The following is a 56,916-nucleotide window of genomic DNA, read 5'->3' on the forward strand; positions in this document are numbered from 1 at the left end:
GCCGAACCGCTCCCGGCGGTCCCCGAGGGCGGGCGACTGCGACATATCGCCAGCGCCGACCGGGACGAGCCCGGTGTGGTGCGGGTGCGCCTGCGGGCCGCCGACGGGGCGCTAGCCGCGCTGCGCGGGCCGGACAAGGCGGTGCGCTACGACTGCGGCGAGGCCGGCGAGATCGTCCTCTCCGGGGGACGTTCCAGCCCGCGCGGCGCCGCGCTGTCGATGATCAAGGACACGATCGGCGCGCTGCTGGAGTCCACCACCGGTTTCCGGTGACGACCGGTCGTGATCCCGCCCGCACTAGCGGCGGGTCCGCTGCGAGGCGGCCGGAGCGGGATGCAAGGATCGAGGGCTGTGAAGACCTTCGACGAGTTGTTCGCCGAGCTGCAGGAACGCGCCAAGACCCGCCCCGAGGGCTCCTCGACGGTGGCCGCGCTCGATGCGGGAGTGCACGCCCAGGGCAAGAAGGTCCTGGAGGAAGCAGGCGAGGTGTGGCTGGCCGCCGAGCACGAGGGCGACGAGGAACTCGCCGAGGAGATCTCGCAGCTGTTGTACCGGCTGCAGGTCATCATGCTGGGGCGTGGACTGTCCCCCGAGGACGTCTACCGCTACCTGTAGCCGCTCATCACGAGTGAAACCGAGAAGGAGAATTGGTTCCCATGCTGCGTGTCGCGGTGCCCAACAAGGGCACGCTGGCCGGTCCCGCATCCGAGATGCTCGCGGAAGCCGGGTACCGGCAGCGCCATGAGCAGCGGGATCTCACCGTTCTCGACACCACCAACGACGTCGAGTTCTTCTTCCTGCGCCCCAAGGACATCTCCATCTACGTCGGCTCCGGCGAGCTCGACCTCGGCCTGACCGGCCGTGACCTGGCGCTGGATTCCGGTGCCCCGGTCGACGAGGTGCTGTCCATGGGCTTCGGCGGGTCGACCTTCCGCTACGCCGCCCCCGGGCAGCCGGGCGACTGGAAGATCACCGATCTGCAGGGCAAGCGGATCGCCACCTCCTACCCGCGGCTGGTCGGCGACGACCTGGCCCGGCACGGCGTGACCGCCGAGGTCATCCGGCTGGACGGCGCGGTGGAGATCTCCATCCAGCTCGGCGTCGCCGATGCGATCGCCGACGTGGTCGGCTCCGGCCGGACGTTGCGCCAGCACGGGCTGGTGGCCTTCGGCGATCCGATCTGCCAGTCCGAGGCCGTTGTCATCGAGCGTCGCGATTCCGACCAGCAGCAGGAGAAGGACCAGCTCATCGCCCGTCTGCAGGGCGTGGTGTTCGCCCAGCAGTACGTGATGCTGGACTACAACTGCCCGCGCGAGCTGCTCGACGACGCCACCAAGATGACTCCCGGACTGGAGTCGCCGACGATGTCGCCGCTGGCCGACGAGCGCTGGGTCGCGGTGCGCGCCATGGTCTCCCGCAAGGCGGCGCCGGCGATCATGGACCGGCTCGCCTCGGTGGGCGCCAAGGCCATCCTCTCGTCGGACATCCGCGCCTGCCGGCTCTGACGCCCCGGGCGGCCACCCCCGGACGCCGAACCGCCTGAGCCGCTGCTCCATTCGGGCGAAGCGCGATCATTGTCGTGTCCATCCCGAGCCGCGCGCGCGACGCTGGTCTGGATGGGCGCGTCGTTCGTTCGACGCTGCACCCGGTCGTCGGACCCCGCGAGTATGTTGGGTCCAGACGATCTTGAACAAGCCGATGGGGGTGGCCGATGGCCGTCGTAGTTCCCGGGCAGACACCACCGCAGTGGCAGCTCTACGCCGGAATGCCCTGCTGGATCGAGTTGATCACCACAAACCTCGAGCAGGCGAAGGAGTTCTACGCCAACCTGTTCGACTGGCAGTACGAGACGCACAGCGATCCCCTCTCCGGCGAGCACGTGATCGCGCTCCGCGAGGGGTACCCGGTCGCCAGCCTGCGCGCGGCCTCCGGTGAGGAGTCGGCCTGGCGGCTGTACCTGGCCACCGCCGACTGCGATCAGGCAGTGGCCGAGGCGGAGAGCCACGGCGCGACGCTGACCGTGCCGGTCAACCACGTGCCCAAGGTCGGTCGCAAGGCGGTCCTGATGGGGCCCTCCGATGCCGAGTTCGGCCTGCTCGAACCCGAGGAGACCTGGGAGTTCGACGTCGGGCTGCCGGGCACGCTGATGTGGGCCGAGCTGGTGACGATCAGGGCCCAGACCGCGGACGTGTTCTTCGGGGAGCTGTTCGGCTACGGCGCCCAGCAGTTCGGCACCGAGCACCGCTCGGACTACTCGGTCTGGTACCTGGGCGAGGACTCGGTGCTGGCCCGGGTCAGCATGATCCGCGAGTTCATCACCGAGGCGACCAAGCCGCACTGGCTGCTCTACCTCGGCGTCGAGGCCGAGCTCGGCACCGACGAGCTGGTGCACCGCGCCATCGCCAACGGCGGCAGGGTCCGGGTGAATCCCTACGACTCCAGCATGGGCCGGATGGCCGTGCTGCGGGACCCGACCGGCGCGCGCTTCGCGGTCATCGACCCGACGCAGGCGGGTGAGTACGGCACGGCCGCCAACTTCGACGCGTACGGGGATTGATCACGCACCGGGATTGATCTGTGGTCGTTCGACGTGGCGGTGCCGGGAGCGGAACCTCAGACGTCTTCTGGCTCCGGGATCCGCGACTTGAGCATGTCCAAGCGCGGCGCTGCGGCTGTCCTCGCCAGACGACGTCTGAGAATCCGCGGCGGGGCGAGTTGCTCAGGTGGGGTGAAGAGAAAGCACCTGCGGTGCTTGCCTGACGCTCGTTCCGGCGCGGGCCGGGACTTTCAGTCCGTGCGGTCGAGGAGCGATTCCTCGTTGGTGCCGGGGTCTTCCGGCCAGCCCGGGTAGGGCGGGGGAGTGCCGCCGAAGGACGGGCACAGCGCCTTGTGATCGCACCAGTCGCAGAGCTTCGACGGGTTCGGCCGGAAGTCCCCGGTCTTGCCCGCGCGCAGGATCGCCTGCCAGATCGCGTCCAGGGTGCGCTCGAACCGGAGCAGTTCCTGCTCGTCTGGGGTGTAGGCGAGCTTCTGCTTGTTCGCCAGGTACATCAGCAGCAGCTGGCGGGGCACCTCGCCGCGCAGCCGCCACAGCACCAGGGCGTAGAACTTCATCTGGAACATCGCCTTGGCCTCGCCGATCTCGCGCGGCGCGGACCCGGTCTTGTAGTCCACCAGGCGGATCTCGCCGGTGGGCGCGACATCCACCCGGTCGATGAACCCGCGCAGCAGCGCGCCGGAGGGCAGCTCGGCCTCCACCCGCAGCTCGCAGGACTCCGGGTTCAGCCGCTGCGGGTCCTCCATCTCGAAGTAGGCATCGACCAGGCCGCTCGCGGTCTGCAGCCACTTGGTCAGCTCCGGGTCGTCCGGGCCGTCGAAGAGCTCGCCCAGCTCGGGCTGCTCGGCCAGCAGGTCGTCCCAGGCGGGCCGCAGCAACTGCTGGGCTCGATCCCGGTCGCGCTCGCCCGCTGGCAGCTCGTATAGGCGCTCCAGCACCGAGTGCACCACGGTGCCGCGCACCTGCGCCTTGGTCGGGGTCTCCGGCAGCCGGTCCACCGCGCGGAACCGGTAGAGCAGCGGGCACTGCTTGAAATCACCGGCGCGCGACGGTGAAAGCGCCGGCCGCCGCCTGGCGGTGCCTCCGGGCGCCGTTGCATCGGTGGTGGCGGGCTCCTGCGCGGTCTCGGCCATGGTCACCGACCCTAAACGAGCAGGGCGACAGCCGATCGGCCCCGTGGTTACAGCCGTCTTACTCCGCGCGGATTACTCTTCGCACATGCCGTCCGCCGCCTCCACGTCGTCCCGGCCCAAGAGCAACGACGGTGGCCTGCTGCTGTTCCGCGTCTCCGGGGTGCCGGTGCTGCTGTCCACCTCGTGGTGGCTCGGCGCCGCGCTGATCGTGCTGCTCTACACGCCGCTGGTCGGCCGCATCCTGCCCGGCACCGGGGTGTGGGCATCGGCGGTGCTGGCGGCGGTGTTCACCGTGCTGCTGGCCATCTCCGTGCTGCTGCACGAGCTCGGGCACTGCATCGTCGCGCTGCGGCTGGGCTTGCCGGTGCGCAGGGTCCGGTTGTTCCTGCTCGGCGGGCTCTCGGAGATCTCGCGAACGCCGCCCAAACCCGGTCAGGAGGGCATGATCGCCGCGGCGGGTCCCGCGGTGTCGCTGCTGCTCGCGCTGGTGACCGGCATCGCCTGGTTCGTCCTGGTGCCGGACGGGGCGATCTGGCTGCTGGTGGCCCAGACCTGCGTGGCCAACCTGGCGGTCGGGCTGTTCAACCTGCTGCCCGGGCTGCCGCTGGACGGTGGCCGGATGCTGCGGGCGCTGCTGTGGCGGATCACCGGGCGGCGCGTCGCGGGCACCACCGCCGGTGTGGCCGGTGCCGGTGTGGTCGCCGTCGCCCTGCTCGGCTACGCGATGGCGGGCCTGTTCACCGGAGCCCAGGACCAGTGGTTGCGGCTCGGGGTGTGCCTGCTGATGGCCTGGTTCGTCATCGCCGGTGCCGTCTCCGAGCACCAGGCCGAGCAGCGTCGCCGGTGGCCCAGCGGCGTGAAGCTCGCCGACCTGGTCAAACCGGTGCTGCAGCTGCCCGCGGAGAGCCCGGTGGGCGATGCGCTGGTGGCCGCGGCGGGCCGGGGAGTGGTGCTGGTGCGCGCCGACGGGATCGCGGTCGGTTTGCTCGACCAGACCGCGGCCGAGCGGCTGTCCACCCGAGCGCCGAACGAACCCGCCGAGCGCGCCGCCGAACCGGTCGACCCGGACACGATCCTGCTGGACGTCGAATCGCCGGAGGCCATCATCGAGCGCGTGCAGTCCGTGCTGGCCTGGCAGTTCCTGGTCATCGACGAGGAGGGCAGGCCCAGCGGCGTGCTGCGGCGCGAGGACCTGCGCGCAGCTCTGCGCTCCCGCCGCGCTTGAGGAGATGCTTCGGTCCGGGGTCGTCGTGGCGGTGCCGGGGGCGGAACCTCGGACGCCGCCGGGCTGCGGGATCCGCGACGTGCGCGGCGCTGCGGCCGTCCTCGCCCGGCGATCTCCGAGAACCCCGCCGCACCGCGTGCGGCTCGGCCGCGTTCTGAGCGGAGTCGGTGCGCGCGGTGGTGCGGGGAGCCGAACCCGGAGCAGCCGGTACGGACTCCGCGCCACCTGCTTTTGCGCGCCGGGCTACCGCGCCCGACGCCGGAGCAGCGCCGTCCATCTGGGACTATGGACCGCCGTGCGTGTCGCGCGCGTGAGGTGATCGTGGAGAAAGTAGGCAGCAGTTGAGCAGCACCGTCAGCGGTGAGTTCCAGCCCGAAGATCGGGTCCAGTTGACCGACCCCAAAGGGCGCAAGTACACGATCGTGCTGCAAACGGGCGGGGAATACCACACGCACCGCGGCGCGCTCGCGCACGACGACCTGATCGGCAGTCCCGAGGGGTCGATCGTGACCAGCACCGGAGGTACCTCCTTCCTGGCGCTGCGCCCCCTGCTGTCCGACTACGTGCTGTCCATGCCGCGCGGCGCGCAGGTCATCTACCCCAAGGACGCCGCGCAGATCCTGATGTGGGGCGACATCGGCCCCGGGATGCGCGTGCTCGAGGCGGGCGCGGGCTCGGGCGCGCTGAGCTGCTCGCTGCTGCGCGCTGTCGGTTCCGAGGGCAGCGTGACCTCCTACGAGATCCGCGAGGACCACCGCGAGCACGCCGAGCGCAACGTGCAGCGCTTCTTCGGCGAGGTCCCGGAGAACTACTCGCTCAACCTCGGCGACGTCGCCGACTACGACGGCGAGCCGGTGGACCGCATCGTGCTGGACATGCTGGCGCCCTGGGACGTGCTGGAGAAGGTCCAGGAGAAGCTGCGCCCGGGCGGTGTGCTGATCGTGTACGTGGCCACCACGACCCAGCTGTCGCGGATCACCGAGGCCATCCGCGAGCAGCAGAACTGGACCGAACCCCAGGTCTGGGAGACCTTGCTGCGCCCGTGGCACGTGGTGGGCATGGCCGTGCGCCCGGAGCACCGGATGGTCGGGCACACGGCGTTCCTGCTGGTCACCCGTCGCCTGGCGGACGGCGTGACCCCGCCGCGCGTGCAGCGGCGCTCCGGCAAGGGCTGACGCGAACGCGAAGCGGGCCCGCGCCTGGATCGGCGCGGGCCCGCTCTTCGGTTCCGGGAAGGGCTCAGCAGAGCTTCCAGGCGCCGTCCTCGACGACCATGCCGAGGCGCTGGTCGATCGGCGTCGCGGGCGTCGAGCCGAGATCGACGCCCTGGAAGGTGCCGGACACGCCGATCGTGCCCGCGATCGTGGCCGTTGCCCGGTCGTCCCCGTTGCGCTGCACCGATTCGAGCCGGACGTCGAACTCCACCGAGTCCATCAGCTGCTTGATCTCGGAGTCGGTCGCGCCCATCTGCTTGAGCTGCTCGAGCCCGGCGCCCTTGCCCTCCATGAGCTCGATGGCCTGCTGGGTCTGGGCGGACCGCCGCTGGCAGCTGATGTTCTTGAGGCCGGTGAAGTCCTTCTCGTTCATCATGCTGACCGCTCGCTCGGCCACCGGCCTCGGATCACCCGCCCCTGAGCCAACGGACAACCCGATGACCAGCGCGATCACCACGCCGAGGACTACCAGCGCGCCGAGGCCGCCGAGGATCCACGGCAGCGGGGACTTCTTCTTCGGCGGTGGTCCGTAGCCGCCGAAGCCCTGGTAGGCGCCCTGCGGCGGGTACGGCGGCTGCTGCCCGTAGCCGGGTTGCTGAGGCTGCTGCGGGTATCCGGGAGCGGGCTGGCCGTACGGCTGCCCGCCGCTCGGCGGGTAGCTCCCGCCCGGCTGCTGGCCACCGGGTTGCGGGCCGCTCGGCGGGTACTGGCCGCCCTGCTGGCCCCAGCCGTCCTGTCCCGGCTGCTGCGGTGGGTACGTCAAGTGTCGATCCCCCTAGTGCTCCTGCCGCGCGCTCACTGGTCGAGCGCGCAGACCTTCCATTCGCCGTCCTCGACGACGAGCCCCATCGTTTGATCCACCGGCTGCGCGGTTCCGGACGCCTGGTAGCTGCCCGCGAGGTGCGCCGAAGCGCGGTCGCCGCTCTCGGAGACCGCGCCCAGCCGCAGGTCGAACGTGTACTGCTGCAGCTGGTCCATGGCCTGGTTCAGCTGCCCGCGGTTGGCAGCGCAGAACAGCGTGCGCACGCCGTTGAAGTCACCCGCGTTGACCTTGGCGACGACCTCCCGGGCGACCGGCCGCGCCGCGCCCGGGTCGTTGCCGCCGAGCCACCAGAACAGCCCGCCACCGCCGACGAGCAGCACCAGCAGCGCGCCGAGCGTGCCGAGCAGCAGCGGCGTCCTGGACTTGGGCTTCTCCGGTTCCACGTCGGCGAACCCGTTGGCCTCCGGGATCCAGGTGCCCCACTGCGGAGGCTGCGGCGGCTGTCCGGGCGGGCCCGGCTGCGGCTGCTGTGCCTGGTAGGGCTGGCCCTGGATCGGTTGCCCGGGCCCCTGCTGGGGCGTCCCGGCGTGCTGGTTGCCGTACCAGTTCGGCTGCCCGCCCGGTGGTGGCGGGAATCCGTTGCTCGCGGGTTGCTGTTCCCACCCGCCCGGTCCAGGTTGCTGCGGCGGATAGGTCATGGACTCCTCCCGGAGTGGATGTCGCCGAGTCTGTTTTGCCGCGTAAGTAGATCAGAGACGGCGGTGTCGCGGGGCCGGAGTACCCGGATTGCGACGCGGGTCGGCATCCGGATCGGCTGTCCGGAATGCCCGCAGCGGCGGAGTTGTTCCAAATGATGGGAGAAGTTCCGGGGGAATTCGATTTCCGGTCAGGTGAATGCCACCCGGTTGTCTCAGCGGTTAACCCGGATGCCCGCACGGCACGGCCGGTCGCCGTGGCGGAACGGAAAAACCCGTGGTCGTCGCGTTGTTGGCGGGGTCAGATGACCGGTCCAGGACGTATCGAACGGACCATGATCGCCAACTCAACGTATCCGTGACTGCCCGTGGTCGAGGCGACCCGCGAGGACGAACCTGGTTCCGCTCATGGGTATTCGCTGATTTTTGTGGCACGCTGGGCGATCCGGCGGACCACTCGCGACGCCGCTGTCGTCGGTGATCGCCGGTACCGTGGTGGTACGAGCACGGGAGGAGGGTGCCGACATGCAGCACGACCGTCCCGGCAGCCGGCCCGAGGAGGGCGACGGGGAGCAGAACGGTTCGGATTCGACCGAACTGCGCAGTCAGATCCGTCTCCTGGAAGACGAGGTCGCGTTGCTGCGCCGCAGGCTCAACGAGTCTCCTCAGCAGGTGCGGTTGCTGGAAAAGCGGCTGGCCGAGGCATCCGAGAGAGTGAGTCAGCTCACCGAACGGAACGCCAAACTCACCGAGACCCTGAAAGAAGCGCGGAGCCAGCTCACGGCGCTGCGCGAGGAAGTCGATCGGCTCGCCCAACCCCCGAGCGGGTACGGCGTGTTCCTCACGGCCTACGAGGACAGCACGGTCGACGTGTTCACGTCCGGGCGCAAGATGCGGGTGGCCGTGTCGCCGAACGTGAGCATCGAGGAACTGCGACTGGGCCAGTCAGTGCGCCTCAACGAGGCCCTGACGGTGGTGGAGGCGGGCTCGTTCGAGCAGACCGGCGAGGTGTGCACCTTCCGGGAACTGCTGCCCAGTGTCGAGGGGGATTTCCCGCGCGCACTGGTCGTCGGGCACACCGACGAGGAACGGGTTGTGTGGCTGACCGATCAGCTGGCCGAGTCCACGCTGAAGGCCGGCGATTCCATCCTGGTCGACAGCAAGGTCGGCTACGCCTACGACACGGTGCCCAAGGCCGAGGTCGAGGACCTCGTGCTGGAAGAGGTGCCCGATGTCGGCTACACCGACATCGGCGGTCTGGGCGGTCAGATCGAGCAGATCCGCGATGCCGTGGAGCTGCCGTTCCTGCACTCCGACCTCTACGTGCAGTACCAGCTCGCACCGCCGAAGGGCGTGCTGCTCTACGGGCCACCCGGTTGCGGGAAGACGCTCATCGCCAAGGCGGTGGCCAACTCGCTGGCCAAGAAGGTGGCGTCGAACCGCGGTGACGCGGACGGCCAGGCCAAGTCCTACTTCCTCAACATCAAGGGCCCGGAGCTGCTGAACAAGTTCGTCGGCGAGACCGAGCGGCACATCCGGATGATCTTCCAGCGAGCTCGCGAGAAGGCCTCCGAGGGCACGCCGGTGATCGTGTTCTTCGACGAGATGGACTCGATCTTCCGCACCCGCGGCAGCGGGGTGTCCTCCGACGTGGAGACCACGATCGTCCCGCAGCTGCTCAGCGAGATCGACGGCGTGGAGGGCCTGGAGAACGTCATCGTCATCGGCGCCTCCAACCGCGAGGACATGATCGACCCGGCGATCCTGCGACCGGGCCGGTTGGACGTGAAGATCAAGATCGAGCGTCCGGACGCCGAATCGGCCAAGGACATCTTCTCCAAGTACCTGACCACGGAACTGCCGATCCACGAGGAGGACCTCAAGGAGTTCGGCGGGGACCCCGCTTCGTGCCTGGACGCGATGATCCAGACCACGGTCGAGCGGATGTACGCCGAGACCGACGAGAACCGGTTCCTGGAGGTCACCTACGCCAACGGGGACAAGGAGGTCCTGTACTTCAAGGACTTCAACTCCGGCGCGATGATCCAGAACATCGTGGACCGGTCCAAGAAGGCCGCGATCAAGTCGGTGCTGGAAACCGGTCAGCCCGGCCTGCGGGTGCAGCACCTGCAGGACGCCATCATCGACGAGTTCGCCGAGAACGAGGACCTGCCCAACACCACCAACCCGGATGACTGGGCACGGATCTCCGGCAAGAAGGGCGAGCGGATCGTCTACATCCGCACCCTGGTCAGCGGCAAGAACCAGGAGTCCGGTCGAGCGATCGACACGGCGACCAACACCGGTCAGTACCTGTAAGACCGCGGACCTCGGGGCCGCCGACCCGCTCGGGCCGGCGGCCCCGAGCCGTGCGGACGGGCGCCGGAAGGACTAACTTCGCTCGCATGATCCCCGCGCAACAGGCGATCGGACGGCTCGGCATCGGTCTGGCCGCGCTCGGCAGGCCCGCCTACATCAACGTCGGGCGCGCCGAGGCGCTCCCGCCGCAGCGCACCGCGCAGGCGATGCGCGAGCAGACCCGCAGGGTCCTGGACGCCGCCTACCGGCACGGCATCCGGTGGGTCGACGCCGCGCGCTCCTACGGCAGCGCGGAGCAGTTCCTGGCCGACTGGCTCACCGAGCGCGGCCACGAGGACGTCACCGTGTCCAGCAAGTGGGGCTACGCCTACGTCGCCGAGTGGCAGATCGAGACCGAGGTGCACGAGGTCAAGGAGCACTCCCTGGAGCGCCTGCGCACCCAGTGGGCCGAGACCCGCACGCTGCTGGGGCAGCGCATCGGCCTGTACCAGGTGCATTCGCTGACCGCTTCGAGCCCGCTGTTCGAGGACCTGGCGCTGCAGCACGAGCTCGCCCGGCTTCGCGACGCGGGGGTGCGGCTGGGCTTCTCCACCAGCGGAGCGGCGCAGGCAGAGACCATCGAGAAGGCCTGGGAGCTGGAGGTGGGCGGCACCCAGCTCTTCAGCGCCGTGCAGTCGACCTGGAACACCTCCGAGCCCTCGGTCGGGCGGGCGCTCAACGAAGCACACACCGGGGGCTGGCGGGTGCTGCTCAAGGAGACCCTGGCCAACGGTCGCCTGGCCGTGCAGCCGCCTGCCGAGCTCGCCGATATCGCCGCCCGGCACGGCGTCGGCCCCGACGCCATCGCCCTGGCCCACGCCCTGCACCAGCCCTGGGCGGACGTGGTGCTGCTCGGCGTGGCCGGCGTCGACCAGCTCGAATCCAACCTCGAGGCCACCGGGGTGGAACTCGGCGACGCGGACCTGGCGACGCTGCGATCGCTGGCCCGCGACGCGGCGACCTACTGGGGCGAGCGGGCCGAGCTGCCCTGGCACTGACCGCGGGCGCGGCTCAGCGGTGACCGCGCTCGCGCAGCCAGCGCTCGGCGAACCGGCGCCCGTCCGGTACGAACGGCCACCGCGGGTCGGCCAGGCGCTCGCGCAGCTCGTCGACGGGCATCCACCAGCCCTCGGCCACCTCCGCGGGCTGATGCCGCACCGGGCCGTCCCAGCGCGTCACGTACACGAACGCGTGATAGCGGACCGAGCCCTCGGTGAACACCTCGCGGAACAGGAACCGGACCTCGCTGGAGACGCCCAGCTCCTCGCGCACCTCCCGCTGCGCGGTCCGCGCGGGGTCCTCGCCCGCCGCGACCACGCCGCCCGCGGTGCAGTCGTGCAGCCCCGGGTAGACGTCCTTGGTGTCGGTGCGGCGGTGCACGTAGACCCGCTCGCCATCGCCGGAGAGCACCAGCACGGCCGCCGCGGCGTGCCAGAGCCCCTCGGCGCGCATCGTCGACCTCGGAGCCTCGCCCACGACATGCCCGGCCGTGTCGTACACGGCGACCTGTTCCTCCACGACGGGATCGTGCCACCTCGCCCTATCGAGGTGCCGAATCGGTGACGTGAAGATCCTGTGCCTTCCAGCACTCTCCTCGGCCCGCGTTAACCCGTACTCTGCGAGGTATGCGGCGGATCATGGGAACCGAGGTGGAGTACGGCATCGTCGTGCCCGGAGACTCCAGCGCCAACCCGGTGCTGACCTCCACGCACATCGTGCTGGCCTACGCGGCGGCGGCCGAGATTCCACGTGCGCGGCGCGCGCGCTGGGATTACGAGGTGGAGTCACCACTGCGGGACGCGCGCGGTTTCGACCTCAGCACGGCGGCGCAGCAGTCGAACGGTTCGGACGGTGACGACCTCGGGGCGGCCAACGTCATCCTCACCAACGGCGCGCGGCTCTACGTCGACCACGCGCACCCGGAGTACTCGGCTCCGGAGGTGACCAACCCGCGCGACGCGGTCATCTGGGACAAGGCCGGCGAGCGGGTGATGGAGGAGGCCGCGATGCGCGCGGCCAGCGTGCCCGGTACGGCCCCGATCCAGCTGTACAAGAACAACATCGACGGCAAGGGCGCCAGCTACGGCACCCACGAGAACTACCTGATGTCCCGCGACACCCCGTTCACCTCGGTGATCGGTGGTCTGACCCCGTTCTTCGCCTCCCGTCAGGTGATCTGCGGATCCGGCCGGGTCGGGATCGGGCAGGCGGGGGAGAAGCCGGGTTTCCAGCTGTCCCAGCGCTCGGACTACATCGAGGTCGAGGTCGGGCTGGAGACCACGCTCAAGCGCGGCATCATCAACACCCGCGACGAACCGCACGCCGACGCCGACAAGTACCGGCGGCTGCACGTGATCATCGGCGACGCCAACCTCGCCGAGACCTCCACCTACCTCAAGCTCGGCAGCACGGCCCTGGTGCTGGACATGATCGAGCGCGGGCTGCGCTTCGACGACCTCAAGCTGGCCGACCCGGTGCAGGCGGTGCACCTGATCAGCCACGACCCGACGCTCGAGCAGACCGTGGAGCTCGCCGACGGGCGCAAGTTCACCGGCTTGGACCTGCAGCGCGCCTACTACGAGCGGGCCGCGCGGTTCTGCGAGGACAACGGCGCCGAGCAGGACGCCCGCGAGGTTCTGAACACCTGGGGCGAGGTGCTGGACCTGCTCGGCGGCGATCCGATGGACTGCGCGGACCGGCTGGACTGGCCGGCCAAGCTCAAGCTGATGGAGCACTACCGCAGCCGCGACGGCCTCGGGTGGGCCTCGCCCCGGCTGCACATGATCGACCTGCAGTACTCCGACGTGCGGCTGGACAAGGGCCTCTACAACCGGCTGGTCACCCGCGGCTCGATGAAGCGCCTGATCAGCGAGGAGCAGGTGCAGGAGGCCGTGGCCGCACCGCCGGAGGACACCCGGGCCTACTTCCGCGGCCGCTGTCTGGAGCGCTACCCGGCCGAGGTCGCCGCAGCGTCCTGGGACTCGGTCATCTTCGACCTCGGCAGGGAATCGCTGGTGCGCATTCCGACGTTGGAACCGCTACGCGGGACCAAGGCTCATGTCGGAGGGTTGCTGGAGGCCTCGAACAGTGCCGAGGAATTGGTCGACTCGTTGACAAAGGGGTGAGTTCTCGGTCGGCCGGTTACCTTTCGTGCACGTCAGCTCGATGCAAAGATCGAAACGACGCCCGGCTGGACGTGGGCGAACGGGTGGTCGGATAGGTAGTGTTCACAGCAGGACGTCCTGCTCGTTGGGGGGCGTCCCGGAACAACCCACCGGGAGGCGAGATGTCTCAGGACAAGGTTCAGCGGCAAGGCGGCGGCGACGACGGCGACGAAGAGCAGGAAGCGGAAGCCGCCGGTCAGGAACGTCGCGAAAAGCTCGGCGAGGACGTCGACGCCATCCTGGACGAGATCGACGACGTCCTGGAGGAGAACGCCGAGGACTTCGTCCGCGCCTACGTGCAAAAAGGCGGGCAGTAGGCGCAGGCCGCGCGAGTGACGGCACGAGGCGTCCGGGCCGAAGCGATTCGGCCCGGCGCCGACCGACGCGCGCCGATCATGATTAAAGTGCACCCCAAGTCGCAGACCTAGGGAGACGATGTCGCTGATGGAATCGAGTTCGGCCCTGTCCCAGGGGCAGGCACTGCCCGCCGCCTATCTCACCCCCGGGTCCTCGTCATTCACCGACTTCCTGCGCTCCGCCATGCCCGAGCTGCTGCCGGACGGCCGCAAGGCCCCCGAGGGCAGCGTCGAGGCGCCGCACGGCACCACGATCGTCGCGGTCACCTTCCGCGGTGGTGTGCTGATTGCCGGTGACCGCAGGGCGACGATGGGCAACGTCATCGCCCAGCGGGACATGGAGAAGCTGTTCGTCACCGACGCCTACTCGGCCGTCGGCATCGCCGGTACCGCCGGTGTGGCGCAGGAGCTCGTCAAGCTCTACGCGGTCGAGCTCGAGCACTACGAGAAGCTCGAAGGCGTCTCGCTGTCGCTGGACGGCAAGGCGAACAAGCTGGCGACCATGCTGCGCGGAAACCTCGCCGCGGCGCTGCAGGGTCTGGCCGTGGTTCCGCTGCTGGCCGGGTACGACGAGAACAGCGAGGACCCGGACCGAGCCGGGCGCATCGTGTCCTACGACGTGGTCGGCGGCAAGTACGACGAAGCCGGCGGCTACCACGCGGTCGGTTCCGGCTCGCAGTTCGCCAAGTCCGCGCTGAAGAAGCGCTTCGACCCCGATGCGGATGCCGAAACAGCGGCTCGGGCGGCGTTCGAGGCGCTCTACGACGCCGCCGACGACGATTCCGCGACCGGCGGGCCGGACGTGTACCGGCGGATCTACCCGTCGCTGATCACCATCACCGGGCCCGAGGGGGCCGTGCGCCTGCCCGAGGAGCGCACCTCCGCGATCGCCGGTGAGGTCGTCAGCGGCCGGATGGAGAACCCGGGCGGCTGAGCAGCGCCCGCGTAGATCCCGTCGAGCGAGCCGATTCGAACCAGGAGTGCACAGACGTGACGATGCCGTTCTACACCTCCCCCGAGCAGTTGATGCGGGAGCGGTCCGAGCTCGCCCGCAAGGGCATCGCCCGGGGCCGCAGCGTGGTGGCGCTCAAATATGCCGGCGGGGTGCTGTTCGTCGCCGAGAACCCGTCCCCGACCTTGCACAAGGTCTCCGAGATCTATGACCGCATCGGGTTCGCCGCGGTCGGCCGGTACAGCGAGTTCGAGGCGCTGCGGGTCGCCGGCGTGCGCATCGCGGACGTGCGCGGTTATTCCTACGACCGCCGCGACGTGACCGGGCGGTCGCTGGCCAACACCTACGCCCAGCACCTGGGCGCCATCTTCACCGAGCAGATCAAGCCCTTCGAGGTGGAGATCTGCGTGGCAGAGGTGGGCTACACCGCCGAGAACGACCAGCTGTACCGCCTGACCTACGACGGCTCCATCGTCGACGAGCGCAAGTACGTGGTGATGGGCGGCCAGGCCGACGCGATCAGCGGCAAGCTCAAGGATTCCTTCACCGAGGGGATGGAACTCGCCGAGGCGGTGCAGGTCTCGGTCAACGCGCTGCAGTCCGGCGGGGACGGCAACCGCGAACTGGACAGCGCCGCGCTCGAGGTCGCGGTGCTGGACCGGGCCCGGGAGCACCGCACGTTCCGCAGGATCAAGGGCGCCGCGCTGAAGTCGCTGCTTCCCGCGCCGAGCGAGGAGAAGTCCGAGGAGAGCGACAAGGACGACAAGCCGGACGCGGGCAAGTAGCGCACGGCGGTCGAGGCCCGGTTCCGCAGCGGGACCGGGCCTCGACGTGTGCGCGGCCCCGATTGGTGACGGGCTGCGACCAAAATTCTTCGAACATCAACTGACCGGAGCCCGAACGGCGGACCGTCGAAAACCCGATTGAGCGCCTAGTGTGGAGGCATGCAGCGGCGGATCTTCGGCATCGAAACCGAGTTCGGGGTCACCTGCACGTTCCACGGGCAGCGCAGGTTGTCCCCGGACGAGGTGGCCAGGTACTTGTTCCGGCGAGTCGTGTCGTGGGGAAGGTCGTCGAACGTCTTCCTGCGCAACGGTGCTCGCCTCTACCTCGACGTGGGTTCGCACCCCGAGTACGCCACGGCCGAGTGCGACGACCTCACCCAGCTGGTCACCCATGACAAGGCGGGGGAGCGGATCCTCGAGGACCTGCTCATCGATGCCGAGCGCAGGCTCTCCGACGAGGGCATCGGCGGGGACATCTTCCTGTTCAAGAACAACACCGACTCGGCGGGCAACTCCTACGGCTGCCACGAGAACTACCTGGTCGGGCGCTCCGGCGAGTTCTCCCGCATCTCGGACGTGCTCCTCCCGTTCCTGGTGACCCGGCAGCTCATCTGCGGCGCGGGCAAGGTGCTGCAGACCCCGCGCGGTGCGGTGTACTGCCTGTCGCAGCGCGCCGAGCACATCTGGGAGGGCGTCTCCAGCGCCACCACCCGCTCCCGGCCGATCATCAACACCCGCGACGAGCCGCACGCCGACGCCGAGCGCTACCGCAGGCTGCACGTGATCGTGGGCGACTCGAACATGTCCGAGGTGACCACGCTGCTCAAGGTCGGCGTGGCCAACCTGGTGCTGGAGATGGTCGAGCAGGGCGTGCAGTTCCGGGATTTCAGCCTGGACAACCCGATCCGGGCGATCCGGGAGATCAGCCACGACATGACCGGGCGCCGCACGGTGCGGCTGGCCGGTGGCCGGGAGGCCTCGGCCCTGGACATCCAGCGCGAGTACTACGGCCGGGCGGTCGATCACGTGGCCCGGCGCGGTTCGGACCCGATGACAGATCGGATCCTGGACCTGTGGGGCCGCGCGCTGGACGCCGTCGAGCAGCAGGACTACTCCAAGATCGACCGGGAGGTCGACTGGGCGATCAAGTACCGGCTGCTGGAGCGCTACCGCAGCAAGCACGGGCTGGAGCTGTCCAGCCCGCGCATCGCCCAGCTCGACCTCGCCTACCACGACATCCGTCGCGGGCGCGGTCTGTTCGACATGCTGCAGCGCAAGGACATGGTCGACAGGGCGACCGAGGACGGCGAGATCGAGGCGGCCAAGGACACCCCGCCGCAGAGCACGCGGGCGAAGCTGCGCGGTGACTTCATCGCCGCGGCGCAGGCGGCTGGCCGCGACTTCACGGTCGACTGGGTGCACCTCAAGCTCAACGACCAGGCGCAGCGCACCGTCCTGTGCAAGGACCCGTTCCGCGCGATCGACGAGCGAGTGGAACGCCTGATCAACTCCCTCTGACCCGAAACCGCGGCAACGACCGGACGGCGTCCCGACGGTGGTCGTGACAGTTTTGCCTAAAACTGCAGGGCTCGGACGTCCGAAATGCCCGTGCAGTTTTAGGCAAAACTGTCAGGGCGCCAGCGGGACCACGTGCGGTGGGGGGCTCAGCTGTGCGGTGCTTGGCCGGTGGGGCGGATGGTGATCTCGTTGACGTCGACGGTCGGCGGCTGACCGAGCGCGTAGAGGATGCCGTTGGCGATGTCGTCCGGGTGCAGCTTGGGCACCTCGGTTCGGTTGGCCGTCATGTCGGTCTCGACCATGCCCGGCTGCACGAGCGTGACCCGCACGCCGGTGCCCACGCATTCCGCGCGGATGTTCTGGGCCATGCCGGTCACGGCCCACTTGGTGGCCCCGTAGAGGTTGCCGGGCCGGATGCCGCGACCAGCGTTGGAGCCGGTCAGCACCAGGTGCCCCTCGCTGCGCACCAGCGCGGGCAGCGCGGCCCGGGCGGTGATGGCGGCACCGTAGACGTTGGTCAGCACCACGTCGCGCCACTGCGTCGGGTCGGAGTCGTCGGTGCCCAGGAACGACGACGGGGCGCTCGCGCCGGCGTTGGCCAGCACCGCGTCCAGTCGCCCGTAGTGCTCCTCGACCCGGGAAACGGCTTCGGTCAGGCTGTCGTAGTCGGTGACGTCGCAGGGCAGCGCCATCGCGATGTGTTCGCCCAGTTCGCGGACCAGGCCGGACAGCGCGTCGGTGGAGCGGGCCAGCAGGGCCACCTGGTAACCGTGGTCCGCGGCTCGCCGGGCGGTGGCGGCACCGATGCCGCGGGAAGCTCCGGTGATCATCAATACCTGATCGGGCATGTGCCCAGCCTAGGGACTCGATCAAAACTCGTCCGGACTTCGTTGTTCCGAATACCTTCAGTGCTGATCGAACTCAACCTCATTCGAATGGGTGTTCTGCGTCCCGCAACGCGCCACCCGAACTCATGATCGAATGCTTTCGAGCTAGAGTGGCTTGGTGGCCACTGCGCGTGCTGAACGCTTGGTGAACTTGGTGCTCTGCCTGCTGTCGACCCGCCAGTACTTGCCCGCAGAGCGGATTCGACGGATCGTGGCGGGTTACGGCGAGGCGACCTCCGACGAGGCGTTCTTCCGGACCTTCGAACGGGACAAGGCGGAACTGCGCGACCTGGGGATCCCGCTGGAGACGGGGCGCAACTCGGCCTTCGACTCCACCGATGGCTACCGCATCGCGCGCCGCGACTACGAGCTCGGCGACATCGACCTGGAGCCCGACGAGGCCGCCGCGGTCGCGCTGGCCGTCCGCTTGTGGGACTCCCCGGAGTTCACCTCGGCCGCCCGCGGTGCGCTGCTCAAGCTGCGCGCGGCGGGCGTGGACGTCGACGAGCGCGCCGCGCGCGCCGTCGAGCCCAAGGTGCGCACCAGCGAGCCCGCCTTCGCGCCGCTGCACGCGGCCGTGCAGGAGGGCCGGGTGGTGGAGTTCGACTACCGGCGGCCCAGCAGCTACGAGGTGCAGCACCGCACGGTCGAACCGTGGGGCGTGGTGTCCTGGCGCGGCCGCTGGTACGTCGTCGGCCACGACCGCGACCGCGAGGCGCCGCGCTGCTTCCGGCTCTCCCGGGTCCGCGGCCAGGTCGCCGTCGTCGGCGAGCCGGGCCAGGTGCAGCGCCCGCCCGATGTGGACCTGCTGCGGTTCGTCGCGGGCGACCACCGCGAGCCGCCCGCGCCGACCACGGTCCGGGTGTGGGTCGCCGAGGGACGCGCGCAGGGTCTGCGGCGGCGCGGCAAGGCCGTCGATCGGATGGAGCTGGGCGGTGATCCCGGCGACGTCCTCGAGCTGGACATCCACGCCGAGTCGGCCGCGAGCTGGATCGCCGGTTACGGCCCGGACGTCGCCGTGCTGCAGCCGGACACGCTGCGCAAGGCGGTCCACGAGATCCACCTCGACGCCTTGGGGGAGGGCCGATGACCAGCGCCACGCAACGACTTCCCAGGCTGCTGGCGCTGGTTCCGTACCTGCTCAGCAGGCCGGGCATCCCGATGGTCGACGCGGCGGCCGACTTCGGGGTCAGCCCGCAGCAGCTGCGCAAGGACCTCGAGCTGCTGTGGATGTGCGGGTTGCCGGGCTACGGGCCCGGCGACCTCATCGACCTGTCCTTCGACAGCGACTCGATCACGGTCACCTACGACGCGGGGATGCGCCGCCCGCTGCGGCTGACCGCGTCCGAGGCCACCTCGCTGCTGGTGGCCTTGCGCGCGCTGGCGGAGACGCCGGGCGTTCCGGACTCGGACGCCGTGCAGCGCGCGCTGGCCAAGGTGGAGCACGCGGTCGGCCGGGCCCGCCCCGCCGGGGTGGTGGTCGGCCTGGGCGACGAGGAGGCGGTGGACGCCGAGGTGCGCCGGGCGGTGCAGCAGGCGGTGACCGGGGAGCAAGCGTTGCGCATCCGTTACTACACCGCTTCGCGCGACGAGGTCAGCGAGCGGACGGTCGATCCGATGCGGCTGCTGCTCATCGACGGGCGGAGTTACCTCGAGGCGTGGTGCCGAAACGCGGGTGGCGTTCGGATGTTCCGGTTGGACCGAATCGACGAGGCGCGGCTGCTCGACGAACCGGCGCGGCCGCCCTCGGAAGCCGAGCAGACCGATGTTTCCGCCGGCTTGTTCCAGCCCGCCCCAGGTCAGCTGGTCGCCGAGCTGGAGCTGGGGCCCGAGGCCCGCTGGGTCGCCGAGTACTACCAGGTCGACGAGGCCGTTGAGCTGGACGGCGGTCGCACCCGGGTTCGAATGCGCTACGCCGACGAGTCCTGGATGGCGAGGCTGCTGCTGGGCCTCGGAGGGCAGGTCACGGTGCTCAGCCCGGAGGAGCTGGCGCACGACGTGCGTCGACGGGCCGGTGCCGCGTTGACGCGGACCCGTCACCTGCCGTCCACCTGAGCGGGTTACCGTGGCTGCGTGCCGTACGTGTGGACTCTTGTTTTGCTCGCCGTGGGATTGATCCTGCTGGTGTGGTTGCTGGTTCGGTCGTTCCTCGACGTTCGCCGGTTCCGGGCGGCGCAGCGGCGGGCGGCGCGCGACTTCGGTGAGCGCAGCGGCCTGATCAAGGCTCGTGTCGCGGGCCTGAAGGTCGCGTTCGCGCAGCGCCGCCGCAGCTGACGAGAACCAGAAGACGGCTTATTCGCCGATCCCTTCGCGCGTACGATTGCGCTAGCAGGGACATCACGAAAGGGTGGAAGCATGCCAGGAATTCCAGGTGGCTGGGAGCTGGTCCTGATCGTCTTGGTGCTGGTGCTGCTTTTCGGCGCCACCAAGTTGCCGCAGATGGCCCGTTCGCTCGGTCAATCGGCCCGGGTTTTCAAGGCTGAGACGCGCGGGATGAAGGCCGACGAGGAAAACGCCAAGAAGGCCAAGTCCGAGATGGAGCAGAAGCCGGAGCTGACCTCGGGCGAGTCCGAAACGCCGTCGGCCACGTCGCCGGTCGAGGACAAGCAGCAGAACGAACAGAAGAACTGACCGAGAACGGGGAAAAACGAGGTGGGTGCAAGTCCACTCAATCGTCTGAACCCGTTCCGCGGTGATCGCCGGCGTTGGGGGCGCAGGAACAACCCCGACGGCACCATGACCCTGGTCGACCACCTCTTCGAGCTGCGCTATCGGCTCGGGGTGGCGAGCGTGGGCGTGGTCATCGGCGCCATCCTCGGGTTCATCTGGTTTTCCAGCGCGCCGTTCGGCTGGCCGACCTTGTCGGACGTGCTGCTCAAGCCCTACTGCCAACTGCCCGCGGAGCAGCGGCTGAGCCCGAACGGCAGCTGTCAGCTGTTGCAGACCGAACCGTTCGAGATCTTCATGCTGCGCATGAAGGTCGGCCTGTCGGTGGGGGCGCTGCTGTTCAGCCCGGTGTGGCTCTACCAGCTGTGGGCGTTCATCACGCCCGGCCTGCACGACAACGAGCGCAAGTTCGCGCGCAGCTTCGTCTTCTTCGCGACGATCCTGTTCTGCGGCGGTGCCGTGCTGGCCTACTACGTGGTGCCCGAGGCGCTGACGTTCATGGCCAGCTTCGGTGGCGGGGCGTTCTTCACCGCGCTCAGCGGTGGCAAGTACATCAGCTTCGTGCTGTTGCTGCTGGTGATCTTCGGCGTGAGCTTCGAGCTCCCGCTGGTGCTCGTGATGCTCAACCGCGCCGGGATCGTCACCTACGAGAAGCTGCGCAGCTGGTGGCGCGGCGTGGTGTTCGCGCTGTTCGTGTTCGCCGCGGTCGCCACTCCGGGCCAGGACCCGTTCTCGATGCTGGCGCTGGCGTTCGCGTTGTCGGTGCTGTTCCTGCTCGCGGCGGTGATCTGCCGGGCGCACGATCGGCGCAAGGCCAAGAAGCTGGAAGAGCAGGGCCTGACCGAGGCGGGGCTGGACGAGGCCTCCAACGTCGACACCACGCCGTCGGAAATGGATTCGACGGCCTCGCAGGCTGCCAAGGACGACGCGACATAGCTCGGCCCGCTCCCGTCGCCGCACCTGGTGACGGGAGCACCGGACGACTCGGGAAGATCGATGGGGCCTGGCGGAACCGGGTGCTCGTGGGGTTGGATGCTTGCCCATGCGCTGTGTGCTGGTGATCAACCCCGCTGCCGGTGGAGGCCTTACCGCGAAGGTGGTCGGCGAACTCGTCGACCACCTTCGCGCTGTCTGCGAGGTGCGGACGGTGATGGCCACCTCCGCGGCGGGCACCGAGGCCGCGGTGCGGCGCGCGGTGGCCGATGAGGCCGATGTGCTGGCCGTGGTCGGCGGCGACGGCATCGCGAACCTGGCCGTGCAGGCCTGCGCGGAGTCCGAGACCGCTCTCGCGCTCATTCCCGCGGGTACCGGCAACGACCTCTCCCGCGGGCTGGGCATCCCCCGGGAGCCGGTCGCCGCGGCCGAGGTGATGGCCGAGGCCATCGAATGCGGATCGCGGCGGCGGGTCGATCTCGGCAAGGTCGCGGGCGCCGGCTGGTTCTCCACCGTGCTGTGCGCCGGGCTCGACGCGGCCATCAACGCCCGCGCCAATCGGCTGCGCTGGCCGCGCGGTCAGCGCCGCTACGACCTGGCCACGGTGCTGGAGCTGATCGGGCTGCGCCAGATGCCGTTACGGGTGGAGACCGAGGGCAGGTTGCTGGACACGCGCGCCACGCTGGTGGCCGTCGGCAACACGCCCTACTACGGCGGCGGCATCCCGGTGTGCCCGCAGGCCGATCCCGGTGACGGCGCCTTCGACCTGACCATCGTCGGCGAGGTGACCCGCCGCGAGTTGCTGCGCGTCCTGCCCACGGTGCGCACCGGGCGGCACCTGGAGCACCCGGCCGTGACCACGCTGCGGGCGAAGTCGGTGCGGCTGGGCGGTGACAACGGCTGGCTGGCCTTCGCCGATGGCGAACCGCAGGCACGGCTGCCGCTGACCATCCGCAACACGCCGGGGGCCTTGGAGGTCGTCGCGCCGGTGTGACGTGTGGCGCATCGCACCCGCCGCGCGTGCGCGGCTGAGACAGGGTTTGGTCCGATGTGAAAACCTGGGGGCGTGGCTGCCAGCCGTTCCAACCCCACCGAGATCTCGCCGGCCGAGGCGTACGCGGCGCATTCCCGCCGCAGTGCCCACCCGAAACTGGCCGACTTCATCGCGGGACAGTCCTTCGAGCTGGACCCGTTCCAGCTGACCGCTTGCCAGGCGCTGGAGGATCAGCGCGGGGTGCTCGTGTGCGCCCCGACCGGTGCGGGCAAGACGGTGGTCGGCGAGTTCGCCGTCCACCTCGCGCTCGCCGAGGGGCGCCGCTGCTTCTACACCACGCCGATCAAGGCGTTGTCCAACCAGAAGTACGCCGACCTCTGCGAGCGCCACGGCGACGACGCGGTCGGTCTGCTGACCGGGGACACCTCGATCAACGGCGACGCCCAGGTGGTCGTGATGACCACCGAGGTGCTGCGCAACATGCTCTACGCGGGCTCGCGGGGCCTGGACCAGCTCGGTTACGTGGTCATGGACGAGGTGCACTACCTCGCCGATCGGTTCCGCGGTGCGGTGTGGGAGGAAGTCATCCTGCACCTGCCGGAGTACGTGCAGGTCGCGAGCCTGTCGGCGACGGTCAGCAACGCCGAGGAGTTCGGCGAGTGGCTCCAGGAGGTGCGCGGCGAGACCACCGTGGTCGTCGACGAGCACCGGCCGGTGCCGCTGTGGCAGCACATGCAGGTCGGACCGCGGATGTTCGACCTGTTCGGCGGGGAGACGGAGAACCGCGAGCTCAAGATCAACGATCGGCTGCTGCGGCACACCCAGCAGCTGGCGCGCACCCACTTGCCGCAGCGCGGGCGCCGCGGCGGTCCGCCGAACGACAAGCGCAAGGGCCAGCGCCCGCCGCGGTTCCAGCCGCCGTCCCGGCTGGAGATGCTGACCAGCCTGGACGCCGCCGATCTGCTGCCCGCGATCGTGTTCATCTTCAGCCGCAACGGCTGCGACCAGGCCGTCTCGCAGTGCGTGCGGTCGGGCCTTCGGCTGACCTCCGAGTCGGACGTCGAGGAGATCCGCGAGGTCGTCGACGAGCGCACCCGCAACTTGCCCGACTCCGACCTGGCCGTGCTGGGTTTCTGGGAGTGGCGCGATGCGCTGGAGCGCGGCGTGGCCGCCCACCACGCCGGGATGCTGCCCGCGTTCAAGGAGGCCGTCGAGGAGCTGTTCGTGCGCGGCCTGGTCAAGGCCGTGTTCGCCACCGAGACGCTCGCGCTGGGCATCAACATGCCGGCCCGGACCGTGGTGCTGGAACGGCTGGTGAAGTACAACGGCGAGTCGCACGTGGACCTCACCCCGGGGGAGTACACCCAGCTCACCGGGCGTGCCGGGCGCCGCGGCATCGACATCGAGGGTCACGCGGTGGTCGTGTGGCAGCCGGGCGTGGACCCCAAGCAGGTCGCGGGCCTGGCCTCCACGCGCACCTATCCGCTGCGCTCGTCGTTCCGGCCCGGCTACAACATGGCCGTCAACCTGGTGCAGCACGTCGGCCGGGACGCGGCGCGCGACCTGCTGGAGCAGTCCTTCGCGCAGTTCCAGGCCGATCGCTCGGTGGTGGGCACCTCCCGCCGCGTGGAGCGCAACGCCGAGGCGCTCGAGGGCTACGCCGAGTCGATGCACTGCCACCTCGGCGACTTCGGCGAGTACTTCCAGCTGCGCAAGCGGATCAACGACCGGGAGAAGGAGCTGTCCAAGCAGAACCGGCAGTCCCGGCGCGCCGAGGCGGCCAAGTCGCTGGAGAAGCTCCGCAAGGGCGATGTGATCGCCGTGCCCGCGGGCAGGCGGGCGGGCCTGGCCGTGGTGATCGATCCGGGGCTGGAGCCAATGGGCGAGCCCAGGCCGCTGGTGGTCACCGAGGATCGATGGTCGGGCAGGCTGTCGGTCGCCGATTTCACCTCGCCGGTGGAGGCGCTGGGCAAGCTCAAGCTGCCCAAGCACGTCGACACCCGATCGCCGAAGTCCCGGCGCGATCTGGCCTCCTCGCTGCGCAGCACTGGTCTGAACTCCTCGGAGGGACACGGCAAGCGCCGGTCGAACCCGGCCGACGACGAGGAGCTGGCGACGCTGCGGCGGGCCTTGAAGGCCCACCCCTGCCACGGTTGCGACGAGCGGGAGGCGCACGCCCGCTGGGCCGAGCGCTACGAGCGGTTGCGCGCGGAGAACGAGGGCCTGCGGCGCAAGGTCAACACCACCACGCACTCGCTGGCCCGTTCCTTCGACCGCATCGTCGCGCTGCTCACCGAGCGGGACTACCTGCCACCCGACGGTGGCAAGCCGGGCGAGGACGCCGACACCCAGGCCGGGCAGGTCACCGAGCACGGCCGCAGGCTCTCCCGCCTCTACAGCGAGTCGGACCTGCTGGCCGCGGAGTGCCTGCGCGTGGGCACGTGGCGCGACCTGGGCGCCCCCGAGCTCGCCGCGGTGGTGTCCGCGCTGGTCTACGAGTCGCGGCGCGAGGGCCTGCCCCCGCAGGTGCCGACCGGGCCGATCACCGACGCGTTGGACGCGACCTGGCGGTTGTGGGCCGAGCTGGAGGACGACGAGCGCAGGCACAAGCTCGGCCGCACCCGGGAGCCCGACGCCGGGTTCGCCTGGCCGGTGTTCCGCTGGGCCCGCGGCGAGTCGTTGGAGAAGGTCCTCACCGCGGCCGAGGACAGCGGCCACGAGCTCTCCGCCGGAGACTTCGTGCGCTGGTGCAGGCAGGTCGTCGACCTGCTGGACCAGATCCGCGACGTCATGGGCACCAAGGACCCGGTGGGCTCGGCCGCGTCCAAGGCTGTCACCGCCATCCGCCGCGGGGTGGTGGCCGCGGGCGGCGTGTGAGGCGCCCGGGTCCGTGGGGAGGCGTCAGCTCCCTGTGGTTGGATCACTGACCGTCGGCTCATGCCCGTAAGCGCATCCGGAGGTGCGAATGTCGTCCCCCTACGGCCCGCAAGGGGGCTACCCCCAGTGGGGGCAGCAGCCCCAGGGGCCAGGGATGCAGCCCGGCGGTGTGCCGCCGGGATACCCGCCGCCGGGCGGGTACGCCCCGCAACAACCCCCGCCGCAGCAGCAGGCCCCGCCGCAGCAGCAACCGCAGCAGCCGTATCCCCAGCAGCAGTACGGTTACGGCCAGCCTCAGCCGTACTACCCGTCGCCCGGCGGGTTCGGCTTCCCGCCGGAGCAGCCGCCGCGCGAGAAGCGCAAGGTCTGGCCGTGGGCGCTCGGCGGCCTCGGCGCGCTGGTGCTGCTCGCCGTGGTTGCCGTGCTCGGCTTCGTGTCCCCGGGCTGGTTCGTGCGCTCCGTGTTCGACGCGAGCAGCGTGCAGAAGGGCGTCGAGCAAACCCTCACGGACTCCTACGGGATCAACGGCGTTTCTGGCGTGTCGTGCCCAGGGGGCCAGCCGGTCGAACCGGGTAGCAGCTTCCAGTGCCAGGTCCAGGTCGACGGCCAGTCCAAGAGCGTCACGGTGACGGTCAAGAACGCCGAGGGCGTCTACGAGGTCGGTCACCCGAAGTGACGTGGCGGGCGCGCGGCCGAAAACCGGTCGCGTGCCCGAGGGGGAACCGGGCAGGATCGGCGCTGTGAGCGATCCCGATGTGCGCGTGCTGGCCGAGCCGGAGTACCGAGCGGCCTGCGATCTGTTCCTGCAGACCCTCCTGGAAGCCCGTTTCGACGACGAGAGCTGGTCGCAGACCAAGGGGCGGTTCGAGCCGGGCCGGGTGCTGGGTGCCCACGTCGATGGAGAACTCGTCGGCACGACGATGTCGATGACCAACGCGCTCACCGTTCCCGGTGGACGGCGGTTGCCCGCCGCGGCCGTGACCGGGGTGGGTGTGCGGGCCGACCGGACCCGCCGGGGTCTGCTGTCCCGGATGATGCACGAGCAGCTCGGCGACGCCGCTGCGCGCGGCGAGGTCTTCGCGATGCTGCACGCCAGCGAGGCGGTGATCTACGAGCGCTTCGGCTACGGAGCGGCGACCCGATGCCGCGAGATCCAGATCGACCGCGCGCGGGCCGGGCTGCGCGAGACGGCCCCGCGCGGTGGGACGGTCCGGATCCTGCCGCGCGAGCAGGCGCTGAAGGTGCTCCCGGAGCTCTACGAGGTGAGCAGGCGGAACCGCCCGGGCAACATCGACCGGCCCGCGGCCTGGTGGCCCGCCAGGCAAGTGCACCTGGGCAACGCCGCCACGGTGGTGGTGCACTCCGACGAGTCCGGTGCGGACGATGGATATGCCCTCTACGAGCCGACGAGGTCCGGCGAGCGCAGCACGCTGAACGTCTACGACCTGAACGCGGCCGATGCGACGGCCGCCGCCGAGCTCTGGCGGTTCCTGTTCGACGTCGACCTGGCGGACACGGTCGCAGGGCGCATCCGCCCGCTCGACGAGCCCGTCGAGTGGTTGCTCGCCGATCCCCGCGCCTGCCGCACCGTCAGCATCGGCGACGACCTGTGGGTGCGGATCCTCGACGTCCCGGCGGCCTTGCGCGCTCGCGCCTACGGCCACGCGGACCCGGTGGTGCTGGACGTCCGCGACGGCCACTTCCCGGACAACGCCGGCCGCTACCGGATCAGCCCGCAGGGCGCTGAAATCACCGATTCGGCACCGGATCTCACGCTCGACGTGGCGGCGCTGGCGGTGCTCTACCTGGGTGATCGGCGCGTCACGGACCTGGCCGAAGCGGGCTTGGTCGAGGCGCACGCACCGGCCGCGCTGGAGTCCGCCGACGCCCTGTTCAAGACGGCCCAGAGCCCCTGGTGCGGCACCAGCTTCTGAACCGCGAGATACTTCAGTTTTGCCGTGTGCGTGGCGGTGCGGGTGGCGGAACCTGACGCGTCGTGTGGCTGCGGGATCCGCTCCTTGAGTAGCGGCCTGCGCGGCGTCGCGGCTGTCCTCGCCGCACGACGCGTCAGAACCCGCGGCGGTGCGAGTTGAGTCCCACACCTGAAACAGCGGCTCCACCGCATACTGCAAGGACCCTCAGGCAAAACTGTCACCAGCCCGGTCTCGCGCTCGGGGCGGCTTCTCCGGATTGTTGCCCGGTCACGCTTCCAGGGCGGTGATGAGGCGGTCGATGCTGGCGCCCAGGCCCCAGGTCTGCTGCAGCTCGCGCAACCGCTCGACGTCGGCGGCGCCGCGCGGCAGCGCATCGTCCTCGCGGTCGGCGACCACCGGGGCACTGCGGACGACGCGCACCACCGCGGGTGCGGCGTCCAGGTACTCCGCGGCCTCGGCCAGCTTCTCCCGGAACCGGGGCGTCACCCGCTTGTCGCCCTCGCCGGCTCCCCGGATCAGCTCCTCCAGCGAACCGAACTGGGTGATCAGCTTGGCCGCCGTCTTCTCCCCGATCCCGGCCACGCCGGGCAGGCCGTCCGAGGGATCGCCGCGCAGGATCGCCATCTCGGCGTAGTCCTCTCCCGCGCGCTCGACGGTCAGCGCGTACTTCTCGGCCAGCTCCACCGGTCCGTAGTCCTGCGCCTTGTTCAACCCGGCCCCGATGTAGATCACCCGGATCTGCGGTTCGGCGCGGACCAGCTGGAACAGGTCGCGGTCGCCGGTGACGACCTCCACCGGGTCGGTGCGCTCGCGGTCGGCCAGCGCGCCGATGACGTCGTCGGCCTCGTAGCCCGCCGCTTCGGCGGTGGTGATGCCCGCCGCGTCGAGCACTTCCAGGATCACCGGGATCTGCGGGGACAGCGTGTCCGGGACCTCCTCGGCCTCCGGATCTTCCTCGGCGACCCGATGCGTCTTGTACGACGGCAGCGCGTCGACGCGGAACTGCGGGCGCCAGTCGTTGTCGAGGCACGCCACCAGCCGGGACGGGCGGCGCTCCGAGATCAGCCGGGCGAGCATGTCGCAGAACCCGCGCACCGAGTTCACCGGTGTGCCATCAGGGGCGGTCAGCGAATCCGGCAGCGCGTAGTACGAGCGGAACCACAACCCTGCCGAATCGACGAGCATCAGCGGACCAGTCACGTGCCCAAGCTTGTCACGGCCGGTGCCCTCTCCGGCGACGACCTGCCGATCGGTCAGCTCGCCAGAGCGGCGTTCGCGCGTTCGCGTGCGCCTGCGGGGTCCGGGGCGGCCGCGGCCGCGCCCGCGGCGCGCCTCCAGTCCGGCAGCGAGTGCTCGGCCAGCGAGGATCCGACCGCGGCCAGGCCCGCCGAGGTCATCGACAGGCTGGTGACGCCCAGTCCGGCGAGGACACCGGCCAGCAGCGGGTCGGCCGCGGCCTCGCCGCAGACTCCCACCGGTTTTCCGTGCGCCCCGGCCGCGCGGCCGAGGGAGTCGATCAGTCGCAGCAGGGCCGGTTGCCACGGGTCGTTGAGCGCGGCGAGCGCGCCGGTCATCCGGTCCGCGGCGCAGGTGTACTGCGCGAGGTCGTTGGTCCCGATGCTGGCGAAGTCCACTTCGGCCAGCAGCTCCTCGGCGCACAACGCGGCCGCGGGCGTCTCGACCATGATCCCGACCCGCCCGGCGCCGGCGGCGCGAGCGCGCTCGGCGAACCACGCGGCCTCGGCGGGCGTGGCTACCATCGGTGCCATCACCGAGATCTCGGCGCCGGTCTCGGCGGCGGCCGAGACGATGGCGGCCAGCTGCCGGTCCAGCACGCCCGGGCGCTCGAAGGCGATGCGCAGCCCGCGCACGCCCAGCGCGGGGTTGGCCTCCGCGGCGGTGTCCAGGAAGGGCAGCGGTTTGTCCGCCCCGGCGTCGAGAGTGCGCACCACGACGGGCTTTCCGGCGAAGGGCCGGAGCACCGCGGCGTAGGCCTCGTGCTGGGCGCTCTCGGTCGGTTCGGTCGCGGCGTCCAGGAAGCAGAACTCGGTGCGGAACAGCCCGGAACCCTCGGCTCCCGCCTCGGTGGCCGTCGCGGCATCGGTTGCCGAGCCGACGTTGGCCAGCAGCTTGACCGGCTGCCCGTCGGCCGTAGCGCCCGCGCCGCGCCACCGGGTCCGGGTGCGCGCGGCCGATTCGGGAGCGACCCGGTCGTCGAGCAGTTCGACGGTGCCCGCCGCGCCGTCCACCCGGGCGCCTGCCGCTCCGGGCAGGACGCCGCGGGCGGCGACCACCGCCGGGATGCCCAGCGACCGGGCCAGGATGGCGGTGTGCCCGGTGGGGCCACCCTCCTCGGTCACCAGCGCCAGCACCAGCTCGGGGTCGAGGTCGGCGGTGTCGGCGGGGGCGAGATCGCGCGCGAGCAGCACGCTCGGCTCGGCGGGCTCCGGCGCTCCGGGGGCGGCGGTGCCGGTCAGCTCGGCGACCAGTCGGTCGCAGACGTCCTGCACGTCGCGGACTCGCTCGGCGAGGTAACCGCCCGCTGCGGCCAGGGCGTCGGCGAACTCGGCGGCGGCCTCGAAGACCGCGCGAGGCGCGGGTAGCAGCCGCTCGGTGACCGCCCGCTCGGCGGCCGACAGCAGTGCCGGGTCGGTGGCCATCGCCGCGGTCACCTCGAGCAGCGCGGCCGCTTCACCTCCGGTCGCGGCGGTGCGATCGCGCAGGCGCTGCCCGACGGCTTCGGCCGCGGGTCGGATCCGGGCCGCCTCCGACGCCGGATCGACCGGTTGCGGACCGGACTCCGGTTCCGGCAACCGGTCACGAACCAACAGCACCGGGCCTGCCGCCCGGCCCGGGCTGACTCCGACTCCCCGCAGCGTGGACATCTACGTCTCCCTACCGTCCCGGGTTATTCCCGTGTTCCCGAAGTCTTGACAATATGACAACACAGGGCAGAATCAGGCAATACCAAACACCAACCGGAGGATAACGGGCATGTACGGGGCGGAGCGTCAGCAGCTGCTGGCGCAGCGGGCACGACGCGACGGGCGCATCGACGTCACCGCCGCGGCGGCCGAGTTCGAGGTGGCTCCCGAAACGATCCGCCGCGACCTCGCCGCGCTGGAACGGCAGGGACTGCTGCGTCGCGTCTACGGCGGTGCGATCCCCGTGGAACGGCTCGACTTCGAGCCGGGCGTCTCGTTGCGCGACCAGACCAGCGCGGCGGAGAAGGAGCGCATCGCCAAGGCGGCGCTGGACGAGGTCCCGGCCCGCGGCACCGTGCTGCTCGACGCGGGAACCACCACCGCCCGGCTCGCCGGTCTGCTGCCCGCCGACCGGGAGCTGACCGTGGTGACCAACTCGTTGCCCGGGGCCAACCAGCTGGCCACCCGCACCAACTACAACGTGCACCTGCTCGGCGGCCGGATCCGCGGTACGACGCTGGCCACCGTCGAGTCCTGGGCGCTGGACGTGCTGCGGGGGCTGACCGTCGACGTCGGATTCTTCGGCACCAACGGTTTCTCGGCGGAACGCGGCTGCACCACGCCGGACCCGGCCGAATCCGCGGTGAAGTCGGCGATGGTCGCCGCCAGCCGCAAGCGGGTGCTGCTCGCGGACCACGGCAAGTACGGCGACGACCGGTTCAGCCGGTTCGCCGAGCTCTCCGAGATCGACCTGGTGGTCACCGACGACGGGCTCGACGAGGCCGCGGTGGACGAGCTCAAGCGAATCGAGGCCGAGGTGGTGCTGGCGTGATCGTGACCGTGACGCCCAACCCCAGCCTGGACCGCACCGTGCAGATCGACCGGCTGACCGCCGGTTCCGTGCACCGCGCGCGCCGGGTTCACCTGGATCCCGGTGGCAAGGGCGTGAACGTCGCGCGGGCGCTGGCCGCCGCGGGCGTGCCCACGCTGGCGCTGCTGCCCTCGGGCGGGCCCGAGGGCGCGCGGATCGCCGAACTGCTCGCGCCGGAAGCGGTTCCGGTGGTGGAGGTGCCGGTGAGCGCGCCGACCCGCAGCAACCTCGCGGTCGTCGAGTCCGACGGCACCACCAGCAAGTTCAACGAGCCGGGACCGGAGCTCACGGCGGCCGAAGTTGCCGCGCTGGAATCCGCGGTGGCCGATCGAGCGGGACGCGCCGGATGGTTGGTGACCAGCGGAAGCCTGCCCGAGGGCTGTCCCGAGGACCTGCACGCCCGGATCGTGCGCGCGGCGCGCGCCGCCGGTGCCGGGGTAGCGGTGGACACCTCCGGGCGCCCGCTGGAACTGGCCTGCCGGGCAGCGCCCGACCTGGTCAAACCGAACCTCGCCGAGCTCGCCGGGCTGGCCGGCGGCCCGCTGCGCGATCTCGGCGACGTGCTCGACGTCGCCCACCGGGTGCGGGCCGACGGGGTCGGCGCCGTGCTGGTCAGCCTGGGCAGGCTGGGAGCGGTGCTGGTCGACGGGACCGGCTCCTGGTACGCGACCGGTGTCGCCACCGAGGTGCGCAGCACCGTCGGCGCGGGCGATGCGATGCTCGCCGGATTCCTGCGCGCGAGCGATCCCGGGGAAGCCGCGCTGCGCAGCGCGGTCGCCTACGGCACGGCCGCGGTCAGGCTCGCGGGTAGCCGCATGCCCGGCCCGGACGACGTCCACCCGCAACGGGTTCGGGTGGACGCAGTGGACAGAACAGTGAGCCTCAGCGGAGTGGCTGCATGACTACCGAACTGATCACCCAGGACCTCGTCGATCTGGACCTGGCGGGCGACGACCGCCCGGCCGTGGTGCGCGATCTGGCGCAACGGCTGGTGGCCGACGGCCGGGTCACCGACCTGGAAGCATTCTTGGCCGACATCGACGCCCGCGAGGCCCAGATGCCGACCGGGCTGGAAGGCGGCATCGGCATCCCGCACTGCCGCTCGGCGGCGGTGACCACGCCGTCGCTGGCCTTCGGCCGCAGCCGCTCCGGTGTGGACTTCCGCGCCGCCGACGGTCCCGCCGATCTCATCTTCCTCATCGCGGCCCCGGAAGGCGGCGGCGACGAGCACATGACCGTGCTGTCCGCGCTCGCCCGACGGCTGGTGCGCGCCGAGTTCAAGCAGGCCCTGCGGGACGCCTCCGATCCGGCCGCCCTGGCCGCCTACATCAGCGAGGAGGTCGCGCCATGAAGTACGTGGCCGTCACCGCCTGCCCGACCGGGATCGCGCACACCTACATGGCCGCCGAGGCGCTCGAGCAGGCCGCCAAGGACGCCGGCGACGAGTTGCAGGTCGAGACGCAGGGCTCGGCGGGATCGACCCCGCTCGGCGCCGAGACCATCCGGGACGCCGACGCGGTGATCTTCGCGGCCGACGTCGGGGTGCGCGATCGGGATCGCTTCGCCGGGAAACCCGTCGTGGAGGCCGCGGTCAAGCAGGCCATCAACGACGCGCCCGGTCTGCTGGCACGAGCCGCCGAGGCCGCCCGCGAACCGGTCGCCGACCCGGGCGGTCCGCAGGCCGAGGACGCGGAACCGGCGCTGGCCAGCAAGGTCGAGGCGGGTTCCGGGTTCGGCAGCAGGCTGCGGCAGTGGCTGATGACCGGCGTGAGCTACATGATCCCCTTCGTGGCCGCGGGCGGTCTGCTGATCGCGCTGAGCTTCGCGCTCGGCGGTTACCAGATCATCGACGCACCGCCGGTCACCGAGCAGTTCGACGCGGCCAGCCTGACCGACTGGGCCGCGCTGGCCAACCAGATCGGCTCGGCCGCCTTCGAGTTCCTGGTCCCGGTGCTGGCCGGCTTCATCGCCTTCGCCATCGCCGACCGGCCCGCCATCGCACCCGGATTCGTCGGTGGCGCGATCGCGACCACCGTCGGCGCCGGGTTCCTCGGCGGGCTGGCGGCCGGCCTGCTGGCCGGTGCCGTGATCGCCGGGCTCAACCGCGTGAAGGTGCCGCGCGGCATCGCCGGGATCATGCCGGTGGTGGTGCTGCCGCTGGTGGGCACGCTCGTGGTCGGCGTGCTGATGTTCGTGGTCATCGGCAAGCCGATCGCCCTGGCCATGGCCGGGCTGACCGACTGGCTGACCGGGCTCTCCGGCGCGAACGCGGCGCTGCTGGGCGCGCTGCTCGGCGCGATGATCGCCTTCGACATGGGCGGCCCGATCAACAAGGTCGCCTACACCTTCGCCGTCGGTGGCCTGAGCATCGGCGGCACGACCTCGCTGGAGATCATGGCCGCGGTGATGGCCGCCGGGATGGTGCCGCCGCTTGCCCTGGCGCTGGCCTCCGCAGTGCGCGGCAGCCTGTTCACCCCGGCCGAGCGCGCCAACGGCCGCACCGCCTGGCTGCTGGGCGCCTCCTTCATCACCGAGGGCGCGATCCCGTTCGCGGCGGCGGATCCGCTGCGGGTCATCCCGTCGACCGTGGTCGGCGCGGCGGCCACCGGGGCGCTGTCGATGACCTTCGGCGCCACCCTCCGAGCCCCGCACGGCGGCATCTTCGTGACGCCGCTGGTGGGCAACCCGCTGCCGTACCTGGCCGCGATCGTGCTCGGAGTGCTGGTGTCGGCGGCCGCGGTGCTGCTGGCCAAGCGGCTCGGCCGACCGGTCGACCCGGCCCCGCAGGCCGCCGGAACCGCCGTTTCCGCCTGACCGGCGCCGCAACTGCGCACCACCGCGCAACCCGAGACCGCAACCAGGTTCTGAGAGGAATCCGCCATGCAACGTCGTGTCCGCATCGCCGCTTCGGTCGGGCTGCACGCCCGTCCCGCAGCCCTGTTCGCCAAGGCGGCCGGGGCGCAGGCCGAGAAGGTCACCATCGCCAAGGTCGTCGACGGGGTCGCCGGTGAGCCCGTCGACGCCTCCAGCGTGCTGGGCCTGATGGGCCTGGGCGCGCACCACAACGAGGAGGTCGAGCTCTCCTGCGCCGACGACGCGGCCCTGGAGGAACTCGCCGCGATGCTCGAGCAGGACCTCGACGCGGCCCCGGCCTGACCGGCGAAACCAGGACTGCCCGCCATCCCGCCAGCGTCGCCGGGATGGCGGGCAGCCACCCGCGGACGGCCACGACCGCGCCCGTTCGTTCGCCGCGGACACCCGGACGCGCGCACCCCGCCTCGCGCGGATGCTCCGGTCGGGACGCCGAGCCGACACGGCGTGGCCGGACCGCGTCGGCGGTGGGCGAGTGGTGCGGGATTAGGCTTGGACCATGGCCACTGTCTCGTTGAAACAGGATCCCGACGTGCTCGCCGCTCGCCTGACCCGTGCCGCGGAGACCGCAGCGGCGTCCGACCTGGACGCCCTGCTGATCACGCCCGGATCCGACCTGCAGTACCTCCTGGGCGTCGGGGGTGAGTCGCACGAGCGGCTGACCTGCCTGGTGCTGCCCGCCAAGGGCGAGCCCGCGCTGGTGGTGCCCAAGCTGGAAGCGCCCGGCTACGCCGACACCCCGTTGGACGAGCTCGGCATCAAGGTCGTGACCTGGGTCGACGGGCAGGACTCGCACGGCATGGTCGCCGAACTGCTCGGCGACGCGACGCGAATCGCCGTGGCCGACGCGATGCCTGCGCTGCACACCCTGCCGCTGCGCGCCGCGCTGCCCGGCGCCGAGCAGGTGCTGGCCTCGCCGGTGCTGCGCGAGCTGCGGATGCGCAAGGACGCCGCCGAGATCACCGGCCTGCGCGAGGCCGGGGCCGCGATCGACCGGGTGCACGCGCGGATGTCGGAGTTCCTCAAGGTCGGACGCACCGAGGCCGAGGTCGGCGCGGACATCACCGAGGCGATCCTGGCCGAGGGGCACACCGAGGCCGCGTTCGTCATCGTCGGCTCCGGTCCCAACGGCGCCAGCCCGCACCACTCGGTCTCCGACCGGGTGATCCAGCGCGGCGACGTCGTCGTCATCGACATCGGTGGCCCGATCGCCAGCGGGTACAACTCCGACTGCACCCGGACCTACGCGATGGGCGATCCGGGTGACGAGGTGCGCGAGACCTACGCCGTGCTGCACGCCGCGCAGCGCGCCGCGGTCGAGTCCGTGCGCCCGGGTGCGACCGCCGAGTCCATCGACGCCGCGGCCCGCGAGCCGATCGCCGCTGCCGGTTTCGGCGAGTACTTCGTGCACCGCACCGGGCACGGCATCGGCCTGGACGTGCACGAGGAGCCCTACATCGTCGGCGGCAACCCGCTGCCGCTGGAGGAGGGCATGGCCTTCAGCATCGAGCCCGGCATCTACCAGCAGGGCGAGTGGGGCGCGCGGATCGAGGACATCGTCATCGTGACCGCGGACGGAGTCGAGAGCGTGAACAACCGACCGCACGAGCTGGTGGTGCTACCCGCGTGAACGACAGGACGAGCACACCGGCCGCGCTGGAGGCCACGGACCGGGCGATCCTGCGCGAGCTCGCGTGGGACGGCCGGTGCAGCTTCACCGACCTAGCCGAGCGCGTCGGCCTGAGCGTGTCGGCCGTGCACCAGCGCGTCCGGCGGCTCGAGCAGCGCGGTGCGCTGCAGGGGTACACGGCCAAGGTGGACGGCGATCAGATCGGCTTGCCGCTGACCGCGTTCATCTCGCTGACGCCGATAGATCCGGCGGCCCCGGACGACTACCCGCAGCGGCTGCAGCACCTGCCGCAGATCGAGTCCTGCTACTCGGTCGCGGGTGACGAGTCCTACATCCTGCAGGTGCGGGTGGAGTCCCCGCTGGGGCTGGAGGAGCTGCTCCGCGAGATCCGCGAGTCGGCCAAGGTCTCCACCCGCACCACGGTGGTCCTGTCCACGCCGTTCGAGAACCGCCCGCCGGACATCTGAGGGCCCGGCCGGGCTGCGGGTCCCGGTCAGCGGGTTTCGTCGGCCGGTACCGCGCGCAGGTTCCCGCTCTCGTCCGGCAGGCAGGCCGCGCGCGGGGCCTCGGTGGCCATGAACTGGCCGAGGCACCCCGCGATCTGGGCCTGACCGGCGGCGTTGGGGTGGTAGGACTCCTGCATCGCGTGCGGGGCGCGGCGGTCGTCCTGCAGGCTCTCCCAGTCGACCGTCAGGCGGGTGAACCACTCGCCCTCGGCGGTCTTCGGGTCGCCGGTGCAGGCCTCGTGACCGTGGCCGGCCCGGGACAGATCGAGGAACCGGGCGCCGGACTCGCGCGCCGCCTCCCGCAGACCCGCCGAGAGCTGCGGGACGCCGGTGTCGCGGATCCAGGCCATGTCCCGGGTCTGGAACGGGCAGCCGGACAGCCCCTGCAGCTCCGGGGGGATGCCGGGGGCCACCGGAGAGGCGTAGGACTGCAGGATCAGCGAGTAGCTCTCCTCGGAGTAGCCCGCTTCGTCGAGCACGGTGCGGATGTCGTCGAGGGCGGCTTCGACCTTCGGGCGCATCTGCTCGACCCGCTGCGGCCACGAGTGCCGCAGCTTCGCCGAGCAGCCCTGCTCGGCTCGCCGCATCCACGCCTCGACGCACTGGTTGACCGTGTCGATGAAGTCCGGCTCGTCGTTGGCGCCGACGGCCACCACGACGTCGGTGATGCGGTAGCGCTCGGTGAGTTCGCGGAGCCGCTCGGCCTGCGATCGCTCCGGGCCCGGGTCCACGCGGAGGTCGGTGGTCTTGGCGCCCGAGCAGGCCAGGTTGATGCGGGTGGTGGTGGGCGGCAGCGGCAGCTGGTGGACCGGTGCCGCGGGCGAGCGGTGGCACCAGTTGCCATCGGTGCCGTTGGTGCCCCGCTCGTAGTCCCCGGCGCCCTCGCCGGAGAGCGTGGAGTCACCGATCGTGACCACGGCGGTGGGCAATCTCGGGGGTTGCGGGGTCCGCTCCGGCACGTTCAGGTCGCTGGTCAGCACGACCAGCCCCACCAGGACGGCCAGGGCCAGGGCTATGAGTGTTCTGGAGTTGCGCGCCCGCATCACCGTGGAGTCTACGAACCGCGTTCGGGCGGGCACGCGGCAGCACCGGGTCAGATGTGACCGCACGTACGACTCGCGGCTTCTGGGAGAATTTTGACCGTCTCGTTCGTTGGACGGGGTGACTGCTATTCAAGGGGTGTTTGCGTTGCCGGTCCTCCTGCTCCTGCTGATCGCCGGGGTGGCTGAAATCGCCGTGCTGGTCGCGTTGGGAAACGCGCTCGGGGTGCTGCCCACCATCGGCCTGCTGGTCGCGGCCGCAGCGCTGGGCGTCTGGCTGCTGCGCCGGGAAGGCCGCCGCACGCTGCGCGAGTTCACCGAGGCCGCTCGCCTGCGCCGCCCGGCCGACAAGGAGGTCTCGGACGGGATGCTGCTGGCCGCGGCCGGCGTGCTGATCATCGTGCCCGGTTTCATCAGCGGTGTGGCCGGGCTGCTGCTGTTGCTGCCGCCCGTGCGCGCCGTGGTGCGCAAGCGCATGATGCGCGCGGCCGAGAAGCGCTCCAAGCAGATGCAGGACCGGCTGTGGATGCACCAGCAGCGGATGCGCGGTGCCCAGTCCGGCAGGCCCCGGGACTTCGTCGACGGCGAGGTCGTTACCGTGGACGAGGACCCGCCCGCTCCGGGTACCGGTCCCACCGTGCTGCCGCCTCGATCGGTGCAGGCCGAGCGCCTCGACGAGCCGCCGCGCCACTGATCGGGCCGACGTCGCGTCAGCCCTCGACGGGTGGCGGGTAAGCTCGCTTGAACGATCGCTGCCGGGGCGGATCGGGGGCTCGTGTTCGATCGCGGGTTGCACACCGCGAACCGTCCGGGAGCGAGCCTGTTCAGTTGAATCCCCGGAACGCGGAAAGCACGAAGGACATGCCCGAGACCACGTTGTTGCTCGGCGGCCGAATCCACTCGCCCGCCGACGCGGCCGCCACAGCGATGGCCGTCACCGACGGCATCGTCTCGTGGGTGGGCGCCGACGACGTCGGCCGTGCGCTGCACCCCGAGGCCGAGGTCATCGACCTCGGTGGCGCGTTCGTCGCGCCCGCCTTCGTCGACGCCCACGTTCACGCCACCTCGACCGGCCTGCTGCTGCGCGGGCTGGACCTCACCGGCTGTGCTTCGCTGACCGAGTTCCTGCACGCGTTGCGCGACCACGTGGCCGAGTACCCGGGCGCGCTGGTGTGGGGCCACGGGTGGGACGAGACCTGGTGGCCCGAGCGCCGCCCGCCGACACGCGAGGAGATCGACACCGCCGCCGGGGGCGCGCCGGTGTACCTGTCCCGCATCGACGTGCACTCCGCGCTGGTCTCGACCGCGCTGGTCGACCGGGCCCCGCTGACGCGGGACGCCGAGGGCTGGTGCGAGGAGGGCCCGCTGACCCGCGTCGCGCACCACCACGTGCGCCGCGCCGCCCGCGAGTCCATGGGATCGGGGCAGCGCAAGGAGGCGCAGCTGGCGTTCCTGCAGCAGGCCGCCGCGCGCGGCATCGCCTGCGTGCACGAGTGCGCGGGACCGGACATCTCCGGTGCTGAGGACCTCGCCGAGCTGCTGGCCTTGTCCGAGCAGGGCGGGGTGCCCGAGGTCGTGGGCTACTGGGGCGAGCTGGGCGCGGTCGAGCGCGCCAAGGAGCTCGGCGCCCGGGGCCTGGCCGGGGACCTGTTCGTCGACGGCGCGGTCGGTTCGCGAACGGCGGCGCTGCGCGATCCCTACTCCGACGACCCGAGCACCTCCGGGGTGCTCTACCTGGACGCCGATGCGGTCGCCGAGCACCTGGTGACCTGCACCCGCGCGGGCCTGCAAGCCGGATTCCACGTCATCGGCGACGCGGGCGTGGCCGAGGTGTGCACCGGGTTCCGCAAGGCCGCCGAGATCGTCGGCGTTCCCGCGCTCGCCGCGGTGCGCCACCGTCTCGAGCACCTGGAGATGATCGACGAGTCCCAGGCCGCCGAGCTCGGTTCCTACGGCGTGGCGGCCTCCGTGCAACCGTGCTTCGACGCCTCCTGGGGCGGCACCGGGGACATGTACGCGCGCCGCCTCGGCGTGCCGCGCGGCACCCAGCTCAACCCGTTCTCCGCGCTGGCGGCCAACGGCGTGCTGCTGGCGCTGGGATCGGACGCGCCGGTCACCCCGGTGGACCCGTGGCGATCGGTGCAGGCCGCGGTGCACCACCACACCGAGGGCTTCGGCATCTCGCCGCGCGCCGCGTTCACCGCGCACACCCGTGGTGGATGGCGCGCCGCGGGCGTCGACGACGGCGTTACCGGCAGCCTCGTTCCCGGCGCGCCCGCGACCTACGCCGTCTGGGAGACCGGGGAGCTCGCGGTGGCCGCCGCGCCGGACTCGCGGGTGCAGCGCTGGTCGACCGATCCGCGCGCGGGAGTGCCCGCGCTGCCGGACCTCTCGCCGGGCGCTTCGATGCCGCGCTGCCTGCGCACCGTCCTGCGCGGTCGGACGATCTACCAGCACGACCCGGCAGAGGACGACCTGGTCTGAGGTAATACTTCGGTCCGGGTTCGCGTGGCCGTGCGGGTGGTGGAACCGCGGACGCCGCCGGTCTGCGGGATCCGCGATTCGAGCAGCGGCCTGCGCGGCGCTGTCCTCGCTTTGCGATGCCCGAGAACCCGCCGCGGCGCGAGCTGAGGCCCGCACCGCACGCGGCTCCGCCTCGTACTGAAAGGACTCTGAGACCGTGCCGGAGTTCCCCGATCTGCCGATCAGGCCGGTGCTCGGCGACCTCGTCGCGCAACTGACCGATCAGGGTTCGGCCGTGCTCGTCGCCCCGCCCGGCACCGGCAAGACAACGCTGGTTCCGCTGGCGCTGGCCGAGGCCGGGTTGCGGGTCGTGGTCGCCGAGCCGCGCAGGCTGGCGACCCGCGCCGCGGCCGCGCGGATGGCCGAGCTGCTGGGCGAGCAGGTCGGGCAGCGCGTCGGCTACGCGGTGCGCGGCGAGCGCAAGCGCGGCGCGAACACCGCGGTGGAGGTGGTGACCTCCGGGCTGCTGGTGCGCCGGTTGCAGGCAGATCCGGAACTGGCCGGGGTGGACGTGGTCGTGCTCGACGAGTGCCACGAGCGGCACCTCGACGCCGACCTGCTGCTCTCGCTGCTGCTGGACGCGCGCGAGGGCCTGCGCCCGGACCTGAAGGTCCTCGCCACCTCGGCGACGGTGGCGGCCGAGCGAGTTTCCGGCCTGCTCGGCGACGCCCCGGTGCTGCACGCCGAGGCCCGCGCCCATCCGGTGCGGATCGAGCACCTGCCTCCCGCGCGGGACGAGCGCGTCGAGTCGGCCGCCGCCCGCGCGACGCGCGCCGCGCTGTCCGAACAGGACGGTGACGTGCTGGTATTCCTGCCCGGTGCGGGGGAGATCCGGCGGGTGGCCGGCCAGTTGTCGGATCTGTCCGATGTGGATGTGCTGCCGCTGCACGGCAGGCTGGCGCACGACAAGCAGGACGCCGCGCTGCGGCAGGGCTCGCGGCGACGCGTGGTGCTGGCCACCGCGGTCGCCGAATCCAGCCTGACCGTGCCCGGTGTGCGCGCGGTCGTGGATTCCGGGCTCTCCCGCGTCTCGCGGGTCGACACCCGGCGCGGCCTCGCCGGGCTGGCCACCGTGCGGGTCTCGCGCGCGGTGGCCGAGCAGCGCGCCGGTCGTGCCGGGCGGCAGGGGCCCGGCCTGGTCTACCGCTGCTGGCCCGAGCACGAGCACGCCACCTTGCCCGCCTACCCCGAACCGGAGATCCGCACCGCCGAACTCACCCGCCTGGCGCTGGAGCTCGCCTGCTGGGGCACCCCGGACGGCTCCGGGCTGTCCTGGTGGGACGCGCCACCGGCCGGTGCGCTGGCCGCCGGTCACGAGGTGCTGCGCGGGCTGAGCGCGCTCGACGGCGCGGGATCGGTGACCGAGCGCGGTCGCCGGATGGCCGAGCTCGGTCTGCACCCGCGCTTGGCGCGCGCCCTGCTGGACGGTGCCGAACACGCGGGCTCGCAGACCGCTGCCGGTGTCGTCGCGCTGCTGGACGACGACACCGCCACCGCCGAGACCGACCTGTCCGCCGCGCTCGCCGAACTGCGCGGCGCGCGCACGGGAACGGGCCGCTGGCGCGCGGAGGTCAAGCGGCTGCGCCGCGCCATCCCGGAGGGACGGGGCAGTGGCGACGAAGCGCTCGTGGCCGCCCTGGCCCAGCCGGAACGACTCGCGCGCCGCAGATCTGCGGATTCCCCGGCCTATCTGATGGCCTCCGGAACGGCCGTCGAGCTGCCCGGCGGGTCGCCGCTGCGCGGTAGCGAATGGCTGGCCGTGGCCATCGCCGACCGCAATCCCGGGCGTTCGACCGGCACGGTTCGACTCGCCGCCGCGGCCGACGAGGATCTCGCGCGCCGGGCGGCGCCCGCACTGCTGTCGGAGACCGACGAGATCGGCTGGGCCGACGGCGACGTGCGGGCCGACCGCACCGAACGCCTCGGCGCCATCGAACTCGCCCGGCGCCGGATCCCCGATCCCGACCCCGCGCGCATCCGCGCCGCGCTGCTCGAGGGACTGCGGGTCGACGGGATCGAGCTGCTCAACTGGGACGAGAACGCCCGCAGGTTGCGCCTGCGGCTGGCGTTCCTGCACCGCGCGCTCGGCGATGACTGGCCCGCCACCGATGACGAATCGCTGATCGAGGCCGCCGATCGGTGGCTCGAACCCGAGCTGTCGCAGGCGCGGTCGCGCGCCGACCTGCGGTTGGACGCGGGCCGGCTGTTGCGCAGGCTGATCCCGTGGTCCGAGGCGGGCAGGCTCGACGAGCTCGCGCCCGACCGCATCGAGGTGCCCACCGGTTCGCACATCCGCGTCGACTACAGCGCGGAGCAGCCCGCGCTCCCGGTCAAGCTCCAGGAGGTCTTCGGCTGGCACCGCGCGCCTCGCATCGCCGGCGGCAGGATTCCCGTCGTCCTGCACCTGCTGTCCCCGGCGGGCCGTCCCGCCGCGGTCACCGGCGACCTCGAATCGTTCTGGCGCAACGGATACCCGCAGGTCCGCGCCGAGCTCCGCGGCCGCTACCCCAAGCACCCCTGGCCGGAGGACCCCGCGCGAGCCACCCCCACCAAAGCCACCAACCGCCGCAAGTGAAGGCGCTGCCCTTCGGGTGAGGTTCCGGCTGGTTGCGCGGTGGTGGTGACAGTTTTGCCTAAAACTGTGAGCGGCTCGCGCCCGAAAGGTGAAACTGTCGCTTCGGGTTGGGCTTTCGGGAGGTGGAAGTCGTGGTTCGCCGGTGGGGTTCGGCGGACTAGGTTGATCGCGCCCCAGCTCCGCGGGAGAGGACGCGATGCTCAACGCCGAGGACCTCGTCGCCGTCGACGTGCACACCCACGCCGAGATCTCCAAGAGCGGTCACCGCTCGCTGTCGCCAGCGCTGTTCGGCGCTTCGACCGAGTACTTCAAGGCCGAGGGCCACCGGCAACCCAGCATCGCCGAGATGGCCGACTACTACCGGCAGCGCAACATGGCCGCCGTGGTGTTCACGGTCGACGCCGAGCACGCCACCGGACACCCGCGCATCGCCAACGAGGAGATCGCCGAGAGCTGCGCCGAGCACTCCGACGTGCTCATCCCGTTCGCCAGCATCGACCCGTGGAAGGGCCAGGCGGGCGTGCGCGAGGCGCGACGGCTGGTCACCGAGCACGGGGTTCGCGGCTTCAAGTTCCACCCCAGCATCCAGGCCTGCTGGCCCAACGACCCGATGGCCTACCCGCTGTACGGGGCCATCGAGGAGCTCGGGGTTCCCGCGCTGTTCCACACCGGGCAGACCGGCATCGGGGCCGGCGTTCCTGGAGGTGGCGGGATCCGGCTGAAGTACGCCAACCCGATGCTCATCGACGACGTCGCGGTGGACTTCCCGGAACTGCGCATCATCCTCGCCCACCCGTCGGTGCCGTGGCAGGACGAGGCGCTGGCCGTGGCGACGCACAAGCCCCACGTCCACATCGACCTCTCGGGCTGGTCGCCGAAGTACTTCCCGCCGCAGCTGGTGCGCTACGCGAATTCGCTGCTGCAGGACAAGGTCCTGTTCGGCTCCGACTACCCGGTCATCACGCCGGACCGGTGGATGGCCGACTTCGACGAGCTCGAGATCAAACCGCACGTGCGGCCCAAGATCCTCAAGGACAACGCGGTGAAACTGCTCGGGCTCTAGACCACGGGAGCGGCCATGCCGTCAGAACACTACAGCCCGGTGCAGCTGCGGCGGGCCGTGCTGTCCAGCTTCCTCGGCAGCGTCATCGAGTACTACGACTTCCTGCTCTACGCCACGGCCTCGGCGGTGGTGTTCGCGCGGATCTTCTTCAGCGACCTCGACCCGGTGGTGGCCACCGTGGCCAGCCTGGGCACCTTCGCCACCGGCTACCTCGCGCGCCCGCTCGGCGGGTTGATCTTCGGCCACTACGGCGACATCATCGGCCGCAAGCGGATGCTCGTCCTGACCATGGTGCTGATGGGCACGGCCAGCTTCCTCATCGGTCTGCTGCCCACCTACGACCAGGTCGGTGCCTGGGCGCCGGTGGCGCTGGTGCTGTTGCGCCTGGTGCAGGGCGTGGCCGTGGGCGGCGAATGGGGCGGCGCGGTGCTGATGTCGGCCGAGCACGCCAACACCCGTCGAGGGCTGTGGGCGAGCTTCACCGGGGCCGGTGCGCCGTTCGGAATGGTGCTGTCCACCGGTGTGCTCACCGGTGCGGCCGCGGTGCTCGGCGAGGAGGCGTTCCTGGCGTGGGGCTGGCGGATCCCGTTCCTGCTCAGTCTCGTGCTGCTGGGGCTCGGGCTGTTCGTGCGGCTGAAGGTCGACGAGACACCGGTGTTTCGCGAGGACGAGGGCAAGTCCACCGCTCGCGTGCCGCTGCTGAACGTGCTGCGCGAACACCCGCGGGCGTTGTCGCTCGGCATCGGCGTGGGCCTCGCCGCGTTCGTCGTGCAGACGACCTTGACCACCTACTTGCTCGCCTACGGCGTGCAGGTCGGCTTCAGCAGGCAGACCGTGCTGGCCGCGATCACGCTGTCCTCGCTGCTCGCGGTGTTCGGCACGGTGTTCTGGTCCGGCGTCTCCGACCGCTTCGGCCGACGTCCGATCATGATGATCGGGGCGGTGCTGGTCGCCGCCTACGGTTTCGCGCTGTTCCCGATGGTGCACTCGGGCAGCGCCGCGCTGCTCACGCTCGCGCTGGTGCTCGGTCAATCCGTGCTGCACCCGATGATCTACGGGCCGCTGGCCGCGCTCTACACCGAGCTGTTCAGCACCCGGGCCCGCTACACCGGTGCCTCGCTCGGCTACCAGATCGCCGCGCTCGGCGGCGGTGTCGCGCCGGTGGTGTTCGCGCAGCTGCAGAGCCCGGTCGCCACCTCGCTGGTCATCGCCGCTTGCTGCGCGCTGACCGTGGGTTGTGCCTGGGTACTTCCCGAAACCAGCCGCGACGACCTGGTTTCGGCGCGTCGATGGGCAGGGGAGGCAAGTTGACCGACATCGAGGGAATCGGCGGATGGGTGCTCCGCAGGGCGCTGATGACGCCGAGCCGGACCGCGGTGGTCTTCGGCGAGCGCTGCTGGACCTACGCGGAGCTGGCGAGCCGGGTCCGTAGGTTGGCGGTCCGGCTGCGCGAGGAGGGGGTGCGAGCGGGTGATCGGGTGGCCTATCTGGGTGCCAACCACCCCGCCTTCGTGGAGACGATGTTCGCCGCGCAGCTGCTCGGGGCGATCTTCGTGCCGCTGAACTTCCGGCTGGCCGCGCCCGAAATCGACTACATGCTGCGCAATTCCGGTTCGGACGTGCTCGTCTACGGTCGCGGGTCCGCCGAAGTAGTGCGGGAGCTGGAAAGTCGGCCCGGTCTCGTGATCGCCGTCGAGGAGCCGGAGCCGGGGGAGCGGGACTACGAGGCGTTCCTGGCCGAAGGAGAGGACGAGCCGGTGCAGGCCCCGGTGCGCGGTGAGGACATCGCGCTCATCCTCTACACCTCGGGCACCACCGGAAAACCCAAGGGCGCCATGCTCAGCCACGCGAACCTGGTGTGGAACACCTACAACCTGCTGGTCGGCGTCGACGTCACCAGCGAGGAGCGCACGCTGATCAGCGCACCGCTGTTCCACGTCGCGGCGCTCGACCAGTGCCTGTTGCCGACGCTGCTCAAGGGGGCCTGCGCGGTGATCACCCCGCGCTGGCGCGTCGAGGAGGTCTTCGAGCTCATCGAGCGGCGGGGAATCACCTTGCTCTTCGGTGTGACGACCATGTTCGCCGACCTCGCCGCCTCGCCGCGCTGGGCGGACGCCGACCTCTCGTCGCTGCGCATCGTGATGTCCGGCGGCGCGGCGATCCCGGAATCGCTGATCCGCACCTACCAGCGACGCGGCCTGGTTTTCTGCCAGGGCTACGGGATGACTGAAACCGCGCCGGGCGCGACGTTTCTCGAAGCGTCGGAGAGCGCGCGGAAGGTCGGCTCCGCAGGGGTGCCGACGATGTTCACCGAGGTGCGCGTGGTCGGCGCCGACGGTGCGGACGTCGCGCCGGGCGAGCCCGGGGAGGTGCTGATCAAGGGGCCCAACGTCAGCCCCGGCTATTGGAACGACCCGGAGGCCACCGCTGCCTCGCGCACTGGGGACGGCTGGTTCCGGTCGGGTGACCTGGGCAAGCTCGACGAGGAAGGTCACCTGTACGTCGTCGACCGGGTCAAGGACATGTTCATCTCGGGCGGGGAGAACGTCTACCCGGCCGAGGTCGAGAGCGCGATCTTCACGCATCCGGCGGTCGCCGAGGTGGCCGTCGTCGGTGTCCCGGACGACAAGTGGGGCGAGGTCGGGTGCGCTCACGTCGTGCCGCGCGAGGATGCCGCACTCACCCTCGACGAGCTCCGCGAGCACCTCCAGCCGCGGCTGGCCGGGTACAAGATCCCAGCCCGCCTGGAAATCCGCGAAGAACTCCCGAAAACCGGCTCGGGCAAGATCCAGAAGTCCCACCTGCACCCCGCCGACGAGAGCTAGCCCCCGGACAGAACGACACCGAACAACGGATGCCAAGAACAGCGCTCACCACACCCGGGCGCCGGCCCGGAACGTCGCGCCGAACGCTGCTCCGGAACGCCGGGACCCACCCGCGCGCCAGCGGCGCAACTCAACACGCCGCCAACCACGACCCCGATCGCGTCATCTCTCCAAAAACCCGCGAAAACGCGACACCGAATTCCAGGTAATTCGGGGGACGGAATTCAAGGTAATTCGGAACTTGGCTCTGCCGGGTGTGGGTTTGGGGGTTGATCGGGTTTGGGGCGGCGGGTTCGGAGGAAGTGGGTGGAGAGGTCGTGGGTTCTGCTGAGGCACCAGGGGATTCCCTTGCCCAGGAGCCAGCGGGCGTGGTCCCAGCGGGAGGTGGGGACTCCACCGGAGCAGGTCAGCGATACCTCGCCGGGGATCGTTCGGCCGAACTCGGCGAGGCTCGTGGCGAAGGCCTTCGCCAGCATCCGGTGGCCGAGCTCCGAGGGGTGCAGTCGATCCACGCTCCAGGCCGCCGGGTGGTACGCGCCGGGCAGGCGGTCCAGGTCCACGATCTTGGCGCCGTGCGCTTCGGCGACCTCGGTCAGGATCCGGTTCAACGAGTCGATCCGGCGCCGCAGCAACCGTCGCAGCGGTCCCGGCAGCCGGAACACGCGCGCGTGATCGTGGTACCGGATGGTCACCACGTCGGCTCCGGTATCGACCAGCGCGCACACCACGTGGTTGAGCTGCTGCCACAGCAACCGCGGGTCGAAGTCCGCGCGCATGGTGTCGTTCATGCCCACCATGACCACCGCGGCGTCCGGTGCGGCCCGCAGCGCCGCGGGCAGCTGGTCGCGCCACAGGTCGGCGACCCGGGCGCCGCTGGAGGCCATGTTGGTCAGAGCGGCCGCACCGACCGCCTCGGCCAGCAGCGGCGCGAAACCGCGCCACCGCCGGCCTGCGATCGGATCGCCCATGCCTTCGGCGACCGAGTCGCCGAGGACCGCGAGGCTGCGTACTGGTCGCGGGCCGGTCGTCCCGGCCGTGATCGCGTCGTGCACGCGAACATCGTGAGCGCCGCACGTCCTGCTCCGGTAAGACCGGGGTGACCAGCCGACGACCTGCGGGCGAAGAATCCGGTTCCGGGACGCTCGCGCGGATCGATCAGAGGCCCTTGACCGCCTCGGCCATGCCGAGCACCACCTGTTCGAGGACGGGTCGCGGGGTGGCGAAGTTCAGCCGGGCGTGCCCGGCTCCCTCGGCGCCGCAGGCGGGGCCGTCGACGAGCACGATGCCCGCCTGCTCGTGGAAGAACTCGCCGGGGTGGTCACCGAGCCCGAGCTCGCGGAAGTCCAGCCAGGCCAGATAGGTGCCTTCCGGTGGCGCGTAGCCGACTCCGGGCAGGTGCTCGGCCAGCAGGTCGGCGAGCGCGTGCCGGTTGCCGTCGAGGTAGGCGAGGACGTCGGCCAGCCACGGCTCGCCCTGCCGGTACGCGGTGGTGTTGGCGAGGACGCCGAGGTTGGCGGCGCCGTGCGAGATGTGGTGCCCGAGTTCGTCGATCTTGGCGGCGTCGGCCTCGTTGGACACGATCAGCTGGGCGCACTTCAACCCGGGCAGGTTCCACGCCTTCGACGCCGAGGTCGCCGTGATCGCGTGCCCGGCCGCGGTCTCCGACAACGAGGCGTACGGCACGTGCCGGTGGCCGGGATGCACCAGCGGGGCGTGGATCTCGTCGGCGAACACCCGGCCGCCGTGCCGGTCCACCACCTCGCAGACCGCGTCCAGTTCCTCGGGCGCGAAGACCCGGCCCAGCGGGTTGTACGGGTTGCACAGGACGAGGAGGTCGCCGCCGTCCCGGAACGCCGCGTCCAGCGCGTCGAGGTCGAAGGTGAACCGGCCCTGCTCCCGGGCCATCGGCACGGTGATCATCTCGCGGCCCATGCTCGCGGGCACGTTCAGGAACGGCATGTACGCGGGCGTGGGCAGGATGATCTTGCTGCCGGGCGCGCTGAAGTGCTCGATCGCGAGCTTGCAGACCTCCAGAACGTCGGCCATCGGGCGGATGCGCTCGGGCGGGACCTCCCAGCCGTGGTTGCGGAATTGGAACTCCGAGCACGCCTTGGCCATGTCATCGGCCAGGCGCGGTGGTAAGTAGCCGAAGTTCAGCGAGTCCACGCCCGCGTGCAAGGCCTCGAGGATCGGCGGAGCGGTGCCGAAGTCCGCCTCGGCCACCCATGCGCCCAGCGCGTCCTCGTGCAGCGTCCACTTCAGACTGCCCCGGGCGCGCAGCTCGGCAACGGTCACGGAATCGAAGGCGTGGCTCAACGTCGGATCCCCTCCAGGCTCGCGGTGCTGCCTCAACACTGACCGCTGACGTTGCCCGGTTCAAGTTCGCGAGCGCTGCGCACTGCCTTGCTGACCCGCCGTGACCGCAGGGCTGACCCGCGCTCGCGGACGAGCGTGGGTCGGCCCTGCGAACCGTCCCCGCGTGAGCGAGCCGCTCCCCGGAGGCCGGAGCCGAACGTCGCGGTCCGAGCACCGGGGAGCGGCGATGCCCGCGCCGGGAGTTGTCAGCCGGAGCCGGTGAAGACCTCCGCCAGGCTGTAGATGCCCAGCAGCGTGATCCCCACGCTGCTGATCGTCAGCACCGCGTTGAACCAGCGCCCGCCGCGCAGCTCCGGTTCCACCTGGGTGTTGCGCAGGTACCACACCGCCACCACGACCGCGGGCAGGAAGATGCCGGTCACGACGCCGCCGATCTGCACCATCACCACCGGCGAGGAGATCGACAGGAACGTCGCGCCCCACAGGATCGGCAGCGCGACGGTGAACCCGCGAACCCACTTCTGCCGCGCGACGCCGTCGTTCCAGTCGAGCGCGCCCAGCGTGGCCAGCACGTTGGTGTACATCCGCGACCAGCTCGGGATCGAAGCCCACAGCGTCGAGCCCAGCACCGCGGTCGCGCCGATCAGGAAGGCGATCGCCGCGCCCTCGCCGATCACGTCGGTGTACATCCGGGAGAGCACCGCGATCATCTCGTTGCCCTCGAGCACGATGCCCTGCGGATTCAGCACCGACGCACCCATGATGAAGAACGCCAGGGTGCCGACCGTGTAGATCACCCAGGAGATGAACACGTCCTTGTACATCACCCGGATCCAGCCCCGCGCCCGCTGCTTCCACGCCTCGCTGCCGTCGTTCGGGCCGACCCAGCGCGCGTAGCCCTTCTCCACGCACCAGTAGGTGTAGAAGGTGATCTCGTCGGCGCCGACCCCGGTGATGCCGAACATCGCCAGCGCCGCGCCGATCGCGCCCGCCGGGATGGCGAAGGTCAGCCCGCTGAGCACGTCCCCGCCGCTGTAGGCGAACGGCGTGAACGGCAGACCCACCGCGATGCAGATGGTGGCCACCGAGAACACCGCGACGAGCGCGAACGCGCCGCGCTCGACGAGGCTGTAGTGGTTGGAGTAGAGCAGCGCGATGCTGCCCGCCACCACGATCGCCGTCCACACCGACAGCGAGGTCATGCTCATCGGCTCACCACCGACCGGGATCAGCGTGCTCAGCGCGGTGGCCGTGCCGCCGACGATCCCGCCGATCTGCAGGAACTTCGACAGCGCCATGATGATCCACAGCACGTTGATCCAGCCGATCCGGCCGAACTTCGGTGGCACCTCGTTGAACCCCGTCAGCGCGGGCTTGCCGGTCAGGATCGTCCAACGCGCGAGCTCGGCCTGCACCGCGACCTTCACCGCTGTGGACAGGATGACCATCCACAGCAGGACGAACCCGACCTTGGCGCCCAGCGCAGTGGTGGCGATGAGTTCCCCGGAGCCGACGATCGAGGCGCTGACGATCAAGCCCGGCCCGAGGTATTTGAGGCTGCCCCTCCAGCCGGTTGGTGGATCCTTGATGCCATCGGCGGTGAGGACGTACGGATCGCTGGGGGTGTCCGCGACGCTGCTGCTCATGGCGCGCTCCTTTGCGCGGATTGTGCGTTTCACAAATGTGAAGGGCCGCTTATGGTTGTGAAAAGCTACCCACGCGAACAGGGGCGGTCAACGGATCGGGTGAGCGAAATCGAACTGTGTCCGGCCTGCCGGACAGTTCCGGTGGTTGGTTGAGAATCGAACCGGCGTAGGGATTTCCGTCTCGCGGGCGGCGGAAGGTACGTCCCCGAACACGGCGGGTCAACGGCGTTGCGGGCTGCCGTCCAGTCGGTCGGGCGAATTCGTGGCGGACGGGGAATTTCCCGCCCCACAACCCGGTTGAGTTCGCGATGCGGTGGCATTCGCGACCGCTGTTGTCGCGCGCGAGGGATAGGGTTCACGCATGGCGGGTTCATTGCTGGGGACTGAAGTTCGACGGGTCGAGGACCCGGATCTGCTGAACGGGCGAGGTACCTACATCGGCAACCTCCAGCTCGACGGCATGTTGCACATCGGCTTCGTGCGCTCGCCACTGGCGCACGCCGAGATCGTCTCGGTGGACACGAGCGCGGCCAAGAGCGCACCGGGCATCGTCGGCGCGTACTCCGCGGGCGAGCTGAACGTGCCCGCGCCACCGCCGTTCATCCAGGTCGACGAGCGGGTCGTGCGCCCGCCGCTGGCCGTCGACCGGGTGCGGTTCGTCGGCGAGGCGGTCGCCGTGGTCGTGGGGGAGAGCCCCACCGCGGTCGCCGACGCGATCGAGCTGGTCGACGTCGAGTACGAGGAGTTGCCCGCGGTCGTGGACTTGGAACAGGCCATGGATCCCGCGTCCGAACCGCAGTTCCCCGAGCTGGGCGGCAACATCGCGGACGGATTCCGCGACTCGCAGGGGGATTCGGTGCTCGACGACGCCGAGGTGGTCGCGCGGGCGCGCATCGAGAACCAGCGGGTCGCGGTGGTGCCGCTGGAGGGCAACGCGGTCGCGGTCGAGCCCGGCGGCCCCGCGCAGGACCAGGACATCACCGTGCACGTGTCCACCCAGATGCCGCACGGGGTGCGAGCCGGGCTGGCCGCCGCGTTCGAGCTGGATTCGGAGCGAGTGCGGGTGATCTCCCCGCACGTCGGTGGTGCCTTCGGCGGCAAGGCCGGGGCGATCCCGGAGCACGCGGTGGCGGTGGCGCTGGCGCGCGAACTGGGCAGGCCGGTGCGCTGGATCGAGGATCGCTCGGAGAACATGCAGGCCATGCCGCACGGCCGTGCCCAGGTGCAGTACGCCGAGCTCGGGTTGCGCCGAGACGGCAGCATCGTGGGTCTGCGCTGCCGCAACATCGGCGACGCAGGCGCCTACGCCTGGTTCGGCGGTTCGCTGGTGCTGGGGCCGACGCGGTTGATGGCGCAGGGCGTCTACGACATCCCGAAGATCAGCTACGACGGCGCGATGGTCATGACCAACACGACCCCGGTCGGGGCGTTCCGCGGTGCCGGCCGCCCGGAGGCGGCGGCGATGCTCGAGCGGCTGATGGATCTGGCCGCCGCCGAGCTGGACGTGGATCCGGTGGCGCTGCGGAAGCAGAACCTGCTGTCCCCGGACCAGCTGCCGATGACCACGCTGGTGGGCGCCAACTACGACAGCGGCGACTACGCGATGCCGCTCGACGAGGTCGTGCGCCTGGCGGGCTACGACGAGTTGCGCGCCGAGCAGGCTCGCCGCGTCGAGGCCGGTGAGACCACGCTGCTCGGCATCGGCGTCAGCGCCTACGTCGAGATCACCGGTGGCGGCTCCGGCGACTACGCCGAGGTCGAGGTGCACGAGAACGGCGCCCGGATCAAGGTCGGCACGTCCGCGCACGGCCAGGGGCACGCGACCGCGTTCTCCATGATCGTGGCCGACACCCTCGGCATCCCGGTGGATGCGATCGAGTTCATCCAGTCCGACACGGCCGAGGTGCCGCGCGGCGGCGGAACGGGTGGCTCCAGGTCTCTGCAGGTCGGAGGCAGTGCTGTCCGCGACGCCGGCGCGAAGGTGCTGGAGCGCGCCAAGGAACTGGCCGCGACCCGGCTGGAGGCGGGCGTCGAGGACATCGAGCTCACCGACGCGGGCGAACTGGGCGTCGCGGGCGTGCCGAACGCGACCATCACCTGGGCCGAACTGGTCGAGACGGCAGGAGCGGAGGGCGAGCGGCTGGCCGCCGACGTCGACTTCGCCCCAGGCGGAGCCACCTTCCCGTTCGGCGCGCACATCTCGGTCGTCGAGGTGGACGTCGAGACCGGCAAGGTGCGTCCGGTCCGGCACGTCGCCGTGGACGACTGCGGCCGGATCATGAACCCGATGCTGGTGCGCGGGCAGCAGCACGGCGGCGCCGCGCAGGGCATCGCCCAGGCGTTGTGGGAGGAGGTCTCCTTCGACGCCGACGGCAACCCGGAGACCGGCACGCTCGCCGAGTACGCCATCCCGTCGGCCGCGGAGTTCCCGTCCTTCGAGATGCACAACACCGAAACCCCGACCCCGCACAACCCGCTGGGCGCCAAGGGGATCGGTGAGTCGTCGACCATCGGAGCGACCCCTGCGGTGCAGAACGCCGTGGTCGACGCGCTCAAGCACCTTGGCGTGCGCCACGTCGACATGCCCGCCACCCCGGAACGGGTCTGGCGGGCGATCCAGCAGGGATCCGACGCCGCGCACTGGCAGGAACCCCCGGCGGGCTTCGCCTCGCTGAAGGAACGCGGCGCCGAGACCCCGGACGACGCCGACGAGGCGGTCGTCTAAGGGGCTATTTCAGTTCGCGGTTTGCGCGGCGGTGCCCGGAGCGGAACCTCGGACGTCGTCGGGCTGCGGGATCCGCGACTTGAGTGGCGGCCTGCGCGGCTGTCCTCGCAGACCGAAACGGCCCCGAGGACGACGCGGTGCGTGAAAGCGGGGGCGGAAAACCCGAATCGGGATTTCCGCCCCCGCCGCGCGGCGATGGCCGAGAAGGGCGTCAACGCGCGCTGGCAAGCGCAGACGGGCGGATCTCTTCGCCGACGACGGCCTCGCCCCGGACGAGGCGATGCAACCGATCGAAGACGTCTTCCACCAGGACGAGCGACGGTGCCGCCCGGGATTCCCTCCGCGGCGCCAGTATCGGGACCCGTGACAGTTTTGCCTAAAACTGCAAGCCCTCCCCGCGCGCGCCGGCTCGTCGGGCTCCCCGGTGGCGGTTCGGCTTCTCACATTCTGGACGCCTCGCGCGGCGGGGCGGGCTCGCGCAGGTCAGCGCGGTAGCACCGCGAGCTCGCACGGATGACCTCGCCCACAATGCGAGAGGGGCGTCTCGAGGCGTGGTCGCGGAGGGGTAAAGTTCCGGATCGTCCAATCGTGTGAATTAGGAGGTTCGGCGTCATGGCCGTCGGCCACGCCCCCGCTGCGGATGCACGGGGATCCGGGCAAGCACCGCGGAACTCGACTCGCCAGGTCGTGCTCGCCAGCCTCGTAGGCACCTCGATCGAGTTCTACGACTTCTACGTCTACGCCACGGCGGCGGTTCTGGTGTTCCCGCACCTGTTCTTCCCCGCGGGCGATGACACCGCCGCGACCCTGCAGTCGCTGGCGACCTTCGGCATCGCCTTCGTCGCGCGGCCGGTCGGCTCGGCGCTGTTCGGTCACTTCGGGGACCGCATCGGCCGCAAGGCGACCCTGGTCGCCTCGCTGCTGACCATGGGGATCTCCACCGTGGTGATCGGCCTGCTGCCCGGTTACCAGCAGATCGGCATCGTCGCGCCGTTGCTGCTGGCGCTGTGCCGGTTCGGCCAGGGCCTGGGGCTCGGCGGCGAGTGGGGTGGCGCGGCGCTGCTGGCCACCGAGAACGCCCCGCGCCGCAAGCGGGCGCTGTTCGGCACGTTCCCGCAGCTCGGCGCGCCGATCGGGTTCTTCTTCGCCAACGGGCTGTTCCTGCTGCTGGCGGGCGTCATGAGCGACGAGGCCTTCTTGAGCTGGGGCTGGCGCATCCCGTTCCTGGTGTCCGCGGCGCTGGTGGTGGTCGGTCTGTGGGTGCGGCTGAGCTTGCACGAGACCCCCGCCTTCGCCAAGGTCCTGGAGCGCAACGAGCGGGCCAAGGTGCCGTTCGTGCAGGTCTTCCGGACCGACTTCAAGGCGCTGGTGCTGGGCACGTTCATCATGCTGGCCACCTACGTGCTGTTCTACCTGATGACGGTGTTCTCGATGGCCTTCGGCACGGCCGAGGACGGGCTGGGCTACTCGCGCACCACGTTCCTGCTGATGCTGATGGTCGGCGTGGTGTTCTTCGCCCTGACCATCCCGGTCGCCGGGCTGCTGGCCGACCGTTTCGGCCGCCGCGTGCCGCTGGCGATCACCACCACGGCGATCATCGTCTTCGGCCTGTTGATGGGCCCGTGGTTCGGCACGCACTCGGCCGTGGCCACGGTGCTCTTCCTGATCACCGGCCTGGCGCTGATGGGCTTCACCTTCGGCCCCATGGGCGCGCTGCTGCCGGAGCTGTTCCCGGCCGCGGTCCGCTACACCGGCGCGTCGGTGTCCTACAACGTCGCGAGCCTGATCGGCGCCTCGCTGGCGCCGTTCATCGCCACCTGGCTGGCCGGCTCCTTCGGTCTCGGCTGGGTCGGCGTCTACCTGTCCGCGGCCGCGGCAATCACCCTGCTCGCGCTGCTGCTCAGCAAGGAGACCAAGGATTCCTCGCTGGACTCCTGAGGATCGGCTGGTGCGGGCCCCGTCCGGTGCTTCCGGGCGGGGCCCGATCATTGCCCGGTGCGGCCGTCGACGGCTTCGCGCAGCAGATCGGCGTGGCCGTTGTGCCGGGCGTACTCCTCGACCATGTGGTGCAGGATCCAGCGCAGCGAGAGGTCGGTGCCCCACTTCGGCTGGTGGAACACCGCGTCCAGCGAATCCACCGATCGCTCGATCTCGCGCGCCCGGCGCACCTCGTGCTCCCAGGCCGCGAACGCCTCGGCAACCCCGGCCCGGGAGACCTCGAAGGCGGCCTGGAAGTCGTCGTGCGACCACACCCTGGGCACGTCGTGCTCGGCGTTGACGCACCTGCGGAACCAGGCGCGCTCCACATCGGCCAGGTGCCGCACCAGTCCCAGCAGCGTGAGCTCGGACGGCGGCGCCGCGTGCCTGCGCAGCTGCTCTTCGGTGAGATCCGCGCACTTGGTCGCGAGGATTCCCCGGTTATGGTCGAGGAAACCGCGCAGCATCTCGCGTTCGCCGCCGATCCGCGGCGGTTCCGTGCGTTCCATGGATCCAGTGTCCCTACGCGACGCCCGAAGCGCGGAGAATTTCCGGGTGAACCGCGGGGTAGGCTGCGACGGGTCCCCGGCGAGGCCGGGCGGGAGGGGAGATGGCGATGCGGTGGGAACTGACCGAGACCTACGAGTCCGCGCACGGCGGGATTCGCTGGGGATGCCTCGGCGAGGGCGATCCGGTAGTGCTGCTGCACGGCACGCCCTTCTCCTCCTACGTCTGGCGCGACGTGGCGACCGCGCTCGCGATGCGCCACCGGGTGTACTTCTGGGACTTGGCCGGCTACGGCCGCTCGGAAAAGCTCGCCGGGCAGGACGTTTCGCTGGCCGCGCAGCAGGCCGTCTTCACCGGGCTGCTGGAACACTGGGGCCTGGAGCGGCCGCGCGTCGTCGCCCACGACTTCGGCGGTGCGGTGGCGCTGCGCAGCGCCCTGCTCGACGGGATCGGTTACCACAGCCTGGCGCTGCTCGACGCGGTCAGCCTCCGCCCGTGGGGCTCGGACTTCTTCCGCCTGGTCAACCAGCAGTCCGAGGTCTTCGCGGCGCTTCCCCCGCACCTGCACGAGGCCCTGGTCCGCCGCTACATCGCCACCGCCGCGCACCGCGAGCTGCGCGGCGACGTGCTGGACGCGCTGACCGAACCCTGGTTGGGCGAGCAGGGCCAACCGGCGTTCTACCGGCAGATCGCCCAGGCCGACGAGCGCTACACGCGCGAGGTCGAGGACCGCTACTCCGAGCTGGATCACCCGGTGCTCATCGCGTGGGGCGACCGGGACGGGTGGCTGCCCGCCGAGCGCGGCCGGGAACTGGCCGCTCGCATCCCGCACGCGCGTCTCGAGTGGATCCCGGACGCGGGCCACCTCGTGCAGGAGGACAACCCGGCTCGGGTGACCGCTCTGCTCACCGAGTTCCTGGCGGGTTGAGCGCTCAGCCCAGCTGTTCCAGCAGGCGGTCGACGAAAGCGGCCTGCGCGGCGATGAGCTTCTCCCGCGCGGTGTCCGGATCGCACCACAGCGCGCGATCCACCTCCGGGAAGGACCTGCGGCGCCCCGAGCGCGGTGGCCACTCGATCTCGAACTCGTTGCTGCGCAACGCATCGGTGTCGAAATCGCCCTCGGCGGCCCACGCCGTGACGAGCTTGCCGTTGCGCTGCTTGACCTCGCCGAGCTCCAGCAGGTCCGCGCCGGGAAAGGGCGTGCCCACCTCCTCGGCGAACTCGCGCAGCGCGGCGGCGCGCGGATCCTCGCCGGGCGCGTACTCGCCCTTCGGGATCGTCCACGCTCCGGCGTCCTTGTTCTTGAAGAAGGGTCCGCCCGGGTGCACCACCAGCACCTGCGGGCCGGGGCGGTAGAGCAGGATCCCAGCGCTGCGTTTGCTCATCCGGCAAGTCTGCCGCGTGCGCGCCGCGTCGGCGCGCAGCCTGGCGCGATCGGGCGTTTCCGACGATGCTGTCCGGCGTGGAACGGGTGGTGCTGCACATCGATCTCGACCAGTTCATCGTCGCCGTCGAGCTGCTGCGACACCCCGAGCTGCGCGGACGGCCGGTGCTGGTCGGCGGCTCCGGTGATCGGAGCGAGCGCGGCGTGGTCGCGGGTGCCTCCTACGAGGCCCGCGAACGCGGGGTGCGTTCGGGAACACCGCTGCGCACGGCGGCCTCGCGCTGCCCGGAGGCGGTGTTCCTGCCCGCCGACCGGGAGACCTACTTGGCGGCCTCGGCCGATGTGATGGGCGTGCTGGGCGAGCTCGGCGGGGTTCTCGAGGTGGCGGGCTGGGACGAGGCGTTCATGCTCGTCGACACCGACGACGCCGAGCAGATCGCCCGCTACGTCCAGCGGTGCGTGCACGACCGCACGGCGCTGAACTGCTCGGTGGGAATCGGGGACAACAAGCTGCGCGCCAA

Annotated in this window: 52 protein-coding genes (2 of these 52 running past the window's edge); 39 read left to right on the forward strand and 13 right to left on the reverse strand. The window is 70.9% G+C overall.

The window, feature by feature from the left end; all coding sequences use genetic code 11:
- From ABD289_RS21235 to ABD289_RS21250, 4 genes are all read left to right on the forward strand, one after another.
- Window positions 1-273 carry the 3' end of a homoserine dehydrogenase gene (locus tag ABD289_RS21235; protein WP_344135775.1) on the forward strand. The gene continues 669 nt to the left of window position 1, outside the view, so the window shows 273 of its 942 coding nt (coding positions 670-942); the start codon falls outside the window, past its left edge; its stop codon occupies window positions 271-273.
- A gap of 78 nt (window positions 274-351) precedes the next feature.
- Complete coding sequence (locus ABD289_RS21240) at window positions 352-615, forward strand: phosphoribosyl-ATP diphosphatase (protein ID WP_344135778.1); 264 nt, start codon at window positions 352-354, stop codon at window positions 613-615.
- Between the two features lie 41 nt (window positions 616-656).
- Window positions 657-1,505 (forward strand): ATP phosphoribosyltransferase, encoded by an 849-nt coding sequence (hisG, locus tag ABD289_RS21245; RefSeq protein ID WP_344135781.1) that lies wholly within the window; start codon window positions 657-659, stop codon window positions 1,503-1,505.
- Window positions 1,506-1,711: 206 nt separating this feature from the next.
- Window positions 1,712-2,557: a VOC family protein gene (locus ABD289_RS21250; protein WP_344135784.1), complete on the forward strand. Its 846-nt coding sequence runs from the start codon at window positions 1,712-1,714 to the stop codon at window positions 2,555-2,557.
- A gap of 230 nt (window positions 2,558-2,787) precedes the next feature.
- Here the strand turns inward: ABD289_RS21250 and ABD289_RS21255 are convergent, their stop codons facing one another.
- Complete coding sequence (locus ABD289_RS21255; RefSeq protein ID WP_344135787.1) at window positions 2,788-3,690, reverse strand: RecB family exonuclease; 903 nt, start codon at window positions 3,688-3,690, stop codon at window positions 2,788-2,790.
- 85 nt (window positions 3,691-3,775) lie between these two features.
- Here ABD289_RS21255 and ABD289_RS21260 point away from each other — a divergent pair, with 85 nt between their 5' ends.
- Entirely contained in the window at window positions 3,776-4,915 is a 1,140-nt protein-coding gene (locus ABD289_RS21260; RefSeq protein WP_344135790.1) for a site-2 protease family protein, read from the forward strand.
- A gap of 341 nt (window positions 4,916-5,256) precedes the next feature.
- The gene (locus ABD289_RS21265; protein ID WP_344135793.1) at window positions 5,257-6,090 is read left to right on the forward strand and encodes a tRNA (adenine-N1)-methyltransferase; all 834 of its coding nucleotides are present in this window, start codon (window positions 5,257-5,259) and stop codon (window positions 6,088-6,090) included.
- Between the two features lie 64 nt (window positions 6,091-6,154).
- Here ABD289_RS21265 and ABD289_RS21270 read toward each other — a convergent pair whose 3' ends face one another.
- Both ABD289_RS21270 and ABD289_RS21275 read right to left on the reverse strand, forming a co-directional pair.
- Entirely contained in the window at window positions 6,155-6,892 is a 738-nt protein-coding gene (locus ABD289_RS21270; protein ID WP_344135798.1) for a hypothetical protein, read from the reverse strand.
- A 32-nt stretch (window positions 6,893-6,924) separates the two neighbouring features.
- Window positions 6,925-7,590, reverse strand: coding sequence for an Rv0361 family membrane protein (locus tag ABD289_RS21275; protein ID WP_344135801.1), 666 nt, complete (start codon window positions 7,588-7,590; stop codon window positions 6,925-6,927).
- 522 nt (window positions 7,591-8,112) lie between these two features.
- Here ABD289_RS21275 and arc point away from each other — a divergent pair.
- Together arc and ABD289_RS21285 are read left to right on the forward strand one after the other, a co-directional pair.
- Entirely contained in the window at window positions 8,113-9,906 is a 1,794-nt protein-coding gene (gene arc, locus ABD289_RS21280; protein WP_344135804.1) for a proteasome ATPase, read from the forward strand.
- Between the two features lie 86 nt (window positions 9,907-9,992).
- Window positions 9,993-10,943: an aldo/keto reductase gene (locus tag ABD289_RS21285; protein WP_344135807.1), complete on the forward strand. Its 951-nt coding sequence runs from the start codon at window positions 9,993-9,995 to the stop codon at window positions 10,941-10,943.
- Window positions 10,944-10,956: 13 nt separating this feature from the next.
- On the opposite strand, the gene ABD289_RS21290 is transcribed toward ABD289_RS21285, so the two are convergent.
- The gene (locus ABD289_RS21290) at window positions 10,957-11,397 is read right to left on the reverse strand and encodes an NUDIX domain-containing protein (RefSeq protein WP_344136734.1); all 441 of its coding nucleotides are present in this window, start codon (window positions 11,395-11,397) and stop codon (window positions 10,957-10,959) included.
- Window positions 11,398-11,570: 173 nt separating this feature from the next.
- Here ABD289_RS21290 and dop point away from each other — a divergent pair, with 173 nt between their 5' ends.
- The 5 genes from dop (at window position 11,571) to pafA (ending at window position 16,720) form a co-directional block, all read left to right on the forward strand.
- A complete protein-coding gene (gene dop / locus ABD289_RS21295) occupies window positions 11,571-13,070 on the forward strand; it encodes a depupylase/deamidase Dop (RefSeq protein ID WP_344135810.1) in 1,500 nt (499 codons plus the stop codon).
- Between the two features lie 161 nt (window positions 13,071-13,231).
- Window positions 13,232-13,426 carry a ubiquitin-like protein Pup gene (locus ABD289_RS21300; protein WP_344135814.1) on the forward strand — a complete coding sequence of 65 codons (195 nt, stop codon included), beginning with the start codon at window positions 13,232-13,234 and terminating at the stop codon, window positions 13,424-13,426.
- 127 nt (window positions 13,427-13,553) lie between these two features.
- Window positions 13,554-14,399 carry a proteasome subunit beta gene (gene prcB / locus ABD289_RS21305; RefSeq protein WP_344135817.1) on the forward strand — a complete coding sequence of 282 codons (846 nt, stop codon included), beginning with the start codon at window positions 13,554-13,556 and terminating at the stop codon, window positions 14,397-14,399.
- Window positions 14,400-14,455: 56 nt separating this feature from the next.
- A complete protein-coding gene (gene prcA / locus ABD289_RS21310) occupies window positions 14,456-15,202 on the forward strand; it encodes a proteasome subunit alpha (RefSeq protein WP_344135820.1) in 747 nt (248 codons plus the stop codon).
- 159 nt (window positions 15,203-15,361) lie between these two features.
- Complete coding sequence (gene pafA / locus ABD289_RS21315) at window positions 15,362-16,720, forward strand: Pup--protein ligase (protein WP_344135823.1); 1,359 nt, start codon at window positions 15,362-15,364, stop codon at window positions 16,718-16,720.
- Window positions 16,721-16,866: 146 nt separating this feature from the next.
- Here the strand turns inward: pafA and ABD289_RS21320 are convergent, their stop codons facing one another.
- Window positions 16,867-17,568 (reverse strand): SDR family oxidoreductase, encoded by a 702-nt coding sequence (locus ABD289_RS21320; RefSeq protein WP_344135826.1) that lies wholly within the window; start codon window positions 17,566-17,568, stop codon window positions 16,867-16,869.
- Between the two features lie 157 nt (window positions 17,569-17,725).
- Between ABD289_RS21320 and ABD289_RS21325 the strand changes: the two genes are divergently transcribed.
- From ABD289_RS21325 to ABD289_RS21365, 9 genes are all read left to right on the forward strand, one after another.
- The gene (locus ABD289_RS21325; RefSeq protein WP_344135829.1) at window positions 17,726-18,697 is read left to right on the forward strand and encodes a helix-turn-helix transcriptional regulator; all 972 of its coding nucleotides are present in this window, start codon (window positions 17,726-17,728) and stop codon (window positions 18,695-18,697) included.
- On the forward strand, window positions 18,694-19,662 hold the full coding sequence (locus ABD289_RS21330) for a helix-turn-helix transcriptional regulator (RefSeq protein ID WP_344135832.1): 969 nt from the start codon (window positions 18,694-18,696) through the stop codon (window positions 19,660-19,662). The genes ABD289_RS21325 and ABD289_RS21330 overlap by 4 nt, the downstream gene beginning before the upstream one ends.
- Window positions 19,663-19,680: 18 nt before the next feature.
- Entirely contained in the window at window positions 19,681-19,881 is a 201-nt protein-coding gene (locus ABD289_RS21335) for a bacteriophage holin (protein WP_344135835.1), read from the forward strand.
- Between the two features lie 81 nt (window positions 19,882-19,962).
- Window positions 19,963-20,238 (forward strand): Sec-independent protein translocase subunit TatA, encoded by a 276-nt coding sequence (gene tatA / locus ABD289_RS21340; protein ID WP_344135838.1) that lies wholly within the window; start codon window positions 19,963-19,965, stop codon window positions 20,236-20,238.
- A 105-nt stretch (window positions 20,239-20,343) separates the two neighbouring features.
- Window positions 20,344-21,210 (forward strand): twin-arginine translocase subunit TatC, encoded by an 867-nt coding sequence (gene tatC, locus ABD289_RS21345; RefSeq protein ID WP_344135841.1) that lies wholly within the window; start codon window positions 20,344-20,346, stop codon window positions 21,208-21,210.
- A 106-nt stretch (window positions 21,211-21,316) separates the two neighbouring features.
- Window positions 21,317-22,201, forward strand: a complete 885-nt coding sequence (locus tag ABD289_RS21350; protein WP_344136737.1) for a diacylglycerol/lipid kinase family protein — start codon at window positions 21,317-21,319, stop codon at window positions 22,199-22,201.
- Window positions 22,202-22,273: 72 nt separating this feature from the next.
- A complete protein-coding gene (locus ABD289_RS21355) occupies window positions 22,274-25,078 on the forward strand; it encodes a DEAD/DEAH box helicase (RefSeq protein WP_344135845.1) in 2,805 nt (934 codons plus the stop codon).
- Window positions 25,079-25,166: 88 nt separating this feature from the next.
- Entirely contained in the window at window positions 25,167-25,754 is a 588-nt protein-coding gene (locus ABD289_RS21360) for a DUF4333 domain-containing protein (protein WP_344135848.1), read from the forward strand.
- 64 nt (window positions 25,755-25,818) lie between these two features.
- Window positions 25,819-27,012, forward strand: coding sequence for a GNAT family N-acetyltransferase (locus tag ABD289_RS21365; protein WP_344135851.1), 1,194 nt, complete (start codon window positions 25,819-25,821; stop codon window positions 27,010-27,012).
- Between the two features lie 267 nt (window positions 27,013-27,279).
- Here the strand turns inward: ABD289_RS21365 and ABD289_RS21370 are convergent, their stop codons facing one another.
- Window positions 27,280-28,197, reverse strand: coding sequence for a 5'-3' exonuclease (locus ABD289_RS21370; protein ID WP_344136740.1), 918 nt, complete (start codon window positions 28,195-28,197; stop codon window positions 27,280-27,282).
- A 68-nt stretch (window positions 28,198-28,265) separates the two neighbouring features.
- Window positions 28,266-29,897, reverse strand: a complete 1,632-nt coding sequence (locus ABD289_RS21375) for a putative PEP-binding protein (protein WP_344135854.1) — start codon at window positions 29,895-29,897, stop codon at window positions 28,266-28,268.
- A gap of 109 nt (window positions 29,898-30,006) precedes the next feature.
- Here ABD289_RS21375 and ABD289_RS21380 point away from each other — a divergent pair, with 109 nt between their 5' ends.
- The 7 genes from ABD289_RS21380 to ABD289_RS21410 all read left to right on the forward strand — a co-directional run bounded on the left by ABD289_RS21380 (window position 30,007) and on the right by ABD289_RS21410 (window position 35,775).
- On the forward strand, window positions 30,007-30,768 hold the full coding sequence (locus tag ABD289_RS21380; protein WP_344135857.1) for a DeoR/GlpR family DNA-binding transcription regulator: 762 nt from the start codon (window positions 30,007-30,009) through the stop codon (window positions 30,766-30,768).
- The gene (gene pfkB, locus ABD289_RS21385) at window positions 30,765-31,709 is read left to right on the forward strand and encodes a 1-phosphofructokinase (RefSeq protein ID WP_344135860.1); all 945 of its coding nucleotides are present in this window, start codon (window positions 30,765-30,767) and stop codon (window positions 31,707-31,709) included. The genes ABD289_RS21380 and pfkB overlap by 4 nt, the downstream gene beginning before the upstream one ends.
- Window positions 31,706-32,158, forward strand: a complete 453-nt coding sequence (locus ABD289_RS21390) for a PTS sugar transporter subunit IIA (protein WP_344135863.1) — start codon at window positions 31,706-31,708, stop codon at window positions 32,156-32,158. The genes pfkB and ABD289_RS21390 overlap by 4 nt, the downstream gene beginning before the upstream one ends.
- Window positions 32,155-33,621 carry a PTS fructose transporter subunit IIC gene (locus ABD289_RS21395; protein WP_344135866.1) on the forward strand — a complete coding sequence of 489 codons (1,467 nt, stop codon included), beginning with the start codon at window positions 32,155-32,157 and terminating at the stop codon, window positions 33,619-33,621. Before ABD289_RS21390 ends, ABD289_RS21395 begins: the two co-directional genes overlap by 4 nt.
- Before the next feature lie 66 nt (window positions 33,622-33,687).
- Window positions 33,688-33,963: an HPr family phosphocarrier protein gene (locus ABD289_RS21400; RefSeq protein WP_344135869.1), complete on the forward strand. Its 276-nt coding sequence runs from the start codon at window positions 33,688-33,690 to the stop codon at window positions 33,961-33,963.
- 214 nt (window positions 33,964-34,177) lie between these two features.
- The gene (locus tag ABD289_RS21405) at window positions 34,178-35,308 is read left to right on the forward strand and encodes a M24 family metallopeptidase (protein ID WP_344135872.1); all 1,131 of its coding nucleotides are present in this window, start codon (window positions 34,178-34,180) and stop codon (window positions 35,306-35,308) included.
- Window positions 35,305-35,775, forward strand: a complete 471-nt coding sequence (locus tag ABD289_RS21410; RefSeq protein WP_425564758.1) for an Lrp/AsnC family transcriptional regulator — start codon at window positions 35,305-35,307, stop codon at window positions 35,773-35,775. The genes ABD289_RS21405 and ABD289_RS21410 overlap by 4 nt, the downstream gene beginning before the upstream one ends.
- 26 nt (window positions 35,776-35,801) lie before the next feature.
- Here ABD289_RS21410 and ABD289_RS21415 read toward each other — a convergent pair whose 3' ends face one another.
- A complete protein-coding gene (locus ABD289_RS21415; protein ID WP_344135875.1) occupies window positions 35,802-36,857 on the reverse strand; it encodes a GDSL-type esterase/lipase family protein in 1,056 nt (351 codons plus the stop codon).
- 169 nt (window positions 36,858-37,026) lie between these two features.
- Between ABD289_RS21415 and ABD289_RS21420 the strand changes: the two genes are divergently transcribed.
- The 6 genes from ABD289_RS21420 (at window position 37,027) to ABD289_RS21445 (ending at window position 45,840) form a co-directional block, all read left to right on the forward strand.
- Window positions 37,027-37,548: an FxsA family protein gene (locus tag ABD289_RS21420; RefSeq protein ID WP_425564760.1), complete on the forward strand. Its 522-nt coding sequence runs from the start codon at window positions 37,027-37,029 to the stop codon at window positions 37,546-37,548.
- Window positions 37,549-37,715: 167 nt separating this feature from the next.
- The gene (locus ABD289_RS21425) at window positions 37,716-39,338 is read left to right on the forward strand and encodes an amidohydrolase (RefSeq protein ID WP_344135881.1); all 1,623 of its coding nucleotides are present in this window, start codon (window positions 37,716-37,718) and stop codon (window positions 39,336-39,338) included.
- Between the two features lie 196 nt (window positions 39,339-39,534).
- Entirely contained in the window at window positions 39,535-41,952 is a 2,418-nt protein-coding gene (hrpB, locus tag ABD289_RS21430) for an ATP-dependent helicase HrpB (protein ID WP_344135884.1), read from the forward strand.
- Between the two features lie 196 nt (window positions 41,953-42,148).
- Window positions 42,149-43,015, forward strand: a complete 867-nt coding sequence (locus ABD289_RS21435) for an amidohydrolase family protein (protein ID WP_344135888.1) — start codon at window positions 42,149-42,151, stop codon at window positions 43,013-43,015.
- A 15-nt stretch (window positions 43,016-43,030) separates the two neighbouring features.
- A complete protein-coding gene (locus tag ABD289_RS21440; RefSeq protein WP_344135891.1) occupies window positions 43,031-44,326 on the forward strand; it encodes an MFS transporter in 1,296 nt (431 codons plus the stop codon).
- Entirely contained in the window at window positions 44,323-45,840 is a 1,518-nt protein-coding gene (locus ABD289_RS21445) for an acyl-CoA synthetase (RefSeq protein WP_344135894.1), read from the forward strand. The genes ABD289_RS21440 and ABD289_RS21445 overlap by 4 nt, the downstream gene beginning before the upstream one ends.
- A 224-nt stretch (window positions 45,841-46,064) precedes the next feature.
- On the opposite strand, the gene ABD289_RS21450 is transcribed toward ABD289_RS21445, so the two are convergent.
- The 3 genes from ABD289_RS21450 to ABD289_RS21460 all read right to left on the reverse strand — a co-directional run bounded on the left by ABD289_RS21450 (window position 46,065) and on the right by ABD289_RS21460 (window position 49,802).
- Complete coding sequence (locus ABD289_RS21450) at window positions 46,065-46,892, reverse strand: SGNH/GDSL hydrolase family protein (protein ID WP_344135898.1); 828 nt, start codon at window positions 46,890-46,892, stop codon at window positions 46,065-46,067.
- A gap of 103 nt (window positions 46,893-46,995) precedes the next feature.
- Entirely contained in the window at window positions 46,996-48,156 is a 1,161-nt protein-coding gene (locus ABD289_RS21455) for a MalY/PatB family protein (RefSeq protein ID WP_344135901.1), read from the reverse strand.
- Window positions 48,157-48,401: 245 nt separating this feature from the next.
- The gene (locus ABD289_RS21460; RefSeq protein WP_344135905.1) at window positions 48,402-49,802 is read right to left on the reverse strand and encodes an Nramp family divalent metal transporter; all 1,401 of its coding nucleotides are present in this window, start codon (window positions 49,800-49,802) and stop codon (window positions 48,402-48,404) included.
- A 361-nt stretch (window positions 49,803-50,163) separates the two neighbouring features.
- Between ABD289_RS21460 and ABD289_RS21465 the strand changes: the two genes are divergently transcribed.
- Both ABD289_RS21465 and ABD289_RS21470 read left to right on the forward strand, forming a co-directional pair.
- Window positions 50,164-52,527 (forward strand): xanthine dehydrogenase family protein molybdopterin-binding subunit, encoded by a 2,364-nt coding sequence (locus ABD289_RS21465; protein ID WP_344135908.1) that lies wholly within the window; start codon window positions 50,164-50,166, stop codon window positions 52,525-52,527.
- 612 nt (window positions 52,528-53,139) lie between these two features.
- Entirely contained in the window at window positions 53,140-54,465 is a 1,326-nt protein-coding gene (locus ABD289_RS21470) for an MFS transporter (RefSeq protein ID WP_344135911.1), read from the forward strand.
- A 47-nt stretch (window positions 54,466-54,512) separates the two neighbouring features.
- Here the strand turns inward: ABD289_RS21470 and ABD289_RS21475 are convergent, their stop codons facing one another.
- On the reverse strand, window positions 54,513-55,013 hold the full coding sequence (locus tag ABD289_RS21475; protein WP_344135914.1) for a DinB family protein: 501 nt from the start codon (window positions 55,011-55,013) through the stop codon (window positions 54,513-54,515).
- Window positions 55,014-55,120: 107 nt separating this feature from the next.
- Between ABD289_RS21475 and ABD289_RS21480 the strand changes: the two genes are divergently transcribed.
- Complete coding sequence (locus ABD289_RS21480; protein WP_344135917.1) at window positions 55,121-55,939, forward strand: alpha/beta fold hydrolase; 819 nt, start codon at window positions 55,121-55,123, stop codon at window positions 55,937-55,939.
- 4 nt (window positions 55,940-55,943) lie between these two features.
- Here ABD289_RS21480 and ABD289_RS21485 read toward each other — a convergent pair whose 3' ends face one another.
- Window positions 55,944-56,396, reverse strand: coding sequence for an NUDIX hydrolase (locus ABD289_RS21485; RefSeq protein WP_344135920.1), 453 nt, complete (start codon window positions 56,394-56,396; stop codon window positions 55,944-55,946).
- A 77-nt stretch (window positions 56,397-56,473) separates the two neighbouring features.
- Here ABD289_RS21485 and ABD289_RS21490 point away from each other — a divergent pair, with 77 nt between their 5' ends.
- On the forward strand, window positions 56,474-56,916 hold the 5' portion of the coding sequence (locus ABD289_RS21490) for a DNA polymerase IV (protein ID WP_486374884.1). The gene runs 583 nt beyond the window's last position; 443 of the gene's 1,026 nt are visible here — the first part of the coding sequence; the start codon lies at window positions 56,474-56,476; the stop codon falls past the right edge of the window.

This window comes from Saccharopolyspora halophila, assembly GCF_039531955.1.
GTDB lineage: Bacteria > Actinomycetota > Actinomycetes > Mycobacteriales > Pseudonocardiaceae > Saccharopolyspora > Saccharopolyspora halophila.

Coding starts and splice junctions, on each gene's coding strand:
- pafA (WP_344135823.1), top strand. CDS start 15,362: ATGCAGCGGCGGATCTTCGGCATCGAAACCGAGTTCGGGGTCACCTGC.
- ABD289_RS21435 (WP_344135888.1), top strand. CDS start 42,149: ATGCTCAACGCCGAGGACCTCGTCGCCGTCGACGTGCACACCCACGCC.
- ABD289_RS21465 (WP_344135908.1), top strand. CDS start 50,164: ATGGCGGGTTCATTGCTGGGGACTGAAGTTCGACGGGTCGAGGACCCG.
- tatA (WP_344135838.1), top strand. CDS start 19,963: ATGCCAGGAATTCCAGGTGGCTGGGAGCTGGTCCTGATCGTCTTGGTG.
- ABD289_RS21255 (WP_344135787.1), bottom strand. CDS start 3,690: ATGGCCGAGACCGCGCAGGAGCCCGCCACCACCGATGCAACGGCGCCC.
- dop (WP_344135810.1), top strand. CDS start 11,571: ATGCGGCGGATCATGGGAACCGAGGTGGAGTACGGCATCGTCGTGCCC.
- ABD289_RS21350 (WP_344136737.1), top strand. CDS start 21,317: ATGCGCTGTGTGCTGGTGATCAACCCCGCTGCCGGTGGAGGCCTTACC.
- ABD289_RS21425 (WP_344135881.1), top strand. CDS start 37,716: ATGCCCGAGACCACGTTGTTGCTCGGCGGCCGAATCCACTCGCCCGCC.
- ABD289_RS21405 (WP_344135872.1), top strand. CDS start 34,178: ATGGCCACTGTCTCGTTGAAACAGGATCCCGACGTGCTCGCCGCTCGC.
- ABD289_RS21275 (WP_344135801.1), bottom strand. CDS start 7,590: ATGACCTATCCGCCGCAGCAACCTGGACCGGGCGGGTGGGAACAGCAA.
- ABD289_RS21415 (WP_344135875.1), bottom strand. CDS start 36,857: ATGCGGGCGCGCAACTCCAGAACACTCATAGCCCTGGCCCTGGCCGTC.
- ABD289_RS21380 (WP_344135857.1), top strand. CDS start 30,007: ATGTACGGGGCGGAGCGTCAGCAGCTGCTGGCGCAGCGGGCACGACGC.
- ABD289_RS21250 (WP_344135784.1), top strand. CDS start 1,712: ATGGCCGTCGTAGTTCCCGGGCAGACACCACCGCAGTGGCAGCTCTAC.
- arc (WP_344135804.1), top strand. CDS start 8,113: ATGCAGCACGACCGTCCCGGCAGCCGGCCCGAGGAGGGCGACGGGGAG.
- ABD289_RS21370 (WP_344136740.1), bottom strand. CDS start 28,197: ATGCTCGTCGATTCGGCAGGGTTGTGGTTCCGCTCGTACTACGCGCTG.
- tatC (WP_344135841.1), top strand. CDS start 20,344: ATGACCCTGGTCGACCACCTCTTCGAGCTGCGCTATCGGCTCGGGGTG.
- ABD289_RS21390 (WP_344135863.1), top strand. CDS start 31,706: ATGACTACCGAACTGATCACCCAGGACCTCGTCGATCTGGACCTGGCG.
- ABD289_RS21360 (WP_344135848.1), top strand. CDS start 25,167: ATGTCGTCCCCCTACGGCCCGCAAGGGGGCTACCCCCAGTGGGGGCAG.
- ABD289_RS21440 (WP_344135891.1), top strand. CDS start 43,031: ATGCCGTCAGAACACTACAGCCCGGTGCAGCTGCGGCGGGCCGTGCTG.
- ABD289_RS21320 (WP_344135826.1), bottom strand. CDS start 17,568: ATGCCCGATCAGGTATTGATGATCACCGGAGCTTCCCGCGGCATCGGT.
- ABD289_RS21260 (WP_344135790.1), top strand. CDS start 3,776: ATGCCGTCCGCCGCCTCCACGTCGTCCCGGCCCAAGAGCAACGACGGT.
- ABD289_RS21395 (WP_344135866.1), top strand. CDS start 32,155: ATGAAGTACGTGGCCGTCACCGCCTGCCCGACCGGGATCGCGCACACC.
- ABD289_RS21330 (WP_344135832.1), top strand. CDS start 18,694: ATGACCAGCGCCACGCAACGACTTCCCAGGCTGCTGGCGCTGGTTCCG.
- ABD289_RS21400 (WP_344135869.1), top strand. CDS start 33,688: ATGCAACGTCGTGTCCGCATCGCCGCTTCGGTCGGGCTGCACGCCCGT.
- hisG (WP_344135781.1), top strand. CDS start 657: ATGCTGCGTGTCGCGGTGCCCAACAAGGGCACGCTGGCCGGTCCCGCA.
- ABD289_RS21485 (WP_344135920.1), bottom strand. CDS start 56,396: ATGAGCAAACGCAGCGCTGGGATCCTGCTCTACCGCCCCGGCCCGCAG.
- ABD289_RS21300 (WP_344135814.1), top strand. CDS start 13,232: ATGTCTCAGGACAAGGTTCAGCGGCAAGGCGGCGGCGACGACGGCGAC.
- prcB (WP_344135817.1), top strand. CDS start 13,554: ATGGAATCGAGTTCGGCCCTGTCCCAGGGGCAGGCACTGCCCGCCGCC.
- ABD289_RS21290 (WP_344136734.1), bottom strand. CDS start 11,397: ATGCGCGCCGAGGGGCTCTGGCACGCCGCGGCGGCCGTGCTGGTGCTC.
- ABD289_RS21470 (WP_344135911.1), top strand. CDS start 53,140: ATGGCCGTCGGCCACGCCCCCGCTGCGGATGCACGGGGATCCGGGCAA.
- ABD289_RS21475 (WP_344135914.1), bottom strand. CDS start 55,013: ATGGAACGCACGGAACCGCCGCGGATCGGCGGCGAACGCGAGATGCTG.
- ABD289_RS21375 (WP_344135854.1), bottom strand. CDS start 29,897: ATGTCCACGCTGCGGGGAGTCGGAGTCAGCCCGGGCCGGGCGGCAGGC.
- ABD289_RS21460 (WP_344135905.1), bottom strand. CDS start 49,802: ATGAGCAGCAGCGTCGCGGACACCCCCAGCGATCCGTACGTCCTCACC.
- ABD289_RS21480 (WP_344135917.1), top strand. CDS start 55,121: ATGCGGTGGGAACTGACCGAGACCTACGAGTCCGCGCACGGCGGGATT.
- ABD289_RS21285 (WP_344135807.1), top strand. CDS start 9,993: ATGATCCCCGCGCAACAGGCGATCGGACGGCTCGGCATCGGTCTGGCC.